The following is a 54443-nucleotide window of genomic DNA, read 5'->3' as shown; positions in this document are numbered from 1 at the left end:
TTGGAATGACCGCTGACGATCTAGCAGCACGTATTGAGTCGACTGGCCTAGAGGTTGTTTCATCTTTCGCAACACCTGATGTAGCGGCAGCCGCTGTTAGTGCCGCCTTCCGCGAGAATCGGGAAGTTTTAAGCAGCTGGATCGCAGACGGCGCACCGCGCAAACTCGAACTGGACGCACCCTTCGTGGGCGGCGCAATACTGGAAAAAGGAGCGAACGAGACCGTGGCAGGGAGCACAGTTAGGGTCGTCCTCAAAGGCGACGGAAATGGCGGATGGTACGTGCTGACAGGGTTCCCCCAGCCATGAACGACGGTTCAGTATCTCGCGAGCTGTACCAGTTTCTCGCCACCAATTTTCACCAGGACTGGGACCTGGAAGCCGACGACTGGCAGGGAATCGTTGACAACTATGTCGACGAAGACCCGACTCCTGCACCCCTGCTGCGGCTGGCTGAGCAGATTGACGAGCTCCGTAAATCCCGTCCTGAGCCACAGCTGAAGGAATTCCTCGTTCGTCAGGTCGGGGTGCACTACGGTCCCGCACCGTTGACCTACGACGAGTGGCTGAAGGAGGTCGCGAACCGCTTTCGCGGGCGTGTCGCCGAGGCCGGCCCCGGCATTACACCTCCACAGGTTTGACGACGAACTGGTCGGCGTGATGCGGGGATGGCTATGGACGACGGTTCGATCTCGACTGAGTTAGAACAATTTTTTGGCGCATATTTTCACCAGGATTGGGACCTGGAAGCTGACGACTGGCAGGGAATCGTCGACAACTACGTCAACGCGGACCCGGTGGCCGAACCACTAAGGACGATGTCTCGAGAGATTGATGAATTATGCGCGACCCGTTCTGAAGCGGACCTAGCGCAGCTTCTGTTGCGTGAGGTCGGGGTGTGCTACGACCCGCGACCCGAAATATCGTTCAAACCGTGGCTCGGGCAGATTGCGGCACGGCTGCGACAACACGCTGCGGCGATCAACTGTGGTGCGTCCGCTCCTACCGTCGAGAACGGCCTCCACGGCCACTAATGGTGCCGAACAGGGCGGCGCCATTGCCCATCTTGTGCACAGACACCTCAGGCACGCGGCTGAGGGCTGCAGAGGAGCCGCGCAAATGCCGGGTGGAGCCGAGCCGCCGACGTTGCAGCGTGGCCCTGACTGTCGCCTCGGACTTATCGCCAATCGGTCATCGCCATAAGTTCGGCGAGGTCGGGAAGCGCCGCACCAACATTGATGCCGCTAACGATGATTCAGCGGCGAGACTTCGCGATCGCCAGGCTGTCACGATGGTCCAGAAGGCCCATCGATCGGGTGGATGGGACGTGTCGACGGGGGATGATGGAGTAATGACCGAAAACTCAGTCTCGCGTCCCTTGTTGCACCTCTTCCTGGCGTACTTTCATGAGGACTGGGATCTGGAAGCGGCCGACTGGCAAGGGCTGCTCGACGGTTATGTTCGTGACGAAGAACCCGACGCAGAGCTGCTTCGACTGCTAGCCAATGAGATCGATGATGTGAACCAACCGTCGATCAGAAGCTGACATGAGGACGTTTATGACGCACACGTTGGGCGCCAAGTACAGCTCGCTGCCTGAGATGTCGTATGAAGATTGGCTCAAGCAGGTTGCTGCGCGGCTGCGCCAGCACGCCGCGACGATTGACAGTGGTGCTGCACCTGCGCCGCCCACCGTTTGAGATCGACTCGGACGACTCTGATGTGATGGCAATCAACGTCCGATAGCACGGCATCTGCCCACTCAGTGCGGCCGGACATGATGCCTAAGTGCCGACAGGAGTGGCCAATTCATGAGCGAGCATCCGGTATCGGGCCTTCTGAATCATTTCTTCGGCGCGTACTTCCACGAGGACTGGGTTCTGGAAGCCGCCGACTGGCAAGGGGTTGTCGACAGTTACGTTAAGGATGAGCGACCCTCTGCGGACCTGCTTCGATCGCTGATCCACGAGATCGATGACCTGAATGCTGAGTGCGGCGAACCCGATATGGAACGACTCGTGACACGCACGTTGGGGGCCAACTATTACCCACTGCCAGAATTCACCTACGCAGAGTGGCTCGCGCAGGTCGCTGAACGCCTGCGCCAGCACGCCGCTGCGCTCGATGGTGGTGCTGCCCCGCCAACCGCATGAGAACGAATCGATCGATTCTAATGTGATGCATGGCCTCAGCTTCGGATGGCCATGAACGACGGTTCGATTTCGACTGAGTTAGGCCAGTTTTTCGGTGCGTACTTTCACCAGGACTGGGACTTGGAAGCTGACGACTGGAAAGGACTAGTCGACAACTACGTCATCGGGAACCCTGGATCAGAAAGCCAGCGCCAGATTGCCCAAGAGATCGACGACGTGCGCACGGCCCTCTCTGAAACCGCTCTGGCGCAGTTCCTGATACGCGGAGTCGGCGTCTGTTACGACCCGCGGCCGGAGACCACGTTCAAAAGAGTGGCTCGGGCAGATCGTGTCACGCCTGCGCGAGCACGCCCGGGAGATTGATGGTCGTACTGCGTCGCCTGGCGAATGAGACTGGCGTCCGGCTCGTGGCAAATTCCTGCAAAAGGCGGTCCAACTTACACTGCCGTTATAGGCTGCACGCCAAGGGATTCGAAGAACAATTGCGGGGATACATGCCGACTATCGGAGGCGTCTCGCATGTCTGAGTACGCAGCACTTGCGAAGAAATGGGTCGAGGTCACAGAGAAAGTTGCCGCAGGTGCGTGGGACGGCATCGAGTGCCCCAAGAATGCTGATGCCGACGTGTTGATCGAGATCCGTAAACAGAGAACCGGCACCGACGATGCACGGTTTGAGTACTGGATCCATTGCCCGCGATGCGGTGCTGAGATCTACTTCCACAGCAAGGATCATTACAGGCCGGTGCCGCATTCAGCCGATTGAATTTCATGCTTTCCACGCAGCTTTCCGAAGGAGCAGATAGCGCCGGGCTATATTCCGAAAGCCCAGGTACAGGGCGGATGATCGCCGCGAGTCGCGGGGGCAAGTTCAGGGCGTAACTACCCGGAACGAGTGAGCGGGTATCGACGACCACTGGCACAAGGGGGCAAAGATCCGGACGGAACGATGCGCACCGAGAGATCTGCGGTCTACGGCAAGTTTCGCGGTGGCGTGTCATGTCAGGCGGGTGGACACCACCGGAGCTTCGCGGACAAAGAGCCTCCCAAGCAAGCCGGATACGCAACCCTATCTGAACGGACTCATTGCGGATGTTCATCGCGGGGAGTAAGTCGACCCCCAAGGGAGTGCGGAAACTTTCGGGTCGGTCGCCTAGCAGTGGTTCGCCACCCAGCAGCACCGTAAGCCGAAAACTGGGTCTGCTGCACGAATAGGTGCATCTTGACCTGACCGACCGTTTGGGTTCCAGATTCGATGACTAACTGACAGCCTGTACGCCCCACCCACACGATCGCCGGCCTGCGTAGCGAGCCGTCCCGGCGACGCCCAGCGACGCGGATTTGCTCGGCCGCCCCCAGACGGTCGAGTTGGTCTTTCGCCCAGCTTCTGGTCATCACAACCCCACCATCGCCATTCCGGCGCTGTTGTACCGGTCGCCGTGCACCCCGACCCGTGAGGCGAGAGCGTCAAGGTCGGCGACCTCGTCGGCCGACAGCGCAACCCGAGTGGCTTCGGCATTCTCGTCGATCCGGCCGCGGCGGCGGGTGCCGGGAATCGGCACGATCCACCGCTGCTGGGCGAGCAGCCAGGCCAGCGCAATTTGACCCGGCGTGCAGCCCTTGGCGTCGGCGAGCTTTCGCACCTCGCTCACCAATGCCTCGTTGGCGGCGATGTTGTCGGCGGCGAATCGGGGGATCGTGGCGCGGATGTCGCCGACCGCGAATTCTGAAGAGGCCGTCACGGTTCCGGTCAGAAACCCCTTGCCCAGCGGGCTGAACGGCACGAAACCGATGCCGAGTTCGGCGCAGGTGGGCAGCACCTCGGGTTCAGGATCCCGGGTCCACAGCGAATACTCGCTCTGCACCGCCGTGACGGGATGCACGGCATGGGCGCGTCGGATGGTCGCGGCCCCGGCCTCCGAGAGCCCGAAGTGCCGTACCTTGCCGGCCTGGACGAGTTCGGCGACCGTGCCCGCCACGTCCTCGATCGGCACATCCGGGTCGACCCGGTGTTGGTAGAAGAGGTCGATGACGTCGGTCCGGAGCCTCCGCAGCGACGCGTCGGCGACTCGCCTGATCTGGTCGGGGCGCGAATCGGTGCCGACCGTCTTCCCGTCGACGATGTTCCACCCGAACTTGGTGGCGATCGCCACCCGGTCGCGCAGCGGCGCCAACGCCTCGCCGACAAGTTCCTCGTTGACATACGGCCCGTAGACCTCCGCGGTGTCGAAGAACGTCACTCCGGCCTCTTCCACCGCGTAACGAAGAACGCCGATCATGTCGTCGCGGTCGCCGGGATTGGGGCCGTAACTTTGCGACATCCCCATAGCGCCGAGACCGATGGCCGAAACCTCCAGTCCCTGGCCGAGCGTGCGTGTGTGCATGAATCCTCCTCAGGCTTCCGGTATATCGATCCCGTAGGTCTCACGGGTGATGGCCTCGGGCTCCGGGCCCCCGCGGATGCCGGTGTCCAGTGAGTCGATGGCAGCCAGTTGTTCGGCGCTCAGTTCGAAGTCGAAGACGTCGAAGTTCTCGGCGATCCGCGAGGGCGTCACCGACTTCGGGATCACCTGGCGGCCCTGCTGAATGTGCCACCGGAGCATCACCTGAGCCGGCGTCTTCGCGTGCGCGGCGGCGATCTCGCCGATCACGGGGTTCTCAAGCGTCGAGTTGTGCGAGCCGTCCCGGTAGAACGTGATGCCGCCGATCGGCGACCACGCCTGGTTGAGAATGCCGTGCTCGGTGTCGAACGCGAGCAACTCCGACTGCCGGAAGTACGGGTGTACCTCGATCTGGTTGACCGCCGGCACCAATTCGGTTTCGGTGAGCAGCTTGTCGAGATGGGGTGGCATGAAGTTGGAGACGCCGATCGCGCGGACCTCGCCGTCGGCGTAGAGCTTCTCCAACGCCTTGTACGCACCTACGGTGAGATCGAATTCGCCGGGGAGAGCCTGGTGCAGGATCAGCAGGTCGAGTTGCTCGACGCCGAGCTTGCCGGCGGCCTTGTCGAACGCGTGCAGCGTCTGGTCGTAGCCGAAGTCGCTGATCCAGACCTTGGTCTCGATGAAGACCTCGTCGCGGGCCAGCCCCGATCGGCGAATCGCTTCGCCGACCTCACGCTCGTTGCCATACGCCGCAGCGGTGTCGACGTGGCGATAGCCGGTCTGCAGCGCCGTCTCGACGGCAGCGATGGTTTCACCTGGTGGGGTCTGGAAGACGCCGAAGCCGAGCGCGGGTATCTCGACGCCGTTGTTGAGAGTGAAGGTGGGGACGCTCATGTCATCGACGGTAGGCCTCATCGAGGCTCTTGAGGCAGTGCCTGGTCAGCGGGTATCGGAGTCGACGAACATCGAGTCAAGGTCTGAAGCGCGAAGAGGCAGCCATGCTCGCCTGGGGTCGGTGAACTACTACTCGAGGACGGACTACGGCAGTCCTGCGCGTACGTCAGAAGGACTGCTCGACGCTCTCGCATCTGCTGCCGCCGCTCGGCAGCCATCTTCTCAGCGTGGGCTTCAGTGTCGTGCCAATGCGCTGGGTAAGTCCATCGAGAGCGCTGCGGTGGTCAGGACGCTCGGACGAGGCCGAATCGGCCTGAATTATGCTCTGAACGCACAAAGCCCCCATAGCCCAATTGGCAGAGGCAGCGGACTTAAAATCCGCCAAGTGTCGGTTCGAGTCCGACTGGGGGCACTGTAAATCCGCTGGTAGGGGCGTTTTCTGGTTTAATGGATCGGCTCTCAAAGCCGCCTTCCGCGCCGGGATCCCACCGCCCGCCGGGGTAACGCCGGGGCGAGCGGCCCTCTCGGGGTCACGCGAGTTGCGGCATCTTTCCGCCATCGTCTACGTCTTGATCGTCGGCGGGGGTGTAGCTGGCGTTCGTGGTCACCTGCATGACGGCTGCCGCTCCACGGTGGCGAACACCAACACCGAGCCCCCGCGCGTCAGCCTGCGGGTTCGCCGGGAGCCGTTGCAGATCGGCATGATCGTGCTGCTGGTGGGTGATCAGGATCGCCGAAAGGCCCGTGACGCCCTCGAAGCCGTGGGAGAAGTTGCCGGGGTCGATCAGCACGGTGGCGCCCGGGACCCCCCGCCATCACGCACGAATGGCCGAAGTGTGTCACTTGCACGATTCGATTGTGCGCCCGCGAGCCGCCCAGTGGCAGCGGTCAGACGTTCAAACCCGGAACGTATGACCACCTCTCGTCAGTGAACGAGAGAATTCGCAATTCGGCCCAAGAATCCTGATCGTCGTCATACATTCTATGGATGAGTGTCCGTGCGCCCAGCTCCGCTCCCAATGTCTTCGACGCCGGCCTGCCGACGTTCACGTACAGCTTCAACGCCACTCCGCACGACATTCTCGACGATCTGCGAACGGCGCAATCCCGCGCCCCCATCGCCATCGGCCCCCTCGGCCCGGAGATCCTGTCCTACGAGTTGGCTCGGAACATGCTGCGCGACAACAGGTTCAGCATGCCTCCCGGCATCACCCTGGCGGCGCAGGGCATCACGTCAGGCCCGTTGTACGACAAGATCACGAGCAGTCTGCTCGGCCTGGAGGGCGCACCGCACACCCGCTTGCGCAAACTGGTTTCCAAGGCGTTCACGCCCCGCGCGACCGCACGTCTCCAGGACACGATCCACGACGTGGTGAACGGGCTGATCGACCGCGTGATGGACGCCGGACAGTGCGACATCGTCACCGACATCGCGCGGCCATATCCCACGCCGATCATCTGCGCGCTCCTCGGTGCGCCCCGCGCGGACTGGCAGCTGTTCTCCGAATGGACCGACGAGATCTTCAAGGCGTTCAACTTCCAGCCCGACGCCACCTTCGATGAAGCCGCGATCATGCGGGCATGGGGCGAACTCGACGCATATGTCGACGACATGGTCGCCGCCCGCCGGGAGAATCTGACCGACGATCTGCTCTCGGAGCTCATCCGCGCCGAAACCGACGGCGACCGGCTGAATCTCGACGAACTCCGCATGCTGGTGGCCGGCTTCCTGATGGCCGGAACGGACACCACACGCAACCAGCTGGCCGCGTCGGTGTACGTGCTCTGCGAGCACCCGGAGCAGTGGGCGAAGTTGGGCGAGCATCCGGAGCTCGCCATGCAGGCGGTCGAGGAGACCATGCGCCACTCGCCGACGGGCTGCATCGTGCCGCGGACCGCCGTCGTGGACGCCGAGTTCGGTGGTTACACGTTCCCGGCCGGGACCTTCGTCTTCGTCAATACCTATGCCGCCAACCGTGATCCGGCGATCTATGCCGACGCCGATCGCTTCGACATCACCCGCAGGGACACGCCGGGGCTTCTGACCTTCGGCGGCGGCGCGCACTACTGCCTGGGGGCGAACCTCGCGCGCCGGGAGCTGGCGGAAGCGCTGGCCGTCCTGACCCGGCGTCTGGCCGCACCCCGCCGGATTGGCCCGGCGCCGTGGAAATCCGTCCTCGGGATGACCGGTCCGACCACGCTGCGGATCGCCTTCGACAGCGAACGGCTCGTGACCGCGGATGCGTAGTCGAGGCTGGGCGGGCTCCACACCCGACTCGGACGAGGAGGCGATCGCCCGAATCCTCGATGCCGTCGACGAAGTGGTCGCCGAGTACGGACCTGCGATACGCCTGGCCGACGTCGCCCGGACACTCGGGGTGACCCGCCAGACCGTGTACCGCTACTTTCCCAACGCCGATGCGCTGCTCATCGCCAGCGCCATGCGCGCGGCCGACGGGTTCATCGACCAGCTTGCAGCACACGCCCGCGGACTCCGCGACCCGGTCACCGCCGTTGTCGAAAGCGTCGCGTTCGGCATCGAGCACCTGAGCGGCGATCCACAGCTGGAGAGCTTGCTGTCGCGACGGCAGGACGGCGGCGCCCTCACCTCGCTGACCTCCGACACGGCGACCGCCTTCTGCCTGTCGATTCTCCGCCGTCTCGATGTGGATTGGCATCTTCACGGCTTCGACGACGCCGCGCTCGGCGAGCTCGCCGAAATGACCCTGCGCACAGTGCAGTCCATCCTGACCGATCCCGGCCACCCGCCACGCGACAGCAGCGCACTGCGCCGCTTCGTCACCCGGTGGCTCGGTCCGGCGATCCTCTATCCACGGATGGCGTCGCTGTCGGTCCGCTCGCTGACTTCGGCCGATACCTGAACTCCGACAATGCGTATGCCTCGGGGAATCGCAGAGTTCAACAAGCGCGTCACCAATCCGGCGGCGCGCGCGATCACGCCGTGGCTTCCGAGTCTCGGGACGCTCGAGCATGTCGGGCGCAAGTCGGGTAAGCGGTATCGGACGCCGCTGTTGGTGTTCAAGACCGATGGCGGCTACGCCATCCTCATCGGCTACGGCCCGCAGACGGACTGGCTGAAGAACGTGCTGGCCGGCGGACCGGCGGTGCTGCGCAAGCGGGGCCGGGCGGTCGCCCTCACCAACCCGAGGGTGGTGAGCAAGGCCGAGGCCGCGGGCCTCGTCGTCCCCCGTTCCCGGCCGCTGTACCGAGCGTTTCCCTACAACGAGGCGGCACTGCTGCTGACGGATGCGGGCCCACGCCGAACTGGCCGCCGCACCGGGGGAGCCGCGGGGAACTGACGGGCCTGGGATCTACCCGCCCGAGGAGGACGCCGGCCGGTGTTTCTCCTCGGCGATCACCTGGTACCACGCGCCGGGCGCGTAGTACTCGTCCCACTGCGCCGGCTTCTGGAACGACAGCTTCAGGACACCGTTGTCGAGGAACTCGTAGGTGTCGTCGTCGCCGTATTCACCGGGCTGTTCGTGGCGTCCGAACTTCACTCGAAATGACATAGGGCGAGCCTTGCACGATGGCTGCCCGCGGGAGAGCGTAAAGCCCGGACCGTCTCATCTTCGTGAAGGAGCCCGGTCACCCAGCCTCGCGCCGCGGCACGATCATCGTCGGCACCGGCGAGTGCCGGAGTATCTTCGCTGCCGCCGACCCGAGGAACACCTGGGCGGCCTGGCCTGCTGCCCCCGAGCCGAGCACCAGGACGTCCCCGGCCTCCCACTCGACGGCCTCCACCGCGTCCCGCCATGTCGCCCCGGCACCGATCACCACGTCGGCAGCGACCACCCCGACCCCCGAACGGACCTTCTGCAGCTGACCGATGATGTTGTCCTGGGTCCGCCGTGCCCACTGCTCCACCACGAGGTCTTCGGCCGCCGTCTCGATCGAGCCACTGAACATCGTCACCGGCCGCACGGTGAACGACGCGATCCGCAGCCGCGCCGACCACCGCTCGGCGAGTTCGGCGGTCGTGGTGACCAGCCCGACCTCGTCGGCCTGCCCGCCGTAGGCCACGGTCAGCCGCTCCACCGGCGTGCTCTGGGCCGGGTAGCCCCGCGGTGCGATGGCCACGGGAACGGCGGCGGTATGGACGAGCCGGTCGGTCACGCTGCCCAGCGTGATCCGGCCCCGGAGGCCGGAGGACGACGAGCCGACGACGACGATGTCCGCGTTCATCTCCGCCGCCAGTTCGGTCAGCCCCTCCGGCACGGAGCCGGCCTGGTGGACCATCGCCCACACCTCCAGACCCCCGGGGAGCTGGTCCACCATCTCCTTGAGCGACTTCAGGGCCTGCACGCCAAGATGATCCAGGTACTCACCTTCGAGCGGATCCAGGCTCCGCGGCCAGTGCCGCTCCACCACCGCCACCGCGACGATCTTGTCTCCCGTGCGGCCGGCTATCTGGGCCGCCAGATGCAAGGGTGCCGGCCCGTGACCGCTGGCACTGAAACCCGCGATGATCGTCATCGCGGAACCTTGTTGCTTTCAACCGACTTCGCGACCACATGTGTCACGGGCACATCGAACTGGATGCGGGCCCGATCCACCACGTCGAAGCGCTGCCACACCGAGAGCTCCGGTGGCAGTGTCGAGATCACGATCTGGTCGGGACCGAATCTCTCGACGGCGTCTGCCAGCGCACGCAGCGGACGGTAGTCACCCAGTTCGCCGTCCACCTCCCGGGCCTCGCCGCGCAGCGCGGTCAACGTGATTTCGAGGCGGGCTGCCGCAGCTTCCTGCGTGGCCTCGGTGACGTCTCGTGGACCGTGCGTGGCCGCAGCCCCGGTATCGATGGGATTGGCCGGCACCACCACCAGATACTGTGCGTCCCGGTCGGCTCCGATCCGGTTCAGCTCCGCGAGCAGCTCGTCGGAATCCACGGTCTGGTTGGCCAGCACCAGCACGCGGTGCGGCGTTCCGGCCGGGCCGCGGTCGGTGTCGTCGGTGCGCACCGGCCGTTTCTTGACGAACCACTTGTTGGCGGCGAAGAGCAACAGCACCACACCCCACGACAGCAGGCTCAGCACCAGCTGCGAGCGCAGCGCGGGGTCGATGAACATCTGTACCAGGATGGCCACGATCCCCAGCGCGGTCAGCACGGAAAGCACTGGGAAGAGCCACATTTTCACGCGCAGCTCGGAGTCCGGTGTGCGGTAGCGCAGCACGATCTCCGAGATCGCGATCAGCAGGTAGACGAACAGGATGATCGCGCCGCTGGAGTTCAGCAGAAACGCGAAGATGGTGTCAGGGGAGAGCGCCGCGGCGATCACGCAGAAGAACCCCACGACCGAGGACGCCAGGATGGCGTTCGCCGGCACCCCCCGCCGCGTCACCTTGACCAGTGCCGCCGGCGCCTCTCGGCGCGCCGCCAGAACGAACAGCATGCGAGAGGCGGTGTACATGCCCGAATTCAGACAGCTCAGCACGGCGGTCAGTACGACGGCATTCATCACGTGGTCGGCGTACGGAATGCCCATGGTCGTGAACGCCGCGACGAACGGCGACGCGGCCACGTTCTCGTCGTTCCACGGCACGATGAGCACCAACAGCAACACCGCCCCGACGTAGAAGAGCAGAATGCGCAGGATCACCGAGTTGGCGGCTTTGGACACCGCCCGCTCCGGATCCTGGGACTCGGCTGCCGCGATGGTCGCGATCTCCGCGCCGACCATCGAGAAGATCACCGTCACGATGCCTACCGTGATCACGCCGAAGCCCAACGGCATGAAGCCGCCGTGACTGGTCAGGTTCGAAAAGTCCGCCGACTTGTCCGGCCACAGGCCGAAGACGAACGCCGCCCCCAGCGCGATGAACGCGATGATCGCGGCCACCTTGATGCCGGCGAACCAGAATTCGAACTCGCCGTAGGACGCCACGGAGAACAGGTTGGTGGCCGTCATCAGCACCATGAAGATCAGCGCGGACAACCACAGTGGTACGTCCATCCAGTACTGGATGATCTTGGCGCCGGCGATCGCCTCGAAGCCGACGACGATGACCCAGAAATACCAGTACAGCCAGCCGACCGAAAATCCCGCCCAGTGGCCCAGCGCGTTGCGGGAGTAATCCGCGAACGACCCGGTCGACGGGTTGGCCACAGCCATCTCCGCCAGCATCCTCATCACCATGATGATCAGCACGCCGGCCATGCCGTAGGTCAGGAAGGCGCCCGGTCCGGTGTCGCCGATGACCACGCCGGACCCCACGAACAGACCGGCGCCGATCACCCCGCCGATGGCGATCATCGTCAGCTGGCGTTGGTTCAGGGCCTTTTTCAGGGTTGGTGCCGCGCTCATGAGGTACCTCCGCCGCCGATGTGAACCCAGCCCGCCCGGAGTACCCAAACACGGGCAAAGCCACTCGGTTGCTTGCGGTCGAAAGTTCCGGCGGGCGAAGGGACAACGCATTCCGTCCGGATTCCGCTGGCGGCAGGCTTAGCCTGAACGCGGCGGCAAAACGGCCGCCTGCGAAACGACGGGTGAGCCAATGTCGGGAAACCGTCTGGAAAACAAGAGGGTCGTCATCACCGGCGCCGCCAGTGGCATCGGGCGCGCCGCCGCCGAGCTGATGGTCGCCGAGGGGGCCCGGGTACTGATCGCCGATCTCGACGCCGACGCCGCCGCCGCGACTGCTGCCGAGATCGGCGAGGGCGCAGTCGGCATCGCGGTGGACGTGCTCGACGAGGATTCGATCGCGGCGATGATCGATTCCGCCGTCGCCGAGTTCGGCGGCATCGACGTGCTCTGCAACCACGTCGGCGGCAGCAATCCCCGCAAGGACCTCGACCTCCTGCATCTCGACCTTGCCGAGTGGGACAGGACGATGGCGCTCAACGCGCGCAGCACCGTGGTCGCCTCCCGCCTGGCGCTGCCGCACATGATCGCCGACGGGGGTGGTTCGATCATCAACACCGTGTCCGTTGCCGGCCTGGCAGGGGACACCCTGCAATGCGCCTACGGTGCGGCCAAAGCCGCCGTCATCCGGCTCACCCAGTACATCGCCACCCAGTACGGACGAAATGGTGTGCGCTGCAACGCGGTCGCACCGGGCGCCATCATGACGCCCGCGCTGGAGAACAATCTGCCGGCAGAGACGATCGCCGACATCCGCAGCCACAATGCGCTGGACCTGATCGGCGCCCCGGAGGACATCGGATGGGCGATGGTCTACCTCGCGTCCGATGAATCCCGCTACATGACCGGCCAGACCCTGGTGCTCGACGGCGGGCTGACCGCCCAGAGTCCGATCGCGGCCAGCCGGCGGAAGTTGCTCGGTGACTGACCAGGCCCGGTCCTGGCTGGCCGGGGTGGCGGCACTTCTGCTGCTCACCGGATGTTCGACTGCGGCCGAACCTGAACCTGAACCGGAACTGCGTGCCGGGCAGTTGCTCACCGCCCGTCCGCTGACCACCGCCGCGGCACTGCCCAGTGCCGCCGAAACCCGATTGATCACCTACGTCTCCGACGACTCGCACGGCGAACCCATCGTGGTGTCGGGCACCGTCGCAGTCCCGAAAACCGCGCCGCCGGAGGGTGGTTGGCCGGTGATCAGCTGGGCGCACGGCACCACCGGCTACGCCGACACCTGCGCCCCGTCGGCCGACACCGCCGACGGCCTGGTGCACGACTACGTCAGCGTGGTCCGCCCCATGCTCGACAGCTGGCTGACACGCGGCTTCGCCGTCGTCCAAACCGACTACCAGGGGTTGGGCACCCCCGGCGGACATCCCTACGTCGACGGCGTCAGCGAGGCGAACACGGTCACCGACATCGTCCGGGCGGCAAGACATCTCGACTCCGGAATCGGTACCGAATGGCTGGCCATCGGCCACAGCCAGGGTGGGCAGGCGGTGCTGTTCACCGCCCAGGACGGCCAGGACCGCGCCCCCGACCTCACGCTCGCAGGGGTGGTGTCGATTGCGCCGGGCGGGGTGGACATGGGCCAGGCCGTCGACCTCCTCCGCGCCGGCCGTCCCGAAGTCGAGGCGGCCCAACGATTCCTGCCGTTGTTGGTGCTCGGCGCGGCGGTGGTCGATCCGTCGGTCGACCCCGACGCGATCTTCACCAGCCAAGCGCGTCCGCTGCTGACCGCGGCCCGTACCGAGTGCGTGGCCCAGATCGACGCCGTCCCCACCGTGCCGGCGTCTGAGGTGTTGGCGCCCGAGGCGGACCTCGGTGGGCTGCGCGCCTACCTCGACCGTCAGGACCCGGTCCGGCTCACCCCGCGGGTGCCAGTGCTGCTCGTGCAGGGCACCGCCGACGCCGCGGTGTCCCCGGCCGGGGTCGACCAGTTGGCGAAGGCCTTATGCGCCAACGGCGCCGCGGTCGACTACCGGGTCTATCCCGGGCAGGACCATCGTGGCGTCATCGCCCCGTCGGTGACGGACATGCAGAATTTCGTGGACGCCGTGATGAACGGCGATTCACCCGATAGCTGCACGCCCTGACAGACATTTCACAAGCGTCAATATCGAACTTGCTGGATAATACTTGTCTGCAATTATTAGCGCTGTTAAAAACCTGCTCTGAACTGAAGTAAGTAATGATCTTGAAGAAATGCTGAATTATTCGGCGGTAGATTGCTGTGATCTTGGAGATTGCTGGTTATCTTCGACCTTGTTCGCCGTTCGCATTCGTCGGAGGAGGGGTACCGATGCCGCCGATGCCATTGTGCCGACCAATCGTCAGCGCGGGCATCGCGCTGCTCGGCGCAGGCGCCATCGCGGTCGCCCCGGTCACCGCGCCTCCGGGCCAGGTGCGGACCGCCGGAATCGACGTCACCCTCACCGCCGTGGCCACCGTGGAGTCCTGCGACCCGACCGTCACGGCGCTGTGCCGGCCCTCGAGTGCGGCGCAGACACCCCAGGAGCCCCAAGCCCTCGCGGAGTCGGCGCCGAGCATCTTCAACATCCCGGCGAACCTGTTCATCGCGCTGGCCAACGTGCCCTACAACTTCTTCAACGCGCTCGGGCAGGGCGACGTGAACCTCGGCGACCGGCCGGACAGCGGATTCGCCTTCGTCAACTCCCGAGACGGCGTGGACCTGAACCAGACCGAGGTGGTCGGGCTGACGGCAGACCTCGACTTCGGCGGCAGTTGGTGGGTGTATCACCCCTTCAACGTCCTGGGCACCGACGCCGCCGACATCGCCCGATACCAGTCGCTGGTCAACGTGCTGCTGCCGTTCCCCGCACTGTCGGTGGGGCTGGGCAACATCCTGGCGACCGTGGCAGCGTCGCAGCTGCCGATGGACGTGGGGTGCGCCGGTATCAACACCGGAGGGTGTGATCATCCCGACCAGATCCTGTCGAAGATGTTCAACGTGGGCCACATCGTGGATCTCTTCTCCCCGGGTGGCTACACCTTCCCGGAAGTCGAGAATCCGGTCACCTGTTCGTCTGACGGCTTGTGTGACATCAAGGATCCCGACGGCGAGACCGAATCCTGGTCTGAGCAGAACTTCAGGCTCAACCTCGGCACACCGTTCCAGAACTTCTTCGACTCACTCACCGAGACACCGGATTTCAGCCGGATCAGGTTGCCCAGCCTGACGATGATCGTCAACACGATCACCGGCTTCATCCGCGGGCTGAACACCGCGTTCAATCCGTTCGTGCTGGGCACCCAGTGCGGCCTGTGCTCGGCGCTGGTCCCGGTCCCGCCGGGAGCCACGCGCCCCGGGCCGACCAACCCGGGCACCCAGATTCCGGGGATCCCCGGCTCCACGGAGCCGGCCACCGAGTCGACCACTGCCGAGTCGACCACCGCTGAGAAGACGACCGCCGAGAAGAGCGCACTGTCCCGCGACGAGGACGGGTCGGGGACGGAGGACCCGCGTAGGCGATCCGAGACCGAGGCACCCGACTTGGTGCGGGAAACCGCGGCGGATGCGGAGAAGTCGTCTACGGGCGGTATCGAGGCGACGTCACCGCGGGCCGACGACGTGCGGAGGGGACACGTCGACGGCAGCGGTGACGTCGCCTCGAAGAACCCCGGAGCCAACGACGAACGCACGGAAACCCCGGCGAAGCCGCGCACCGGCGACGGTGTGAAATCCGATGGTGCGAAGCGCGACGACCGGGTGAAGTCCGATGGGGCGGAACGCACTGATGCCAAGCGGGATTCGGACGCACGCCCGGCCCGCGACCGGGAGGCTGCCTGAGTCACGCCGAGGGCAGGTGCAGGCGGATGCGCCGGCCGATCTCGCGCAGTGCGCCCACCAGATCGGGCTCGTCCGGGGTGGCCAGCGCGAGCCGGATCGCGTTCGGGACACTTTTGGTCGTCGCGAACGCGTCGGCCGTCGTCACCAGGATTCCGGCTTCGGCGAGTTGGCGGGCGAGGACGTCGCTGCGCACCTCCTCGGGCAGCGGCAGCCACCCGATGTAGGAGCTCGGGTGCCCGCTGTAGCCGAGTGCGGCCAGTTCCGCGCGGGCCAGCTGCTGACGATGCCGGGCGTCGTCGCGCCGCGACACCTCCAATTGTTCGACCGTGCCGTCGGTCAACCACCGCACGGCCAGCGCCACCGCGACCGTCGAGGTACCCCAACTGCCCGCGCGCAGCGTCCGGATCAGCGATTCGCGCCGATGCTGCGGGGCCACCACGAACCCGAACCGCAGCCCCGGGGCCAGATTCTTCGACAGCGAGCCCACATAGAAGGTGCGCTCCGGGGCCAGCGTCGCCACCGGCGAGGTTCCAGGTGCCAGGAACGCGTAGACGCCGTCCTCGACGATCGCCAGATCGTGGCGTTCGGCCAGCGCCGCCAGCCGCAGGCGCTCCGCTGCGCCGAGTACGAAACCGAGCGGATTGTGCAGTGTCGGAGTGCAATACACCGCCGACACCGGCCGCTGGGCGCAGAGACGCTCGAGGTGGTCGAGGTCCATGCCCGAGCTGTCGACGGGCACCGGCACGAGGTCCAGACGGCGCGCGGCAGCGACGAGCTTCACGCCGGGATAGGTCAACGCATCCACGGCCACGACCGACCCCGGTGGGGTCACCGCACCCAGGACCGCGTCGAGCCCCTGCTGGCCGCCGGCGGTCAGCACCACGCGCTGCGGAGGGACGTCGATGCCGTGGCCGAGCAGGTAGGTCGCCACCGCCGCCTGACCGCGCGAGCGTCCGCCCGGGGGTTCCTGCATCAGCAGTGCGGAGAGATCCCCCTCGGCGGCGAGTTCGCGTAACGCGCGCCGCAGCCGGTCACCCTGGCCCGCGGCGAGCGGCTGATTGAACGAGAGGTCCGCCACCCGCCGCGCCGGTGTCGCACGCAGCGGTTCCAGGCCGGTGAACCCGCTGAGATCCCGCACGAACGTGCCGCGACCCGGCTCGCCGACCACCAGGCCCGCGTCGGTGAGCAGGCGGTACACCTTGGTCGCCGTGGCCACCGCGATGCCGTGCTTCTCGGCCAGCGAGCGGTGGGTGGGCAGCCGCGTGCCCGCCGGCAACGCACCGGCGCGGATCTGCGCGGCGAGATCGTCGGCCACCTCGACGTGGCGGTGGATGCGCCACGCTGATGCAGCCCGGCGAGACATTCACCAGCATCGACATCCGCGCGGCGTTCCTGCGCCCGGTCTGGGCGGACACCCTGACCGCATCGGCGTGGTCCACGCACCGCGGCAGGACGATCACCCACTACAGCTGTGAGGTGGTGCGCGCCGACGGCAAGGTCGCCGCGGCCGTCACCAGCACGGTGATGACGCTGCGCGGTGACGCGGCCAGGGGGCGGTGACCGACAGCGGATCTATCGTGGAGTGATGAGTGCCGCAACGCCGCCCGACCGCACCGGGGCCGCCACCACCGTCACCCGGGAACCCGGACGCTTCGTGATCGAGGTGGACGGCCGAGCGGTCGGCCTCGCCGACTACCACGACAACGACGGGCGACGGGTCTTCCCGCACACCGAGGTGTCGCCGCAGTTCCAAGGACGCGGACTAGCAACGATTCTCGTCGCCGAGGCGCTGCGCGTCACCCGGGACGAGGGATTACGCATCGTGCCGACCTGCTGGATGGTGGCCGAGTACATCGACAAGCACCCGGAGTACGCGGGCATCACCGACCGGGTGTGAGGCCTACCCGAACATGGTCTGCGGCCGCGGCAGTCGCACGCCGTCGACGGTGAGGTCCACCTTCTCGTTGTAGAAGGCGACCAGGCCGGCGATCGCGCCGACCGCGGGCAGCGGGTGGTGATAGCTCCACGCGAGGTCGGCGTGCAGTCCGGTGCCGGTCCGCACCGACCAGTAGGCCGAGGTGACCCCTTTGTACGGGCACACGGTCTGGGTGTTCGACGGCTCCAGATGCTCGGCGGCGACGTCCGTCTGGTCGATGTAATACCTTGTCGGCAAGCCGGTTTCGAACAGCAGGATCGGGCTGCGGGTATCGGCGAGCAGCACCCCGTCCAGTTCGACCACGACGTGGCGGTGGGAACGCAGCGCGTCCACCCGCGCGTACGGGTTGCGCGGATGTTGGTAGACGGGTTCGTCCTCTTCGAACCACGTCAGGGCATCCCAGTCGAACTTCACCAGCCCGGCGACCGGGCCGTCCCCGTCGTCGAACACTCGGGCCGCCCCGTCGGCGGTGCGCCCGCCGGCGACCACCGAGAACAATCGGGACGGGCCGGACTGCACCCGCTGCGGATGCTCGTCGTCGCGCAGCAACCCGGCTCGAACGTCCGACAGCGGAACGTAGTACTGCGGGTAGTACGGGACCTCCCACACGTACCGCGCCGCGGTGGTGTCGAAGACCAGTTCGGTGCCGAGATAACCGCGGATCCGACGCGGCACCGGTTCGACCCGGCCCCGCTCCGCGGCCGGCGGCGGATAGTTTGGTTGGTCTGAGGCGCTCACAGTGCCGGTCCCTCAGTTCTCGCCGGGAACCTGGCGGTAGGTCTGCCCCCGCGCCGGCGCGTCCGGGTCGTCGTCCTGATGGTCCAGCTGCTCCTGCAGTTCGCGCTGTTCCTCGGTGGCCTCGGAGGCGTCTTCCGGAGTGGCGGCATTCTCGGGTTCCATGTCTGACGGGATTGTCCGATCGCTGCGCGGTGAAACCACCTCAGCGATCCCGCCAGCCGAAGAACAGCCACGCCGTGAGCCAGAACGTGGCCGCGGAGACGGCCAGCGCGCCCGGTATGTGCAGGGACAGCATCTCGCTCTCCCCGAGCGCCGCCTGCACGAAGGAGTACACCAACAGCGCGCAGGCCAGCGCGGCGGCCCACCAGCCGCGCCTGCGCTCGTAGGCCAACCCGGCCAGCGCCACCAGCAGACCCCCCGAGACGACATGCAGCGCGATCGCCGCCGCGCCGTGGAAGTCCTCGAGCTGGTGGGCCTGGACGAGCCGGCCCGCGGTGCCGAACAGCACGACCACGACCGCGACGGTCAGCACCGCGAAAACGCGTGAGGCCAGCAGCCAGGGCCACGTTGACGGACGACTGTCGGCTGACGGCATGGCGATCCTCCGGGCGACGCGGGGAACGGGCGCTCCCCACGGTAGACCTCACCGCCCGATCGGACCCGCCAACGGCGCTGCGTACAGTGCGTCGATCTGGCCGGCGTACTTGTGTTCGATCGCCCGCCGCTTGAGCTTCATCGTCACGGTGAGTTCGTCGGAATCCGGCAGCCATGCCTTGTCCAGCAGAGCGAACCGCTTGACCTGCTCGGCCGGCGACAGCCGTTGATTCACCCGTTCGATGTGCGCGTGCACCGCCGCCGTCAGGGCATCGCCGGTCGGGTGCTGCGCCGCGCGCGCCGGGTCGACCACGACCAGCGCCACGTTGTAAGGCCGGCCGTTGCCGATGACGCAGGCGTGCTCGATCAGTGGATCGGCATCACGCAGCCGGGCCTCGATGTTGGCCGGGGACAAAGTCGTTCCGCTGCTGTTGATGATCAGATCGGTCTTGCGGTCGAGGATCCAGATCCTGCCGTCGTGGTCGATCCGGCCGGCATCGCCGGTGCGCAACCAGCCCTGCGCGTCGAGTACACGGTTCGTCGCCTCCGGCGAGTCGCGGTAGCGCACCATCATCGAGGCGCTGCGGACGAACAGTTCGCCGTCGTAACCGACACGGACTTCGTTGTGCGGCAGAGGCTTACCGACGCAGCCGGCGTCGTCCAGTGCGGAGATGGACACCACGCCCGCCGTTTCGGTCATCCCGTAGCTCTCGCGCAACGGGACACCGATCGACCGGAAATACTCGACCACGTCAGGCGGACACGCCGCCGCACCGACAAGTGCGATCTCGGTGTGCCCGAGGCCGATCGCGCGGCGGATCAGCTCAGGGTCGACACCCGCCTCGGCAGCCCGGACGGTCGCTGCCTTGAGCTTCTCCCACAGCCGGGGCGGGGAGAAGAAGATCTCTGGCTGAGTATGGCCCAGCACCGGCACCAGACGTGCCGCGTCGCGGCAGCACACGATGCTGGAACCGGTGATCATCGGGAGGTAGTGGCTGCCGATGCGTTCGGCGATGTGCGCCATCGGCAGGTACGAGATGGACCGCATGCCAGGACGCACGCCGAGGTCCTTCGCGAGGTGCGTAACGGTGGTCATGACGGCGTGGTGGGTCAGTTCGGCGCCTCTCGGGGCGCCCGTGGTGCCGGCGGTGTAGCTCACCGTGGCGAGGTCGGACGGCGACGCCGTGGACAGGCCGGCATAACAGGTGGGGTCCGGCTCGGCAGGCTCCGCGGACACCAGTTCCGCCCACGAACTCGTTCCGACGGTGACGACGCACGGCGCGGGGGCGTCGACGAGTCTCAGCGCGGCCTGCACCCTCGACTCGAACTGTGGCTCGGTGATGACGACGCGGCACACCGAGCCGGACAGGATCTCGGCCAACTGTTCCGGGGCCGAGGACTGGTACAGGGAAAACGGTGTGCCCCCGGCCAACAGCACGGCGATGTCGGCGACGTGGAACTCGGGCCGGTTGGTCAGCAGCAGGCCGACGTTGTCGCCCCGGCGCAGCCCGATGGCCCGCAGACCGGCCGAAGCACGCCGTGCGGCCATCCCGTACTGGCGCCACGTGAGGACGACATCGAGCCGCTCGTCCAGGATGGCCGGCGCGTTCCCGCGCCGGTTGACCTGGGACAGGAACGCCTCAGTGACCGTCGGCACCTCGGCCTCGACGTGCCGGCCGGGACCGTGCTCGAACATGTCGGTGTAGAGCGGAATCGGTGAACTGTCCAGGGCGGTCATGAGCGGATCTTTCTCGTGTGGGGATCGGGTTCGCCGTTCAGGCGGCGGTGTCCACGGCGAATGCGTGAAACTGGGTGGTCTGCTTCTCGCTGAAGTTGTCGTCGGTCACCAGCACCACGGTCGGCCGGCCGTCGGGAAGCGTGGGACCCAGCGTGATCCCCTCGATGTTGTCCAGACGGCGGATCTGCGGTACCCGGACGAGGTCGACGAGCAGTTCCTTCGTCATCGTTCTGGGTGCAGGCCCGGTCAGTGACGGCCGGTTGCTGACGTCCTCGGCCCCCGAGGTGCTCGCGCGGTAGATGCGGGCCACCGAGTGATCGGCGTACCCGCGTTCGATCACCAGGAAGTTTTCGTCGTCGAGTGCGACCAGGTCCGAGAGTCCGTTGTCGCCACCGGGTCCCGCGCTCACCGGGTCCAGGGGGTAGGCGTACTGCGCGGACGGTGTCCCGCTTTCCGGGTCGAACCGGATCACCCGGGCCAACGCGCCGTTCTGCTCGGTGGGCAACGGGCCGTCGTGGTGGCCGGGGCCCTCCATGCCCGCGAAAAGGTAACGGCCACTGGGGGTGAGCGTCAGGCCTTCCAGGGTCACATTCTCCCGTGGACCTGATTCCCCGGCCGACATCGTGAATATCGGCGGCAGCGGCAGCTGAGCGCGGAAAGCGCCGTCGAGAGTCGCAAGCCGCACCCAGGGATCCAGCAGCAGTGCTCGCGTGGGGTCGTCGAGATCTCGTGCGCCTTCGCTGCTCCAGTAGATCTGCTGCCTGCGTGTGTCGTACGCGATGCCCTCGGGGTCGGGCGGGATCACCGGCGGGGTGGCGTCGGGCTGCAGCGCGGCGAACGGGGCGCCGGTCCGGTCCAACAACGCCGTGCTGTCGCGCAGTTGGGCGGCTATGCCGTCGGCCGTGAAATCGATGTCGACGGTGTAGAACCGCGCCGGGCCGTGGGCCGAGCGGTCATCGCTGATGACGTAGTAGACATCGCGTTCGGCGTCGTAGCTGATGCCCGACAGCCCGCCCACCGTGGTGCCCTCGTGGACCTGCCGGTGCGGCAGTTCGGTGGTTCCGAGATGGGTGAACTCCGTCGGCCTGCGCGAGGAGTCGTCGCCGGCCTGCCCGGCCGTGCATCCAGCCAGAAGCACGGCGGCGGCTGCGAGAGTCCACGGCGTCCGCGCCCGGCTGAAGCTGCGAACCATGTGTCGGCCTCCGGAGATCGTCGGGGAGAAAGTGGGCGTGTCCGACACAGAGTCAAGGCTTGTCGACCCACGGCTGGAAGGCACCGGTGTTACTAGGCCAGGTACTGCCACCCTGGCGGTCGGCAATCATCAAGGCGGGCAGGGGTAGTGGAAATCCTCCTAGGATATTCGCGGCCTAGCTGTCGAGTGCGCGCACTTGGACGCTTGCTGCGTGACACCGAGTATCGACACACAGTTCGGGGCCAGTGCGTCCTTTCTGCGCATTCCCGTCTCCGCTGAACCGCAGACCCGCACGAGTGCCACCCCCGAGGGCTTCCTCGCCCGGCTCCGCCGCGTGCGGAGCGCACGGCTGCGATCCGGTGGCGATTTGCCGAAGAGTTCGTCGAAGAAGCGGTACCCGCCGCGGCGCACCGACTACATGGACTCGGCTGCGATGGCGCGCGAGATGTACCGGTTGTGACGCATGGAGTTCCTGGGCCAGAAGACGTTGCCCCACGGGACGACATTCGACGGCACAGTCGTCGGCGGTCTTTCGGGCATCACCTACGACCCGGATCGCAGACTCTACTATGTGATCTGCGACGACAGGTCGGTGCGCGGAAGCGCACGCTTCTACACTGTCCGTATCGCACTGTCTGTCAGTGGTATTCGCGATGTCAAGATTGTCGACGTCCAGTCGCTGCTGGACGTCTCGGGTAAGCCCTTCGGCAGGGACGACCCGGACCACCAGCCGGCGGTGATCGCGCCCGATCCTGAGGGAATCGCCTTCGATGTCGCACGGCAGCAGCTGTATTGGTCCTCGGAGGGCTTCAACACGTTGGACCCGTGGATCAGGATCGCCGGACTCGACGGCGGTCACCGTGGGGAGTTCTGTCTGCCCGGGAATCTCACACTGTCCCGGGATCAGCGTCGTGGCGCACGACCCAACGGTTCGCTGGAAGGTCTGGCGCTTTCGCCGGACGGGCGCTTTCTCTATGCGGCGATGGAGGATCCGCTGTGGGAGGACGGAGATCGGGCACATGCCGGCGGTGGTGCGCTGATCCGGATCACCAAGTTCGATGTGGAGTGCCGGAAACCGGTGGCGCAGTACGGCTATCAAGTCGAATCTGCGCCGCCGGGGACCGAGGGGAACGGCGTCTCCGACATCGTGGCAGTGTCCGATGATGTCCTCCTGGTCATGGAGCGCGCGGGCAGCAGGAAGTTGAAGCTGCAGGTCCGCCTGTTCCGCGCCGACCTCACCGGGGCGACCGACATCTCGGGGTTCGACTCCGTGCCGTCATCGGTACCGCCGCTGCCGAAACGGCCCGTCGCCGACCTGGCCGCGATCCCGGCACTCGGCACACCCGACAACGTGGAGGGCCTCACCCTCGGACCCGTACTTCCCGACGGTCGTCGGTCCATGGTGCTCGTCAGCGACGACAACTTCTCGGACCGGCAGATCTCTCAATTCCTGGCATTCGCACTGTGACAGCAGCGATGACACACAAAGGAGAACGAAAACCATGACGTACAAAGCCGAATACATCTGGCTCGACGGCACCCGGCCGACGGCCAAACTGAGGTCGAAGACCAAGATCCTGGCCACCGGCAGCGAGCCGCCGGTCTGGGGCTTCGACGGATCCAGCACCAACCAGGCCGAAGGCCACGCCTCGGACCGGGTGTTGCAGCCCGTTGCGTCGTACCCGGACCCGATCCGCGGAGGCGACGACGTTCTGGTGCTGTGTGAGGTGTTCCACACCGACAACACCCCACACGAGTCCAACACCCGCGCCGCGCTGCGCGAGGTCGCCGAGCGGCATGCCGCTCAGGAACCGCTCTTCGGCATCGAACAGGAATACACCTTCTTCAAGGGATCCCGCCCGCTCGGCTTCCCGGACGGAGGCTTCCCGGCTCCCCAGGGCGGGTACTACTGCGGCGTCGGCACCGACGAGATCAGCGGGCGCCCGACCGTGGAGAAACACCTGGAGAACTGCCTGGCAGCCGGTCTGGCGATCTCGGGTATCAACGCCGAGGTGATGCCCGGGCAGTGGGAGTTCCAGGTCGGACCACTGGGGCCGCTGGACGTCGCCGATCAGCTGTGGGTGGCGCGCTGGCTGCTGTACCGGACCGCCGAGGACTTCGGACTCTCGGCCACGCTGGATCCCAAACCGGCCAAGGGGGACTGGAACGGCGCCGGTGCGCACACCAACTTCTCCACCAGGAAGATGCGCGAGAGCTACGACGCGGTCATCGAAGCCGCCGAGGCGCTGGGACGTGACGGAAAGCCGCTGGAGCACATCACCAACTACGGGATCGGGGTCGAGGCCCGGCTGACCGGCGCGCACGAGACCGCGCCCTGGGACAAGTACAGCTACGGCGTCTCCGATCGCGGTGCGTCGGTGCGTATTCCGTGGCAGGTCGAGGTGGAACAGAAGGGGTACATCGAGGATCGGCGTCCGAACGCGAACGTCGACCCGTACGTGGTGACCCGGCTGATCGTGGACACCTGCGCCACGGCGCTGGAGAAAGCCGGCCTGGCCTGATGCTGTCGACCGGGCGGCGGGGGAGCGGTCAGGCCGCGAGGTTCACCACCCGCAGCGCCACGACGTCGGTGACGTACCGTGCGCCGACGAGATCTGCGGGGACGACGAGCCTGGGCCGATCGAGAACGCGGGTGTCCTCGGAGAAGGCGAGCATCGCCGGCTTGGGTGACACGGTGGGGGCGGTCTCGGCCCAGGACAGCGTCGCGGTGTACCCGTCTGCACCGGTGACCACGACCGCCACCGGCAGCAGCGGGTTTGTTTGGCCGGCACGGCCGTGCGGTTTCGCGGCGGCAAGCACCGAGTCGAGAAGACACCCGGTGTAGGTGTGTGTCCGGGGTCCGGCGTGCGTCTGGAAGGTGACGGTCTCGGTGCGGCCGGGCAGGTCGCGCAGTTCTTCGAGGGCCCAATTGCGGGGTACGTCGACGTCGCCCGAGACGACGACGGGCGCGTGCGTCGGCACTGAGGGGTGGTCGGCGCGCGCGCCCGGACACACACAGGCCGCGACCGTGAGTAGCGCGGTCACCGTCAGCAGCAGGTACCTGCGGCCCAGAATTGTGGACATCCCCTCATCATGGCGAGGGGCGGGACGCGCCCGGCTGGCCGAGATTCGGCCTGGCATGGCAACAAGGAGTTAGCACACCGGTTTCGGACCGGAAACACGCGGCGGGAAACCTCACGCGCAGTTGGCTGTCAATCAGTGACGCGCGTGAAAGGTGCCGGTCTTGTCTGAACTCGCTCGAGAAGCCGTGGAAACTCTCTGGTCGGGGCTCGGCCGGCGGGAATTCCTCCGCGCTGTCGCCGCCGTCGGGGCGGGTGCCGGTGTCGTCGGGGTGGCGGCGTGCTCGTCCGGGTCCTCGGCGAACTCGCCGGACAACACCGCGGCTGCCGCGGACTTCACCATTCTGCAGCCCGGGGAGGGGGAGCCGACCGGGGACCACTACCTGCAGTCGGTGCCGGACCAGGTGCTGTGGGGCTACGTGCCGACCGTGCACGCGGCGCCGGTGCTGCGGATGAGGTCCGGCCAGACCGTGACCATCGATGCGGTCAGCCACGAGGGCATTCTGGAGGACCAGGGCCGCAACCCGGTCGAATACTTCGGCGCCCAGGGCGTGTCGGAGGCCGATGTGCTGCAGGACGCCATCGCCATCGCCGCCGAATACAACCGGACACCGAGAAATTTCGACAAGGACGGCCCGCACGTGGTCACCGGGCCGGTGTTCGTCGAGGGCGCCGAACCCGGGGACGTGCTCAAAATCGAGATCCTGCAGGCGGTTCCGCGGGTGCCGTACGGCGTGGTGTCGAGCAGACACGGCAAGGGCGCGCTGGCGCGCACCGCGGACAAGGAGGCCCCGGCCGGTATCAGCCTCGCCGAGGTCATGCCGCCGGTGGCCACCGACGGCAGGCCCAACCCCGACCCGACCAAATACGGCAACGTGTCGACCTTCACCGCGGTCGAGGACGGCCACGGTGTCATGTCCTACGGAGCGGCCCGCGTGCGATTTCCGTTGCGCCCCTTCATGGGCATGATGGGCGTGGCCTTCTCACAGGACAGCGACCCCACTGCGGCGTCCGCGAACTCCATTCCGCCGACCGTGGGCGGCGGCAACATCGACATCCGGCTGCTCGGTGAAGGAGCCACTTTCTATCTGCCGGTGTTCGCCGAAGGCGCGCTGTTCTATGTCGGGGATCCGCACATGGCGATGGGCGACGGTGAGGTCGCGCTCACCGCGATGGAGGGTTCGCTGCGCGGCAGTTACCGCCTCTCGGTGTGCAAGCCCGGTTCCGGTGACGCCCCGTCGGTGGCCTACCGCTACCCGTTCGGCGAGACCGCCGACGCGTGGGTGCCGATCGGACTGTCCGACCCGGATGGTTCGATCGGCGGTCAGGGCAGCGACCTCGACGTCGCGATGCGCCGCGCGGTCGTCAACGCGCTCGACTTCCTGGAGACCGACCAGGGCATGGACCGCGCCACTGCCTACGCGTATCTGTCTGCGGCAGCGGACTTCTCGGTCTCGCAGGTGGTCGACAGGACCGTCGGCGTGCACGGGCAGGTTTACAAGTCCCACTTCGTCGAGAGCTGATTCGCGGCCGCCAGGACATCGCCGTCGCGGACGGCGGAGATGGAGACGCATTCGACGAGGCCCCCGCGGACCCGGATCTCGATCGCCGCCAGGGGGTGACCGCCCGGTGCGATGAGATCGACCAGCTCACCGTTGCGCCAGATCGGCACCCGGCACCGGATGCGCTCGGCGAACAGACGTGTCTCGCGGGCCACCGCGGTGCTCCCGGACACGGTGGCCGGCGTACCCGCGGGCAGCAGCTCGGGATCGGCGACACGCACACACTCCGGCGCCATCAGCGAGATCATCCGGAGCATGTCGCCGCCCGCGGCGGCGCGCAGAAAGGCCTCGACGACCTCGCGGTCGGCGGCGTCACCCGGGACGTCGGCCGCCGTCACGTCGGGACGTAACCGGGCCCGCGCCCGGCTGGCATGCTTCTTCGCGCCGGCCGGCGTCCCGTCGAGGATGCCGGCGATGTCCTCGAACGGGACGGCGAACAGGTCGTGCAGCACGTAGGCGGCCCGCTGCGCCGGGGTGAGCCGGGTCAGGAGGACCATCAGCGCACGGCCGACCTCCTCGCGACGCAGGAACTCCTCGTCCGCGGCCCACGTCTCGGTCCCGGCCGGCTCGGCACGCTCGGTGAGCCGGCCTCGGCGCTGACGTTCGCGCATCTGGTCCAGGCACACGTTGGTGACCACTCGGGTGAGGTACGCCGGCACGTTGCTGATCTCGGTGCCGATATGGGGGCCGGACGTGGTCGCGATGCGGACCCACGCGGTCTGGACCGCATCCTCGGCGTCGTGCACCGAACCGAGGAGGCGGTACGCCAGCGACAACAGTCGGGGCCGCTCCTGCTCGAAGAGAGGAAAAGCCGGCACCGGTCACCTTTCACACGTGCGGATCGTCATCAGGGGTGAGAGGACAACGACGATCGATCCGGGAGGGCGACATGACGAGCATAGCGATGGGACAGCGGCGGTGACCGGCCTTACCGCCACCGCACTGGCCGCGGTGACGGTCCTCTGCGCGGCCGCCAATGCGGCGGTGGGCGTCGCGGACCTGGCGCGCGCGCAGTTCGTGCTGGCCAACTCCGCGGAGGTGGGTGTGGCGCCGCGGTGGATCCCGTATCTGGCAGCGCTGAAACTGGCGGGTGCGCTGGGCCTGCTGCTCGGTCTGGTCGCCGCGCCGTGGCTGGGACTGGCCGCCGCGGTCGGCCTGGTCGGGTTCTTCGTCGGCGCGGTCGGGGCGCACCTGCGCACCCGGGTGTTCCACAACATCGCCTTTCCCGCCGCCTACCTGCTGTTGGCGGTCGGGGCCACCGCGTACTTCGCCGATGCCGTGGTGTGAATGCTGTGGTGTGAATGCTGTGGTGTGAATGCCGTGGTGTGCATCAGAAGCAGGCCGGATCGCGTCGACGGTCGTGCGGTTCAGCGCAACCTTGCGGCAACTGAAACCGGCAATTGGCTGAAGGTACTGTCGGCCGGTCCTTGGTTTCGGGGTGGCGGCGGCATGGATCAGGCGCCTCGCCCAACCGAGTGAGGGTACCCAAACTTTCTCGGTCGAGCTCCCAAACTTATTGCGCGAGAGTCGAATTCGCCAGGCGCGGGTTGCCGAGTGCGCGGTCGGCTGTGTACGGTGTTGGCAGCGAAGGGGAGTAGCCCCCCAATCGGCAATCGACATACTGGCTGCGCGGCATGCTGTGCGGCCCGGTTGTCCGGACCGGTCCTGTACCGGTGGGCGAGACCTTCGGCCGTACAGACCCGTTCGGGCTGCCGGCCGGAGGCGTTTATCTCCGAGCGGCCGGCCCCGACCCCGAGGAGTTGTGGTGCTCGCCGCCCTGTTGTTGAGCTTCGCCGTCATCTTCGTCGCCGAGTTGGGTGACAAGACCCAGCTGGTCGCGATGATGTTCGCGCTGCGCTACCGCTGGTGGGTGGTGCTGTCGGCGATCACCGTGGCCACCACCGCGGTGCACGTGCTGTCGGTGGCCATCGGGCATTATCTCGGCGCAGCGCTGCCGACCCATCTACTCGGCCTCATCGCCGGCGCGATGTTCGTGGTCTTCGGGCTGTGGACACTGCGCGGCGACAGCCTCACCGACGACGAGACGTCGCGCGCCGCGAAGGCGACCGCGCCGGCCTTCTTCGTCGTCACCTCGGCGTTCATCCTGGCCGAACTCGGCGACAAGACCATGCTCGCCACCATCACGCTGGCCGCGGACCGCGACTGGCTGGGCGTGTGGATCGGTTCCACGCTGGGCATGGTCGCCGCCGACGGGCTGGCGATCCTGGTCGGGGCGGTGGCGGGCAAGCACCTGCCCGAGCGGTTCATCCAGATCACCGCGGCGGCGCTGTTCCTGGTCTTCGGCTTCTACATGCTGTTGGAGTACCTGCTGCCGTCGGCGTCGGTCCTCATCGTCGCAGTCGTCGCGCTGGCGCTCGTGCTCGGGTTCGGCGCGATCCTGCGGGCCCTGCCCGAGCGACTGCGGCCACCGGTGCTGCGGCCCGGGGCGTCGGGGTCAGGCACCTCCGAGGAGGGCGAGCAGTCCCCGCTCACCGCGGGCTCGGGCGTCTCAGATGGGCACGACTGACCGGATCGCGATCTGGTCGGTCTCGCAGTGCCGGCAGGCCAGCGGGCGCACCTTCAGCCGGACGTTGGCGATGCGCAGTGCGCGCCGGCACATCGGATAGGGGCACCCGCACGACAGCGTGACCCACCACTGCGCCGGGTGGGCGAGCGGGCCACAGAACTTGCGGCAGGTGCACAGGATCTCCGGATCGAAATCCAGTTCTGCCAGCGACGGCTCGGCCAGTGTGGTCACGGCACCCAAGGCTAAAGTGGTGGTCGAGACTTTTGCGGGAGGCGCGCGCGAAAAGTCACCGCGTGCCGCTGACGTGCCTGCCGGCGTCGCCCGGCAGCCGCAGAGTCTCCACCAGGGTCAGCGCCAGCAGCACGCCGAGTGCGGCGAACGCCCCCGAGAACGAGGTCAGCACCGTCAGCAGCAGCGCCGCCACCGCGATGCCGAGGCCGGCGGCCACCTCCTGCACCGTGGCGTTCAGCGTGTTCGCATGGGTGAGCTCGTCGCCGTCGACATCGGCGAACGCCAGGCTGTTGTAGGCGGTGAAACCGATCGACCGAAGCGCGCCGCTGACATAGAGCGCGACCGCGATCAGCGCCACCGGGGTGCCGGGCTGCAGCGCGGCCAGCACCCCGAACCAGGCGACCGAGACCAGCCCGTTGACCAGAAGCACGCGCTTGATCCCGAACCGGCGCATCAACGGTGTGGTGAGCGGTTTGATCGTCAGGTTGCCGACGAACAACGCCGCCACCATGAGGCCCGCGGTGAACGCCGACCACCCGAACTCCAACTGGAACAACAGCGGCAGCAGGAACGGCACCGCGGTGATGACGAGGCGGTACAGCGAGCCGCCCGAGACCGTGATGCGCAGCGTGCGCACCCGCAGCACCGACAGACGCATCAGTGGGGCCGGGCTGCGTCGCAGATGCCAGATCGCCGCGCCGAGCAGGATGACGGCCAGCGCTCCGCCGATGCCGACCATCATCCAGTCGGTGCCGCTGACCCGGATGTGCTCCAGGGCCAGCAGCGCTGCGGCGATCCCCGCGCCGAGCAGCAGCAGGCCGCGCCAGTCGAACGGCCGGGTCTGCGCGGCGGGACCGCCGCGGATCAGCTTGAAAGCCAACAGAAGTCCGACGATCCCGATCGGGATGTTGATCAGGAAGATCCAGCGCCATGACCCGTAGGTCGCGATCGCGCCACCGAGCGCGGGGGCGACCACCGGCGCCGTCAGCGCCGGCCAGGTCAGCAGCGCGATCGCCCGGACCAGGTCGGCCTTGTCGCTGTAGCGCAGCACGGCCAGCCTGCCGACCGGCACCATCATCGCGCCGCCGACACCCTGCAGCACCCGCATGGCCACCAGCATCGGAAGTGACGCACTCAAAGCACATCCCACCGACGCCAACGTGAAAACCACGATGGCGGTGAGGAAGACCGGCCGGATCCCGAACCTGTCGGCCGCCCATCCGGTGGCCGGGATCAGGATCGCGACGGTGAGCAGATAGGCCGAGACGGCGATGTTGACATCCACCGGGGCCACCCCGAACGTTGCGGCGATGGCCGGGATCGCGGTGGCGATGATCGTCGCGTCGAGGATCTCCATGAACATGGCGCCGGCGACGAGCAGCGCCATGCCCCGTGGGAACGAGGATCGGGAAGGAGTCGCCGCGGGCACGGGATCCAAACCTAGACCGCCCCCGCCGGCTTCGCCTGCCGGGGCCGGATCAGTCCGAGCAATTCAGCGCCACGTGCACTTTCTGCCTGTGCTTGAACGTGAACACGTTGACGTCGTCGTGGTCGAACGGGAACTGCTGCTTGACGATCGGCAGGCTGCGCACACTGATGACCCTGCACTGATCCAGGGGAGCGTTGCCCACCCGGCTGATGCGCACGTCATGGCCCTGCGCCCGCAGCAGGTTGATGGTCGAGGCGGCCGTTTCGGCCTGCGCAGGCGCGGCCAGCACGACCGCCGCACCGACCGGGATCAGGACGGCGGCGAGGGACTTCTTCATGGGTAACTCCTTGAGTCAGAGCCTCAGCGGCGTGACCGGATATCGACCTCACCATCGTCGCGACGCGGCCGGAACGGCACTTGGAGCCGGAGTGGAGATTCCATGGAGGTTTCCGGGCCTGTCCGGAGATCTCGTTCAGAGGACTTTGGACAGGAAGTCGCGCAGCCGCGGGTGTTTCGGGTTGTCGAACAACTCGCCGGGCGGTGCGTCCTCGACGATGTCGCCGTCGGCCATGAACATCACCCGCGAGGCGACCTCGCGCGCGAAGCCCATCTCGTGGGTCACCACCACCATCGTCATGCCGCCCTCGGCGAGGTCGCGCAGCACCGCGAGCACGTCGCCGACCATCTCCGGGTCCAGCGCGCTGGTGGCCTCGTCGAACAGCATGATCGACGGGTTCATCGCCAGCGCCCGCGCGATCGCGACCCGCTGCTTCTGCCCGCCGGACAGCGTCGCCGGTTTCACGTGCGCCTTCTCGGCCAGCCCGACCTGGCCGAGGAGTTCCATCGCCTTCTTCTCGGCCGCGGCCTTGTTCATCTTTCTGGTCAACAGCGGCGCCAGGGTGATGTTCTCCAGCACCGTCATGTGCGGGAAGAGGTTGAAGTGCTGGAACACCATGCCGATGCGCTGGCGCACCTTGTCCAGGTTGACCTTCGGATCGGTCAGGTCGAACTCGTCGATGACCACCCGGCCGCCGGAGATGTCCTCCAGCTTGTTCAGGCAGCGCAGGAACGTCGACTTCCCCGACCCGGACGGGCCGATCACACACACCACCTCGCCCTGCCGGATGGTGGTGCTGATGCCGTCGAGGACGACGAGATCACCGAAGGACTTCTTCAAGTCCTCGATGCGGATCTTCACCGTGCCCGGCGGTTCCTCGGCGGCGGCTTCCGGTACCAGCTGGTTCATTTCGCAGTGCCCCTATCCAACCGAGTCTCGAGTCTGTCCGAGAGTTTGGTCAGCGCCATGATGACGACGAAGTAGATGAGCCCGATGATCAGCCACATGGTGAACGACTGATAGTTGCGCGCGATGATCAGCCTGCCGGTCTGGGTCAGCTCGGCGATGCCGATCACCGACAGGATCGACGTGTCCTTCAGCGTGATCACGAACTGGTTCACATAGGACGGGATCATCGTCCGGACCGCTTGCGGCAGAATGACTCTCCGCATCGTGGGCAGGTAGCCGATGCCGAGGCTGCGGGCAGCCTCCATCTGCCCCTTGTCCACCGACTGGATGCCGCCGCGCACGATCTCGGTCATGTACGCGCCGGCATTGAGTGAGAGCGTGATGATCCCGGCGGTGAGCGCGGTCATCTGGATCTGCAGCGCCGACGGGATGCCGAAGTAGATGAAGAACGCCTGCACCAGAAGCGGTGTGCCGCGGAAGATGTCGACGTAGGTGGTGCCGATGGCGCGCAACCAGATCGAGCGGGAGACCCGGAACAGCCCGAACAGCACCCCGAGCACCAGCGCGATCGCGATGGAGACCACGGTCAGGATGAGGGTCATCTTCAGCCCGGTCATCAGGATCGGGAACGTGCTCTTGAGCAGGCCGAAGAACGAGTTGTCGGCGACGACGGCCTCCTCGCCGAGGTAGGTCTCGATGATCTCGTCGTAGCGCCCGGACTCCTTGAGGTTGGCCAGTCCCTCGTTGAACTTCTGGAGCAGCTCGGGGTTCTGGCCCTTGTTGACGGCGAACCCGTAGCTGGAACCCTGCTCCTTCGGCGTGACGGTCTTGAACCCGTTGCCCTGCTGAATGCCGTACAGCAGCACCGGGTAGTCCTCGAACACCGCGACCGAGTTGCCGGTCTTGACCTCTTCGAACATCGACGCCGAGTCGGCGAACGAGACGATCTCGAAGCCGTACTGGTCCTGGATCGAGGCCGCGAACTCGGCGCCCTCGGTGCCGTTCTTGACCGCGACCCGTTTGCCCCGCAGGTCCTCGTAGGACTTGATGTCCTCGTTGCTGTCGAGGACGGCCATCTGCACACCGGACTCGAAGTACGGGTCGGAGAAGTCGAACACGGCCTTGCGCTCGTCGGTGATCGACATGCCCGCGATCACTCCGGCGGCCTGGTTGGCCTGCACCGCCTGCAGCGCCGCGTCGAAGCCGAGGGGCTTGATGTCGACGGCGAAGCCCTGGTCCTCGGCGATCTCGCGGATCAGATCCATGTCAATGCCCACGAGTTGTCCACCGGCGTCCTGGAATTCGAACGGCGCAAAGGTGGTGTCGGTGGCGATGACGTAGTTGGGTTCCTGCGCCGCGGCGGGCGCGGCGGCCAGCAGGCCCGCACCGAGAAGGCCGGCCAACAGGGTGAGGACGACAGTGCCGAGCCGACACCGGCCCGGTGCGGCTCGGCGGCCTTCGACGTGACGTGACGGTGTAGCGCGCATAGTGGCTCCCCGTGTAGGTCCTATCCAGGGTCACGCTAACGGCCGTGGGCCGGGTGTGTCGGGCGATCCGGGGAAGAGGCGCTTCCCGAAGGCGCGCCGCCGGGCCTCTGCCATATGTTCCCCGCGGAGTGCATCTCGTGCCGTCACGGGACAGCTCCGGCGGCGCCACGGTGACCGTGCTGATCGGGCAAGCGGTGAATGATCCTGAGCCCCAATCGTTCCGGACGCCACTGCCTACGGCAGAGGGGACGGATCACCATCGACCGCACATTTCGCAGCGTGTCCGCACATCCCGGGTCGTCGGCGCCTCCGCGTGCTGATCCGTGCGGTCGTCGTGACGGAGGTGTGCCAAGCCGTAGGCCCGGTCCGGCACGGGTGCGGGCCGGCGGCGCCGCCCGCGTGCGTGCGGCGTTCGCGCGGGCCCGGATCTCAGATAGCCTGTGTACGGTGTCGCGTGCGACACCGCCCGGGTTCAGACTGCAGCCTCTTGACTATTCGTGCGTCCGATCCGCGGCCGCACCCCACGAGACGAGGCTTGAGGTGCAGCAATTCAGCGAACACCAGATCGATGGTGTGATCGTTGTCGCCGCCACCGGCGCGGTCGACATGCTCACCGCGCCTCAGTTGCAGGACGTCGTCTCCGCGGCGCTCGAACGCAAACCCGGCGCCTTGATCATCGACCTGACCGAAGTGGATTTCCTCGGCTCGGCCGGTATGCAGGTGCTGATGATCACCCGTAAAGAGCTCGACGGGGCGATCAGGTTCGCGGTCGTCGCAGACGGTCCGGCCACCAGCCGCCCCCTCAAGATCACCGGGGTGGCCGACTACATCGACCTGTTCTCCACGCTCGACGTCGCGCTCCAGAACCTGAAGGCCTGACCATCCGGCCCGCGTGCGGTGAGCGGCAGGTTTCGCTTTTTGGCCCTCGGGGAACAGAGGCTTCGCGCAATGTCCCCCGCAGACAAGGAGTGTTCCGTGAGTGACAACAATTCCGGTCCGGAAGAAGCCGTCAAGGGCGTCGTCGAAGGCGTGAAAGGCAAGGCCAAAGAGGTCGTCGGCGTCGTCACCGGCCGGGATGACCTGCAACGCGAGGGGCAGGCCCAGCAGGACAAGGCCGACGCGCAGCGCGAAGCCGCCAAGAAGGAGGCCGAGGCCGAAAGCGCCCGCGCCGCCGCCAAGGCCAACGAAGAGCGGCAGAAAGCCGAGCAGGGCTAACCGTCTGGCAGGTAAGTTGGCCTGCAATGACCGTCACGTCCATCCGCAGCCGTTCGGCGGACAGTCGACGCTTCGCCATCGCGTCGACGTCGCTGACGTTCGCGTGCCGGACGGAGGGTGCGGGAGCCCGCACTCAGACCACCGTGACGGTCAGTGGCGAAGTGGACGCGGCCAACGCCAAACACTTCGCGCACACGGTGCGGGAAGCCGCAGGCGGGCATGCCGCGCTGGTGCTCGACCTCACCGAAGTCAACTTCATGGCCTTCGACGGCGCTTCGGCGCTGTACGCGATCAGCGCCCATCTGGCCCGCGAAGATGTGAGCTGGTGTGTGGTGGCCGGGTCGGCCGTTTCCCGGGTTCTGGAACTGTGTGACCCGGAGGGGCTGATCCCGGCCGCCACCGTCGCGTCGGTGCGCGACGCCAAGCCTGCCTGACGCGTTTTCAGCGAACCCCGACGCAGAATCAGGGCCACGGGAGGTGGGTGGTCGCACACCGGTTCTTCCGCAGCCGCCGTCCCCAATGTGGGTTTGCTGACGTGTCGCGGTGTGATCTGACGCTCACTTTCCGCGCAGAAGCTAAGAATTCTTTACGAAGATGTTTTCTTCCCGTTTTCGGTGAACGCTTGCTGAACCCGTTCAGCGCCAGTTCAGGCTGCGTCCAACGTTTGCCCAGGAAACATCACAAATCCATAACGAGAACTTTCTTAAGCGTGGCCTGAGAGGTTGCCGATCGGTTACGTCAGACGTCATCTTCCAGGGACGTGACCTTGAATTTCCGTCGCTACACTCGATTCAGGCGGCGCCAGTTCGGGCGCCCTGAGACGGAATCTAGAGCCAGGCGGCAGCGCTGCCGGCGGAGGTACCACAACACATGGCAAACTTTTCGGGACTGATGGGGCGCCTGATGCCCAGAGGTAAAATTGCGGCGCATGTTTCCGACAGGTCGCGAGCGCAGACTTCGGACAGCGGCGCTGCACCCCAGCGCGGAGCGGCGGACCGGCACCTCACCGTGGCGCGCGGCCCGATCGGCGACATCGCGGCCGGCCACGGCACGGTCGCGGTGGCCAACGCGGCCGACGGCAGCGTCTCACTGATCGACAACACCACGCTGGCCGTGGTAGCCACCGTCGCGGTGGACGGCGAACCCACCGCGGTCGCGGTGTCCGACGACCGGGCCTTCGTCAGCGTTGCAGCTGAGAGCTTCGACGCCGTGAAGGTGATCGACCTGCAGACCCGCGCCGTCGTGGCCACCTACCCGTTGGCCTTCGCGGTGACCGCGCTGACCGTCGCCGCCGACGGCAAGCGCGTGTACGCCGCCCGCGGCGCACAGGACAGCATCGACATCGCGGTCATCGACGTCACCGCCGAGCGGGTCGGCACCATCGGTATCGGCTCCGGCCCGGCCGCCAACGTGGACGCGCTGTGTGTCGACCCCGGCGGCAAGCGGGTCTACGCCGCGGTCACCGACGCCGTCGGCAGCCGACTGATCGTCGTCGACACCGAGACCTCGCAGGTGCACCGTGTCGTGCCGATCGGTTCGCCGATCCGAGACATCGCCTACGCAGGCGGCGCGGTTTACCTTCTGACCTCCGACCGAGTGGTCGGCGGCGCCGTCCACGTGCTGGACCTGGACACCATGCGGGTGACCGACCGGGTGGCTATCGGCGGCGCACCGACCCGGTTGTCGATGAGCGCCGACCAGACCCGCGCCTACATCGTGGACTACGACCGCGTCGCGGTGCTGTGCACGCTCAGCCTTGAGATCGTCGACGCGCTGACCGTCGGCGCGCGGCCGTCCTGCGTCGCGCAGGGCGCCGACAGCGCGCGGCTGTACATCGCCGACTATTCCGGCGAAGTCAGCGTGTTCGACGTTGAGTCGACCATCGAGTCGCTGTACACCCAGTTCCTGGCGACCGACCCGAACGCGCTCCACACGTCGCGCGCACTGCAGCCCGCCCCGGCGTAGCTCCCCGGGCCGGCCGGAGGCTCACCGCCACTGGTACCGCGTCTTCGGCCGTCCCGCCTTCCCGTATTCGGCCTGCCGGCGCACGGTGCCCTCGTCGGCCAGACGTTCGAGATAGCGCCACGCCGTCACCCGGGACACCCCGACCTGCTTGGCGACCTCGTCTGCGGTCACGCCGCCGACCGAATCACGCACCACACGGGCGATCTCGTCGTTGGTGCCCGGAGAGGCGCCCTTGGGCGCCGCCGTTCGGTCGGGCCCCACGCGTAACTCGGCCAGTGCGCGGTCGACCTCGGCCTGGCTGGCCGCATCCGTGCCCGCCGGCAGCGCCTCGCGGTAACGCCGGTAACGCTCCAGGCGGTCCCGGAACGCGGCGAACGTGAACGGCTTGAGCAGATACGCCAGCGCGCCGTGCCCGACCGCGGCGCGCACCATCTCCAGGTCCCGCTCGGAGGTGATCGTGATGATGTCCGGTGCCGGCCGAAGCCCCGACAGCGCCGACGCGAGCGCGATCCCGTTGGCATCGGGCAGTCCGATGTCGAGCAGCACAAGATCGATCGGGGTGTCCGTGGCCGCGGCCGCGGCGGCCACCCGCATCGCGTCCCGCGCCGTATGTGCCACTGCCGCCACCGAAAAGCCTTGCAGCCGTTGCAGATAGGTCTGATGCGCGTCGGCGATCAGAGGTTCGTCCTCGACGATCAGCACGGTGATCACGGGCGGGTCACCGTCACCGTCACGACAGAGCCGTAGGTCATGTCCGCGGTGAGCTGCCCGCCGTGTCGTTTGACCACCTGGGCCACCAGTGCCAGCCCCAGCCCGTGCCGGCCGGCGTCGTCGCCGGATTTCGTCGAGTAACCGCGTCGCATGGCCTTCTCGAAGGTACCCGCGTCCATGCCTTCTCCGCTGTCGGCGACCCGGATCAGCAGGCGCTGCGAATCCTGGTGCACGGTGACCTCGACCCACGGATCGTCAGGATCGCAGGCGTCCATCGCGTTGTCGATCAGGTTCCCGGCGACCGTGACCATCTCGGGCCCCGTCAACAGCAGCCCGTCGGCGGGCAACTCGGAATCCTCGGTGACCGTCAGCTCGATCCCGCGCTCGTCGGCCTGGGCGGTCTTGCCCAGCAGGAGACCCACCAGTGCGGGCTCGCCGACCGCACTGGACAAGCGGTCGACGAGTTGCTGGGACAGCTCGAGCCCTGCGGTGGCGAACCGGACGGCCTCCTCGGGACGGCCCATCTCGACCATCGTGACGATGGTGTGCAGCGTGTTGGCCGCTTCGTGCGCCTGCGCGCGCAGTGAGTCGGTCAACACCTTGAGCGAGTTGAGTTCGCCCAGCGCGCCCTGCAATTCGGTGCGGTCGCGGATCGTCACCACCTCGGAGGCGTCCGTGGCGGACTGCACCCGGGAGCGGTTGACCACCAGTACGCGGTCGTCGGTCACGTGGATCTCGTCGCGGGCGCCGGGGTTGTAGGTGCGCAGGAACTCGGGTAGGTCGTCCTGCGTGACGTGGCCGGCAGGCAGGGACAGCAGCCGGCGGGCCTCGTCGTTGACCACCGCGACGCCGGACTTGTCGAGCACGATCAGTCCCTCCGACACCGAGTGCAGGATCGCGTCGTGGTGGTCGTACATCACGCGGAGCTCGTCGGGCCTCAACCCGCGGGTCTGGCGCAGCAGCCGACGGCGGACTCCCCACACTCCGGCAAGCGAAATTGCAAGCGCGCCAACGGTGACCGCCGCGATGGTGGGTAGCTGCGACCGCCAGCGGTCGGCCAGGCTCTGCTGCAGGATGCCGGCGGCGACGAGCCCGATCACCCGTCCGTCGGCGTCGTGGACGGGCGCCACTGCGCGGATCGACGGCCCCAGCGTGCCGGTGTAGACCTCGGCGAACGTTCGCCCCTGCAGTGCGGGCTCGATGGTGCCGAGATAGGCGCCGCCGATCTGCGAGGGGTCGGTGTGGGTGTACCGGGTGCGGTCGGGCGCCATGATCGTGATGAACGCGATGTCGGTCTGCCTGCGCACCAACTCGGTGACAGGCTGCAGTATCGCGGTGGCCTGTCCGGACTCGATCGCCTGGGCCGTCGACGGCGAATCGGCCAGCGCCGTGGCGATGCCCAGCACCTGTTGTTCGGCCGCGGCATCACCGTCGTGGCGGGCGTCCAGCACCGCCAGCGCGCTGCCCGCCAGGACGATCACCGCGATCACCGCGATCTGCAGGGCGATCGCCTGCCCGGCCAGCGAGCGGGGCCACGGTACTCGGGCAGGTTTCCGAGTCGCCGGACGGATCCGTCCCATCGGCCTCCTCCCCGTGAAAGTCGTCGCTGAGCCTCTTCGCAGACCTCGGTCAGGGCGCCTGCCGTACCGGGTTCTCGCTCGGAGCGGGAACGTCGTGGACTGCCTCGACCATGTCGTCGAACTCGCGCTGAATCTCCGCGTCGTCGCGGGCGGTGGCCAGCGAGACGACGATGGCCACAACCGCGCAGGCGAGGAAGGCGGGGACGATCTCGTACATGACGCCGGCCAGCGCGTCGTTCTGGCCCCAGACGCCGACCACCACGGCGCCGGTGATCATGCCGGCGATCGCGCCGGCGGAAGTGAGCCTGCGCCAGAACAGCGACAGGAGGATCAGCGGACCGAACGCACCGCCGAAACCGGCCCACGCGAAGCCGACGAGGTCGAGAATCGACCCGTCCGGGTCCAGGGCGAGCAGGATGGCCACCACCGCGACCGTCAACACCCCGAGTCGGCCGTAGGTGACCAGCTTCGTCGGGCTGGCCTCCTTGCCGAACGCGCGGTAGATGTCCTCGACCAGAGCCGACGAGCACACGATGAGCTGCGACGAGATCGTCGACATGATGGCCGCCAGCACCGCGGCGAGCACGATTCCGGCGATGAAGGGATGGAACAGGACCTGCGCCAGACGCAGGAACACCGTCTCGGGATTGTCGAGCGTCTCGCCCCGGCTGGAGAAGTACGCCAGCCCCGCGAGCCCGGTGGTGATCGCGCCGCCGGCGGTGAGCACCATCCAGCTGATGCCGATGCGGCGGCCCGCCTTCGCGTCCGCCGCGGAACGCATCGCCATGAACCGGACGATGATGTGGGGTTGACCGAAGTAGCCGAGTCCCCACGCGGCCGCGGACACGATGGCAAGGAAACTTCCGCCGAAAAACAGTGAGGTGCGGTGGATTTCGTCGCCGGGCTGGGCTGCGTTGTGCGCCGCATCGGCGGCGTGAACCAGGCTGACCACGTCGCCGGGCCCGCCGGTGGCGATGATCGCGACGACGGGGATCGCGACAAGTGCGGCGAACATCAACAGCGCCTGCGCGACGTCGGTCAGGGATGCGCCGAGAAATCCGCCGAACAGGGTGTAGCAGAGGGTGATTCCGGCGACCAGCAGCATGCCGGTCACATACGACGAGCCGAACGAGGTTTCGAAGAACACGCCACCGGCGACCATCCCGGAAGACACGTAGAACGTGAAGAAGACCAGAATGATCACGCCGGCCGAGATCCGCAGGATGTGCGAGTGATCTCGCAGCCTGTTCTCGAAGAAACTGGGCACGGTGATCGAGTTGTTGGCGATCTCGGTGTAGGTCCGCAGTCGCGGAGCGACGAACCGCCAGTTGAGCCAGGCGCCGATCACCAGGCCGATCACGATCCACGCCTCGACCAGGCCGGTGGCGTAGATGGCGCCGGGTACCCCGAGGAGCAGCCAGCCGGACATGTCCGACGCCCCAGCCGACAGCGCCGCGACGCCCGGTCGGAGTCTGCGGCCGCCGAGCATGTAGTCGTCCAGGTCGCTGGTCTGGCGGTAGGCGTAGAAGCCGATCGCGAGCATCAGGGCGAAATACAGCCCGATGGCCAGCATCTGCGACGTCTGGTCGGTCATCTCGGTGTCCTCGTTCCGGTCGAAGGTGGACTCACGACGGGGTGCCCGTGTTCAAGATCACTAAAGCAGGAAAGCGACCCTGACTTCTTGGCCGATCCAATGGGAAACACGGCCTTGCTTTGTCCTGGCGCACAAGGGACGGATTTTTGTCCGCGTTGGCGTCGACCGCCGGGCGGTGGGCGAACAGAGGTCATTCTCCAGGCATTTCGTTCCGAGCGGTGCGGTCAGGGGTGAACGTAATGAACTAATAGGTGACCTGGCTCACTCGCTGGCCGAACATCCTTGGCAGACGTTCGACCCCGTTGAGCCCGGAGGGCAGCACGATGACGACTACAATCGACAACCCGACACCGCCCGGGACGCCCAGGCAGAAGCGCGACCGCACCCACTGGCTCTACATCGCCGTGATCATCGCGGTCATCGCCGGCGTCGGCGTCGGCATCCTGGCGCCCGAGGTCGGCAAGAGCGTCGGCGTACTGGGCACCATGTTCGTCGCGCTGATCAAGATGATGATCGCCCCGGTCATCTTCTGCACGATCGTGCTGGGCATCGGGTCGGTCCGCAAGGCCGCCACCGTCGGCAAGGTCGGCGGCCTGGCCTTCGTCTACTTCCTGGCCATGTCGACGTTCGCGCTGGCGATCGGTCTGGTCGTCGGCAACCTGCTGCACCCGGGCAGCGGCCTGAACCTGTCCGAGAGCACGGTGGGCAAGGGCGCCGAACTGGCCGAGAAAGCGCACGAATCCGGCGGCATGCTGGAGTTCGTCCAGGGCATCATCCCGACGTCGATGTTCTCGGCGCTGACCGAGGGCAGCGTGCTGCAGGCGCTGTTCATCGCGCTGCTCGTCGGGTTCGCGCTACAAGGTCTCGGCTCGGCGGGGGAGCCCATCCTGCGCGGCATCGAGCACCTGCAGAAGCTGGTGTTCAAAGTGCTCGTGATGATCCTGTGGCTGGCGCCGATCGGTGCGTTCGGCGCGATCGCCAACGTCGTCGGACAGACCGGCTGGGCGGCCGTCGGACAGCTGATGGCCCTGATGCTCGGCTTCTACCTGACCTGCACGATCTTCGTGTTCGGGGTGCTGGGCACGCTCCTGCGCTTCGTGTCGGGCGTGTCGATCTTCAAACTGGTCCGCTACCTGGCTCGCGAATACCTGCTGATCGTCTCGACGTCGTCGTCGGAGTCTGCGCTGCCGCGGCTGATCGCCAAGATGGAGCACCTCGGCGTGGACCGCTCGACCGTCGGCGTCGTGGTGCCCACCGGCTACTCGTTCAACCTGGACGGCACCGCGATCTACCTGACGATGGCCTCGCTGTTCATCGCCGGCGCCCTCGGCGACCCGTTGACCGTCAGCGAGCAGATCGGCCTGCTGGTCTTCATGATCGTCGCGTCCAAGGGTGCTGCCGGGGTGACCGGCGCGGGCCTGGCCACCCTCGCCGGCGGCCTGCAGGCCCACCGGCCCGACCTGCTCGACGGTGTCGGGCTGATCGTCGGCATCGACAGGTTCATGTCCGAGGCCCGCGCGCTGACCAACTTCTCCGGCAACGCGGTGGCCACCCTGCTGGTCGGCACCTGGACCAAGACCATCGACAACGACAAGGTCAGTTCCGTGCTGGCCGGCAAGGATCCCTTCGACGAGCTGACGATGCTCGACTCGGACCACGGCTCACGTGCCCACGAGCCGGCGCAGGAGAAGCTCCCCGCGACGGTGTAGGGCACAGGTGGGAACGGGCCCGGTCGGCACCCTTTGCCGACCGGGCCTTTCCGTGTGCGGGACCGGTCAGCGCTCGGCGCGCTGGTAGGCGGTGACGACCGCGGCGCCGCCCAGCCCGATGTTGTGCTGCAGTGCGGCGGTGACGCCGTCCACCTGACGTTTGTCCGCGCTGCCGCGCAGCTGCCAGGTCAGCTCGCTGCACTGCGCCAGGCCCGTGGCGCCCAACGGATGTCCCTTCGAGATCAGCCCGCCTGACGGGTTGACCACCCACCGGCCGCCGTAGGTGGTGTCCTCGTCGTCGATGAGCCTGGGCGCCTCGCCGGGGCCGCACAGCCCGAGGGCCTCGTACAGGAGCAGCTCGTTGGCCGAGAAGCAGTCGTGCAGCTCGATCACCTGGAAGTCCTCGGGGCCGAGCCCCGACTGCTGGTAAACCTGTTGCGCTGCTTTGACGTTCATGTCATAGCCGATGACGTTGGCCGCGCTGCCGTCGAACGTCGAAGCGAAGTCGGTGGTCATGGCCTGGCCGACGATCTCGACGGCCTGCCCGGCGAGGTCATGCTCGGCGACATAGTCCTCGCTCGCCAGCACGACCGCCGCCGACCCGTCGGAGGTCGGCGAGCACTGCAGCTTGGTCAGCGGATCGGAGATCATCTTCGCGGCCAGGATGTCGTCGAGCGAGTACTCGTCCTGGAACTGCGCGTACGGGTTGTTCACCGAATGCTTGTGGTTCTTGTGACCGATCTTCGCGAAATGCTCGGCCGTGGTGCCGTACTTCTTCATGTGCTCACGCCCGGCCGCGCCGAACATCCACGGCGCCACCGGGAACTGCATCGCATCGATCTCGTTGAGCGCCAAGATGTGTCGCTTCATCGGTGACTCGCGGTCGTCGACACTGCTGGCCAGCGAGCCGGGCTGCATCTTCTCGAAACCCAGGGCCAGCACGCAGTCGGCCAGCCCGCCGCGGATCGACTGGGCGGCCAGGTACAGCGCGGTCGACCCGGTCGAACAGTTGTTGTTCACGTTGACGATCGGGATGCCCGTCATGCCCAGTTCGTAGAGCGCGCGTTGCCCCGACGTCGAATCGCCCGAGCAGTACCCGACGAAGCCCTGCTGGATCTCGGTGTAATCCACACCGGCGTCGGCGAGCGCGTTGGTGCCCGACTCGCGCGCCATGTCGGGATAGTCCCAGCCCTCCCTACGGCCGGGCTTCTCGAACCTGGTCATGCCGACACCGATGACGAAAACCCGCCTCATAGTGTTCCCTTCGCTGTGTGGTGTTCTCTCCAGCACGGTAGCGGGGGCTATCCGTACTGCAACCACCAGTTGTGCAGATCCTCCAGATCGGATCCTTGCGCGTCGACCAGCAGGAGGTTCTCGTCGTTGGTCCACACCACGTCGGCGTTGTCGTTGTAGGTGCCGCAGGCGATCTGGCCGACGGGCTGATCCGGGGTGTCGACGTAATGCCACGTCGTGGGCGAGTCGATGCCGCTGCCCGGGCACTGCATCAACGACGAGTTCACCTGCACCGCTCCGGCGAACGCGGCGTCGAGGGTCTCCCGGTTGTCGAAGATCGAGTACCGGGCGAAGGCCGGCCCGGTGGGGGTGAGCGCCTGCGTGCAGTCCACGGTCGCGACCGCGCCCGCCGCGGGCGGCTGCACCGGCTGGCAGTTCGAGCTGTCGTGTCCCTCGGACAGCAGGCTCATCAACTGCTCTTCGGCCGAATCCGACGGCAGGGCCGGGGCGGACTCGGTCCGGGTGCGCCGGTGCGATTCCCGCGACCCCGAAGTCGGCGCGGCATCGGCGCCGGGGCGTTCCGCCACGGAGTCCGTCGCGTCCGTCGCGTCCGTTGCGTCCCCGGGGCGCACCAGCAGCCAGAGGCCCAGACCGGCCAGCGTCAGCACGATGACCGCCCCGGCAGCCAGGAACGCGACCATCGGTCCCTTCGCCTCCCGGCCCGGCGGCGTCGGTGGCAGTGGTGACAGTGGCGGCAGTGGTGCGGCCACTGTCGCCGCCTGCGACGGCCAGGCGGCGGCCACCGCGTCGGCGGCGGCCCTGGCCATCTCGCCGGCCGACCCGTACCGGTCCTGCGGGCGCTTGGCCAGGCCACGGGCGACGACCTCGTCGAGGCCGGCGGGAAGGCCGGGGCGCTGCACGCTGGGACGCGGTGCCGGATCGTTGAGATGGGCCGCGATCACCACGCTGACGCTGTCGCCGCGGAACGGCGCCACCCCGGTCAGGCATTCGTAGAGCACACACGTCAGCGCATACACGTCGGCCCGGTGGTCGACCTCGCCGCCGCCGAACCGTTCCGGAGCCATGTAGGCGTAGGTCCCGACGGCCGTGCCCAGCTGGGTGAGCGCCTCGTCGGTGGCCGCGTTCGCGATGCCGAAGTCCACCAGATAGGCGAAGTCGTCCTGGTTGAGCAGGATGTTCTCCGGCTTCACGTCGCGGTGCAGGATGCCGGCGCGGTGCGCGGCGTCCAGCGCCGAGGCGACCTGACGCACGACCGCGGTGGCGCGCGCGGGATCCATCGGCCCCCGCTCGCGCAGGATCGTGCGCAGGTCGGTGCCGTCGATCAGCCGCATGTCGACGAACAACAGCCCGTCGATCTCGCCGTAGTCGTGGATCGGCACCACATGCGGTTCCTGCAGGCGGCCCGCGGCCTGTGCCTCCCGCTGCAGCCGGGCCCGGAACACCGGGTCATGAGAAACCGCCTCGGGCAACAACTTCAGCGCGACCACCCGATGCCTGACGGTGTCCTCGGCCTCGTAGACCTCGCCCATGCCGCCCTTGCCGAGCAGCCGCCGCAGCCGGTAGGGCCCTATCTGGGAGCCGACCCGGGAACGGGGCACGGGCTCGGTCATCGGCGCTCCTCGGGTTTCGTCCGGCGAAGTCACAGTAAACGGACCGAAGCCGCCACGCCGGGCCAGACGCGCGGTTCCCGATTTCCGGCCGATCCGGGCGCGACTGGTGTAGATGTCGATAGAACGTGTTCTAGTTGGCGGCGCCGCCGTGAGGAGACGACATGACTTTGCGGGTCGTGCAATGGGCCACCGGCGGTGTCGGCGTCGCTGCGGTCAAGGCGGTGCTGGAGCATCCCGACCTGGAACTGGTGGGTTGCTGGGTGCACTCGCCGGAGAAGGCCGGGCGTGACGTCGGGGAGATCGTCGGGGTCGGCCCGCTCGGTGTCACCGCGACCGACAGCATCGACGAGATCCTGGCCTCGGAGGCCGACGCGGTGATCTACGCGCCGCTGATGGCCAACCCCGACGAGGTCGCGGCGCTGCTGCGGTCGGGCAAGAACGTCGTCACCCCGGTGGGCTGGCTCTATCCCAGCGCGCGCAGCGGCGCGACGATGCGGGAGGCCGCGATCGCGGGCAACGCGACCCTGCACGGCACCGGGATCGCGCCCGGCGGGATCAGCGAGAAGTTCCCGCTGATGCTGTCGGCCATGTCCACCGGTGTGACATTCCTGCGCGCCGAGGAGTTCTCGGACCTGCGCACCTACGAGGCGCCCGACGTGCTCCGGCACGTGATGGGTTTCGGGGACACCCCCGACAAGGCGCTGACCGGGCCGATGCAGAAGCTGCTCGACACCGGGTTCATCCAGGCGGTCCGCATGTGTGTCGACCAGCTGGGCTTCGCGGCCGACCCGAAGATCCGGGCGACGCAGGAGATCGCGGTGGCCACCGCACCGATCGCTTCCCCGATGGGCACGATCGAGCCGGGTCAGGTGGCGGGCCGCCGATTCCACTGGGAGGCGCTGGTCGACGGCGAACCCGCGGTGCGGGTGACGGTGAACTGGCTGATGGGGGAGGAGAACCTGGACCCGGCCTGGACTTTCGGGCCCGAGGGGCAGCGCTACGAGATGGAGGTCCGCGGCAACCCGGATTTCACGGTGTCGGTCAAGGGCTTTCAGTCCGAGGTCGGCGGCGAGGGTCCCGAGTACGGCGTGGTGGGCACCGCGGCGCACTGCGTCAATTCGGTGCCCGCGGTCTGCGCGGCGCCCCCCGGCATCGCCACGTACCTCGATCTGCCGCTGATCAGCGGCAAAGCGGCAGCGCCAAAGACCGGCACCGACCGCTGACCCGGGACTAGCATTCGGGTATGCCCGCCTCTACCGCGGACCACTGACCCGATGTGCCGGCTGTTCGGCCTACACGCGGGAACTGCGGTGACCGCGACGTTCTGGCTGCTGGACGCGCCCGACAGCCTGGCCCGGCAGAGCCACCAGAATCCGGACGGCACCGGCCTGGGCGCCTTCGACGCCTCTGGCGCGCCGGTCGTCGAGAAGCAGCCGCTCGCCGCGTGGGAGGACACCGAATTCGCCCGTGCCGCGCGGCATCTCACCGGTACGACGTTCATCGCGCACGTGCGTTACGCGACCACCGGCGCGCCGGACATGACCAACACCCACCCGTTCCTGCAGGACGGCCGGCTGTGCGCGCACAACGGCGTGGTGGAGGGCCTGGACACCCTCGATGCGCGGCTGGCCGAACTCGGCGTCACCGATCTGGTGACCGGCCAGACCGATTCGGAACGGGTGTTCGCGCTCATCACGGCGGCCACCCGGTCCCGGAACGGCGATGTCGGCGCCGGAATCGTCGACGCGATGGACTGGCTGGCCGCCAACGTCCCGATCTGCGCGGTGAACCTGCTGGTGTGCACGGCCACCGACATGTGGGCGCTGCGTTACCCCGACACCCACGACCTGTTCGTGCTGGATCGGCGCCGACCGGCCGCGCATGCGCGATTTGAGCTGCGCACCAACAGGATCCATGCGCGGGCAGCCCACCTCGACACCGCGCCGTCGGTCGTGTTCGCGACCGAACGGATGGACGACGACCCGGCCTGGCGGCTGCTGGGCGACGGCGAGCTGGTCCACGTCGGGCCCGACCTCGACATCACCTCGACCCCCGGCGCCATACCGCCGCCCCGGCACCGGCTCTCGCTCAGCGGCCTGGCCCCCGCGGCAGCAGCCGGTCAGGCGCTGCGCTGATCGCGATCACTACGATGACCGCGACGGCGGCTCCCTTTCCGGCCCCGCCGGGAAGGAGCGTGGGATGCCCGACACCAACCGAGCACTGGTACTCGCCGGCGGGGGACTGGCCGGCATCGCCTGGGAGACCGGCGTGCTGCTCGGAATCAGCGACGAGCTCCCCGAAACGGGGCAGCAGCTGCTCGACGCCGACGTGCTGCTCGGGACCTCGGCCGGCTCGACCGTGGCGGCACAGATCGGCAGCGGGATCGCGCTGGCAGAGCTGTTCGACCGTCAACTGTCGCCGGAGTACGGAGCCCACGAGATCCATCCGGGCGTCTCCATCGACACCATCACCGAGCTGTTCCTGAGCGCGATGCTCATCCCGGACGCGACCAAGGAACAGAAGCTGCAGAAGATCGGCGCGGTCGCCGCCGAGACCGACACGGTGGCCGAACCCGTGCGCCGCACGGTGATCGAGCACCGTCTGCCGCAGCACTCATGGCCGGCCCGCACGCTGCGGGTGACCGCGATCGACATCGCCACCGGAGAGCTGGTGGTGTTCGACGCGGACTCCGGCGTCGATCTGGTCGACGCCGTCGCCGCGAGCTGCGCGGTGCCCGGCGTCTGGCCCCCGGTCACGATCGGCGACCGGCGGTTCATGGACGGCGGGGTGGCCAGCACGGTCAACATGGTCGCCGCCCGCGACTGCGGCGCCGCGGTCGCTCTGGTGCCCTCCGGCGCCGACAGTCCCTCACCGTGGGGAGCGGGCACCGCCACGGAGATCGACGGTTTCCCCGGGGCATCGCTGGCGGTGTTCGCCGACGCGGACTCCCTGGCGGCGTTCGGCACCAACCCGCTCGACCCCGCCTGCCGCGAGCCGGCGGCCCGGGCGGGCCGGGAGCAGGGGCGGCGGGAGGCCCACCGGGTCGCGGAGTTCCTGAGCCGGCGGTAGGCCGGGCCGGTCGTCTACACCTCGGAGGTGGACGCCTCAAAGGTCTGTAGCGCGGCATCGGCGAACTCCTGGCCGATCTCGATCACCTCGGCGGCGCGGTGGAAGTCCAGGGTGCGGCAGACGGTGCGCGGAAGCTCGATCAACAGATCGGGCGGATACGCCGCCAGTGTGTGCCGGGCCAGCGCGGCCTGGGCGATGTCGATCGACCGGTCCATCACCTCGAAGCTGCCGAGCTTCGGAATGGTGGGCAGCTGCCCGTCCACCGTCTCGTGCGCGGCCTCCTCCAGGGGCTCGTCGTCCCCGGTGACGAACCGCCCCAGCACCGCACGTCCGGGCGGGGTGTCCAGCAGCGTCCGGGCCGCCCTGGTGTCCAGCAACGACGACGAGCTGCGCCACATCCGGTTCAGCCATTCGGTGGTCGCCGGCCGTGACTCACGGTGGCGGCGACTGGCCTCCGGGTCGTCGCCGGACACGCTGACCGCGATGGTCACGTCGGCGTGGATCGCAGCCACCGGCGCCATCGGCAGCGGATCGAGAATGCCGCCGTCGGCGAGCAGGCGGCCGTCCAGCACATGCGGGGTGATCAACCCCGGGATCGCGATCGAGGCGCGGATCGCGCCGTCGACCGCACCGCGCTGAATCCACACCGACTTCCCGGTGATCAGATCGGTGGCCACCGAGGTGAACGGGACCGGAAGATCCTCGATGAGGACGTCGCCGAGGATCTCCCGGACGGCGTCGAGGATCTTCTCCGCGCGCAGCACACCCGGCGAGGCGAGGGACGGATCGAGCAGCCGCAGCACGGCCCGCTGGGTCAGCGCGCTCGCCCACTCCGCGAACTCGTCGAGCTTGCCGGCCGCCTCCAGTCCGCCGACCAGCGCGCCCATCGAGGAGCCGGCGATCCCGACCACCTCGTGCCCGCGTGCGCGCAACTCGTGAATGACACCGATGTGGGCGTAACCGCGCGCGCCGCCGCTGCCCAGGACCAACGCCACTCGCATGCAGACATTCTGCGCCCGCGACGCCCGCGGTCGCGCGGTCAGCCGCAGAGCGCGTCGGCGGCCGCCTCGACCGCGACGATCACCGCGGACTGCTGGCCGGGCGTCAGTTCCGACCATCGTCTGTCGAACGTGCCCGGCCCCACCGACTCCGCGTGCTGCACGGTGCCCAGGTACGGCTCGATCTGTGATCGTGGGTCGCCGCCCTGCTGTTCCATCCACGTCCGCGCAGCCCGGCAGGCCTGGAAGTAGTCGTCCTCGGTGGATTCGGCGGGCGCACTGACCGCGGTGGTCACGCCGCCGGGGGAGACGCCGACACCTGCGGGCGCCGGGGGCGCGGGCGATGCCCCGGACGTGGTCGTCGCGGTCTCCGACGACGTGGCGGACGGTTCCGGCGGGGACTCGGTGCCCGACGCGCATCCGGAGGCGACCACGAGAGCCGACGCGACGGTGCCTGCAATGCCCGCGGTGCGGAGGGAGTTCCTGGCCATCTGGCCAATCTATGCACGACCCCGTCGATGGCATCGGGGATCGGCTCGACGCGACCAGCGGATAGATAGATTCACCGTGACGTTAAGCCGCCGCGCTGGCGACGGGCGGACCGCCTGTGCCAGACTTGCCGCCGTGACCGACGTGACCCGGACCCAGGAGTGTTGTCAGGCCTAGCCGCCTGCCCCCTGATCCGTCCGTCTGTCTTTCTCTGGAGTGCTCCGATGATCCTGGCTCCCACCCGCCTGCGTCCTGCCGACCTGCTGCACGTCACCGACCGCTTCGCCGACGACGTCCTCGGCGGCGACTACGACCACCTGCTGCCCGCCGCCGGGCTGCCCACCGCCGAGCGGTGGTTCACCCGCCTGCACGGCACCGACGAACTCGACGTCTGGCTGATCAGCTGGGTGCCGCACCGCTCGACCGAACTGCACGACCACGGCGGCTCACTGGGGGCGCTGACCGTGATCTCCGGCGCGCTGACCGAAACCCGCTGGGACGGCGAGGCTTTGCGTGACCGCCGACTGGTGGCCGGCGACCAGGCGGCGTTCCCACTCGGCTGGGTGCACGACGTGGTGTGGGCGCGCGACACCGTGACCGGCGGCGGCACCCCGGCCGCGGGACCTACGCTGAGTGTGCACGCGTACTCGCCGCCGCTGACCGCGATGTCCTACTACGAAGTCACCGCGCAGAACACGTTGCGGCGCAACCGGACCGAACTGACCGACAAGCCGGAGAGCGACTGATGGGCAGCAGGATCGACGCCGTACTCGCCGACGCGCGGGCCACGCTGACCCGGCTACCGGCCGAGGAAGTGCCCGCGGCACTGGCCCGGGGCGCGGTGCTGGTCGACATCCGACCGGCCGCGCAGCGCGCCGCCGAGGGCGAGGTGCCCCAAGCCCTGGTGATCGAGCGCAACGTGCTGGAGTGGCGGTGCGACCCCACCAGCGACGCCCGGATCCCGCAGGCGGTCGACGACGACGTCGAGTGGGTGGTGCTGTGTTCTGAGGGCTACACCTCCAGCCTGGCCGCGGCCTCGCTCAAGGAACTCGGCCTGCACCGTGCCACCGACGTCATCGGCGGCTACCACGCGCTCAAAGGTGTTCTGGTCTAGGTGTTCTCGTCGCTGCGGAGCATGCCCCGCAGCTTCTCGGTCTTGGCTTGCGTCCAGCCCGGCGGCAACAGGATCGACGCCCACGCGTCGGCGACGTCGCGGACGTAGACGTGCCCGTGGCCGTCGGGGACGTTGACCGCGACCGCCATGTCGGCGCTGACCTGGAGGAACGTCACCACCGGGATCCACTCCATGTTCGGTGACACGTCATATCCGCGCGGCTCGTGAAGCCAGTCCGGTCGGGTGAACAGCAGATCGGTGTTCCACCACGCGATCGGATCCGAGGCGTGCTGCAGATAGACCACCCTGGGCTGCTCCCACGGATCGTGGGGCCGCTGCAGGTCCCGGGCCTGGGCGACGAAGCGGACGTTGGCGCCCTTGTCGTACACCGGCAGCCACATCGGCGAGCCCGGATCACGGTTGCCGGTCAGGTCCGTCCAGATCGTGTTGTTGAACGTGGGCCCGCTGAACAGGGCGCCGTCGGTGCGCGCGATCAGATTGTTCAACGCCAGGAACGGGGCCTCCCCGCCGAACGAACCGAGGCTCTCACCGAACACCACCAGCCTCGGGCGCAGCGCCTCGGGCATCTCGCGGATCAGCTCGTCGACCGCCTCGAACAGCGCCTGACCGGCCTGGCGGGCGTTCTCCTTGTCCACCAGGAACGACAGCCAACTGGGCAGGAACGAATACTGCATGGACACGATCGCGGTGTCGCCGTTGTACATGTACTCCAGCGCAGAGGCTTCGGCCTCGTTGATCCAGCCGGTGCCGGTGGTGGTGGCCACCGCGACGACGGCACGGTCCAGGCCGCCGGTGCGCTGCAGCTCGCGGGCGGCCAGCGCAGCGGTCTCCTTGATGCCCTCGGCCGAGTTCAGTCCGGCGTAGGCGCGGATCGGTTCGGTCGCGGCAGACCCGTTGAACTCGGTGAGGTCCTGGACCGACGGGCCGCCGGAGATGAAGATCCTGCCCTGGTGGCCGAGCGACTCCCAGCTCACCAGCGACTGCGGTCCGCCGGAGCGCAAATCCGATGTGGGCGCGGCGAAGTCGGGATCGGTCTCGTCGTTGACCGCGGCGAACGTCTTGTTGATCGTGCTCATCGCGACCCGCACCACCACGCCGTTGAGCAGCGCCACCGTCAACGCCAACAACAGTGCGACCACCACGACCGCGGCCACCCGGGGTGGGGCCACCCGCCTGATCTGACGGTCCAGGAAGCGCGCGAAAACGCCGACCTTCTGGCCGATCTCGACGAGCACGAACAGGGTCACCACTGAAAGGGCCGCAGCCAGAGGGTAATCCCAGAAGGTGAGCCGCGGAACGCCCATCAGATCGCGGACGTCGTCCTGCCAGTCGTGGAACTGGACGACCATCACGACCATCCCGATCACCGCGATGACGCCGAGCACCGCCCAGGCCCGCCGGGGCGCCGGCGGACTGCTGTCCTTGGACCCCATGAACCGCACCAGCCACACCGCGAAGACCCCGAGGCCGTAGCCGATCGCGCCCGCGCCGCCGCTGACCAGGCCCTGGAACAGCGGGCCGCGCGGGAGCAGCGACGGCGTGAGCGAGAACCACACGAAGATGAAACCGACCGCGGTGCCGGTGAACGTGTAGTGGCGCACCCACCAAGCGGGTCGAGGCGCGGTCGATTCCTCGCGCGCCGGCGCCTCGCCGGTCACCGCGGCGGGGGCTTCACCGGTATCGGTCACGCATGAACTCTAGCGATGCGTGAAGTTCGGCGACCGCTTCTCGGTGAACGCGTTCATACCCTCGGTCTGGTCGTCGGTGGCGAACGCCGAGTGGAACAGCCTGCGCTCGTAGAGCAGGCCCTCGGTCAGCGTGGTCTCGAACGCGCGATCGACGGCCTCCTTTGCCATCCGGGAGGCCGACAGCGACATGCCCGCGATCGTGCCCGCGACGGACCTCGCCTCTTCCAGCAACGTGTCGGCCGGCACCACGCGGGACACCAGCCCGGCGCGCTCGGCCTCCTCGGCACCCATGTTGCGCCCGGTCAGGATCAGGTCCATCGCCTTGGCCTTGCCGATCGCGCGGGTCAACCGCTGCGATCCGCCCATGCCGGGCAGCACGCCGAGCTTGATCTCGGGCTGGCCGAACTTCGCCGTGTCGGCGGCGATCAGGATGTCGCACATCATCGCCAGCTCGCAGCCCCCGCCCAGCGCGTAGCCCGCGACGGCGGCGATCGTCGGTGTGCGCGTCGCGGCGAACTTGCCCCACGCGGCGAAGAAGTCCGAGGAGAAGACGTCGGCGAACGACAGCCCGGCCATCTCCTTGATGTCGGCGCCGGCGGCGAAGGCCTTCTCGTTGCCGGTGACGATGATCGCCCCGACACCCGGGTCAGCGTCGAGTTCGGCTGCGGCGGTGGTGACTTCGTGCATCACCTGGCTGTTGAGCGCGTTGAGCGCCTTCGGCCGGTTCAGCGTGATGGTGGCGACCCGGTCGTCGCGCTCGACGATGATCGTGTCGAAGTTCGGTGAGCCCATGGTTACTCCTCGTCGAATGTCAGGTCGGGGTCGGCGGATGCGAAGTATGCCTCGACGTCAGCCGAGGTCACCTGCGACAACGACGCCGGCGACCACTTGGGGTTGCGGTCCTTGTCGATCAGCTGTGCGCGGATGCCCTCGACGAGGTCGTGCGAGCGCAGCGACGCGCACGAGATCCGGAACTCCTGGCGCAGCACGTCTTCGAGTGTGTCCAGCTTCGCGGCGCGGCGCACGGCTTCGAGCGTGACGGAGACCGCGACGGGGGAGCGGGACGCGATCAGGTCCGCCGCCTCGGCCGCGGCGCCGCCGTGGTCGCGCAGCGCGGCGACGATATCGGCCACGGTCTCCTGGGCGTAGCAGTGGTCGATCCACTCTCGCTGGGCCAGCAACGCGCTCGCGGGCGGCTCCTGGGCGAACGCGGCCACCGCGGCGTCGACGCCGTCGGCCTCGATCGCGTCGACGAACGACTCCAGTCGGTCCTGCGGCACGAAGTGGTCGGCGAACCCCATCGCGATGGCGTCGGCGCCGGAGAACGGCGCCCCGGTCAGCGCGGCGTGCACCCCGAGCAGGCCCGGTGTGCGCGACAGGATGTAGGTGCCGCCGACGTCGGGGATGAACCCGATGCCGACCTCGGGCATCGCCATCTTCGTGGTCTCGGTGACCACGCGGACGCTGCCGTGCGCGCTGATCCCGACCCCGCCGCCCATCGTGATGCCGTTCATCACCGCGACGTAGGGCTTCGGGTAGCGGCCGATGTAGGCGTTGAGCAGGTACTCGTCGTGCCAGAACCGGCGGGATCCGCTGCCCCCGGTCTTGGCGTCGTGGTAGATGGCCACCACGTCGCCACCCGCGCACAGCCCGCGGTCGCCTGCGCCGGAGACCACGACGGCGTCGACCGCGTCGTCGGTCTCCCAGGCCGTCAGCGTCCGCGCGATCGTCTCCACCATCGGATGGGTCAGTGAATTGATCGCTTTGGGCCGGTTGAGCGTGATCCGACCGAGGCCGCCGGCAGCAGTTACTAGGACATCCTTGTTTTCGTCCACGGATAGCAATCTAGATCGTCTCCCGGGTCGGCCTCAGCCCGGGTAAGGTTCCTGTGAAGGCCCTGGGAGGTGACCGGTCGATCTTGACGATCGCAGCCGGGAACTGTCCGGGAACCCCGAACGTTGACCGTGTGATCCTCACAGGTCGAGGCATGACGACACATAGAGACAGGAAGGACCCGACGGTGCGCGAAAGCAGCAACCCGGTGTT

General features: G+C 67.7%; 58 protein-coding genes, 1 tRNA gene and 2 pseudogenes (1 of these 61 running past the window's edge). 32 read left to right on the top strand and 29 right to left on the bottom strand.

Annotation, left to right across the window (positions count from 1 at the left end; genetic code table 11):
* From MVA01S_RS30190 to MVA01S_RS03975, 7 genes are all read left to right on the top strand, one after another.
* Positions 1 to 308, top strand: the 3' portion of a protein-coding gene (locus MVA01S_RS30190; protein WP_237024216.1) for an RNase A-like domain-containing protein. It extends 1489 nt beyond the left edge of the window; the window shows 308 of its 1797 coding nt (coding positions 1490–1797); its start codon lies beyond the left edge, outside the window; it ends in the stop codon at positions 306 to 308.
* Positions 305 to 640 (top strand): contact-dependent growth inhibition system immunity protein, encoded by a 336-nt coding sequence (locus tag MVA01S_RS04000; protein WP_003929949.1) that lies wholly within the window; start codon positions 305 to 307, stop codon positions 638 to 640. Before MVA01S_RS30190 ends, MVA01S_RS04000 begins: the two co-directional genes overlap by 4 nt.
* Before the next feature lie 27 nt (positions 641 to 667).
* Positions 668 to 1033 carry a contact-dependent growth inhibition system immunity protein gene (locus MVA01S_RS03995; RefSeq protein WP_003929950.1) on the top strand — a complete coding sequence of 122 codons (366 nt, stop codon included), beginning with the start codon at positions 668 to 670 and terminating at the stop codon, positions 1031 to 1033.
* A 119-nt stretch (positions 1034 to 1152) separates the two neighbouring features.
* Complete coding sequence (locus MVA01S_RS31860; RefSeq protein ID WP_237024215.1) at positions 1153 to 1545, top strand: hypothetical protein; 393 nt, start codon at positions 1153 to 1155, stop codon at positions 1543 to 1545.
* 265 nt (positions 1546 to 1810) lie between these two features.
* On the top strand, positions 1811 to 2152 hold the full coding sequence (locus MVA01S_RS03985; RefSeq protein WP_003929952.1) for a contact-dependent growth inhibition system immunity protein: 342 nt from the start codon (positions 1811 to 1813) through the stop codon (positions 2150 to 2152).
* A 45-nt stretch (positions 2153 to 2197) separates the two neighbouring features.
* Positions 2198 to 2515, top strand: coding sequence for a contact-dependent growth inhibition system immunity protein (locus MVA01S_RS03980; RefSeq protein WP_003929953.1), 318 nt, complete (start codon positions 2198 to 2200; stop codon positions 2513 to 2515).
* 156 nt (positions 2516 to 2671) lie between these two features.
* Entirely contained in the window at positions 2672 to 2917 is a 246-nt protein-coding gene (locus tag MVA01S_RS03975; RefSeq protein WP_003929954.1) for a hypothetical protein, read from the top strand.
* 628 nt (positions 2918 to 3545) lie between these two features.
* On the opposite strand, the gene MVA01S_RS03970 is transcribed toward MVA01S_RS03975, so the two are convergent.
* On the bottom strand, positions 3546 to 4535 hold the full coding sequence (locus tag MVA01S_RS03970) for an aldo/keto reductase (RefSeq protein ID WP_003929955.1): 990 nt from the start codon (positions 4533 to 4535) through the stop codon (positions 3546 to 3548).
* Positions 4536 to 4544: 9 nt separating this feature from the next.
* Positions 4545 to 5429 (bottom strand): aldo/keto reductase, encoded by an 885-nt coding sequence (locus MVA01S_RS03965; RefSeq protein ID WP_003929956.1) that lies wholly within the window; start codon positions 5427 to 5429, stop codon positions 4545 to 4547.
* Positions 5430 to 5767: 338 nt separating this feature from the next.
* On the opposite strand from MVA01S_RS03965, the gene MVA01S_RS03960 reads away from it, so the two are divergent.
* Positions 5768 to 5841: transfer RNA gene (locus MVA01S_RS03960), tRNA-Leu, on the top strand.
* 188 nt (positions 5842 to 6029) lie between these two features.
* Here the strand turns inward: MVA01S_RS03960 and MVA01S_RS31855 are convergent.
* A pseudogene (locus MVA01S_RS31855) lies at positions 6030 to 6278 on the bottom strand (MBL fold metallo-hydrolase); the annotation flags it as partial.
* 139 nt (positions 6279 to 6417) lie between these two features.
* On the opposite strand from MVA01S_RS31855, the gene MVA01S_RS03950 reads away from it, so the two are divergent.
* The 3 genes from MVA01S_RS03950 to MVA01S_RS03940 are packed head-to-tail and all read left to right on the top strand — an operon-like array spanning position 6418 to position 8749.
* Positions 6418 to 7677 (top strand): cytochrome P450, encoded by a 1260-nt coding sequence (locus MVA01S_RS03950; protein WP_003929958.1) that lies wholly within the window; start codon positions 6418 to 6420, stop codon positions 7675 to 7677.
* Positions 7670 to 8311 (top strand): TetR/AcrR family transcriptional regulator, encoded by a 642-nt coding sequence (locus MVA01S_RS03945; RefSeq protein WP_003929959.1) that lies wholly within the window; start codon positions 7670 to 7672, stop codon positions 8309 to 8311. Before MVA01S_RS03950 ends, MVA01S_RS03945 begins: the two co-directional genes overlap by 8 nt.
* Positions 8312 to 8320: 9 nt before the next feature.
* Complete coding sequence (locus MVA01S_RS03940) at positions 8321 to 8749, top strand: nitroreductase family deazaflavin-dependent oxidoreductase (RefSeq protein ID WP_051015259.1); 429 nt, start codon at positions 8321 to 8323, stop codon at positions 8747 to 8749.
* A 12-nt stretch (positions 8750 to 8761) separates the two neighbouring features.
* On the opposite strand, the gene MVA01S_RS03935 is transcribed toward MVA01S_RS03940, so the two are convergent.
* The 3 genes from MVA01S_RS03935 to MVA01S_RS03925 all read right to left on the bottom strand — a co-directional run bounded on the left by MVA01S_RS03935 (position 8762) and on the right by MVA01S_RS03925 (position 11755).
* On the bottom strand, positions 8762 to 8962 hold the full coding sequence (locus MVA01S_RS03935; protein WP_144033043.1) for a hypothetical protein: 201 nt from the start codon (positions 8960 to 8962) through the stop codon (positions 8762 to 8764).
* Positions 8963 to 9038: 76 nt separating this feature from the next.
* A complete protein-coding gene (locus MVA01S_RS03930) occupies positions 9039 to 9926 on the bottom strand; it encodes a universal stress protein (RefSeq protein ID WP_003929962.1) in 888 nt (295 codons plus the stop codon).
* Entirely contained in the window at positions 9923 to 11755 is a 1833-nt protein-coding gene (locus MVA01S_RS03925) for an amino acid permease (protein WP_003929963.1), read from the bottom strand. The genes MVA01S_RS03930 and MVA01S_RS03925 overlap by 4 nt, the downstream gene beginning before the upstream one ends.
* 190 nt (positions 11756 to 11945) lie before the next feature.
* Between MVA01S_RS03925 and MVA01S_RS03920 the strand changes: the two genes are divergently transcribed.
* The 3 genes from MVA01S_RS03920 to MVA01S_RS03910 all read left to right on the top strand — a co-directional run bounded on the left by MVA01S_RS03920 (position 11946) and on the right by MVA01S_RS03910 (position 15620).
* Positions 11946 to 12740, top strand: a complete 795-nt coding sequence (locus MVA01S_RS03920; protein ID WP_003929964.1) for an SDR family NAD(P)-dependent oxidoreductase — start codon at positions 11946 to 11948, stop codon at positions 12738 to 12740.
* Positions 12733 to 13905, top strand: a complete 1173-nt coding sequence (locus MVA01S_RS03915) for an alpha/beta hydrolase family protein (RefSeq protein ID WP_003929965.1) — start codon at positions 12733 to 12735, stop codon at positions 13903 to 13905. Before MVA01S_RS03920 ends, MVA01S_RS03915 begins: the two co-directional genes overlap by 8 nt.
* 206 nt (positions 13906 to 14111) lie before the next feature.
* A complete protein-coding gene (locus MVA01S_RS03910; protein WP_060941543.1) occupies positions 14112 to 15620 on the top strand; it encodes a hypothetical protein in 1509 nt (502 codons plus the stop codon).
* Between the two features lies 1 nt (position 15621).
* On the opposite strand, the gene MVA01S_RS03905 is transcribed toward MVA01S_RS03910, so the two are convergent.
* Positions 15622 to 16983, bottom strand: coding sequence for an aminotransferase-like domain-containing protein (locus MVA01S_RS03905; RefSeq protein ID WP_003929967.1), 1362 nt, complete (start codon positions 16981 to 16983; stop codon positions 15622 to 15624).
* Between MVA01S_RS03905 and MVA01S_RS03900 the strand changes: the two are divergent.
* Both MVA01S_RS03900 and MVA01S_RS03895 read left to right on the top strand, forming a co-directional pair.
* Positions 16944 to 17180: pseudogene (locus tag MVA01S_RS03900) on the top strand (PaaI family thioesterase); the annotation flags it as partial. The gene MVA01S_RS03905 and the pseudogene MVA01S_RS03900 overlap by 40 nt on opposite strands.
* Positions 17181 to 17205: 25 nt before the next feature.
* Positions 17206 to 17517, top strand: a complete 312-nt coding sequence (locus tag MVA01S_RS03895; RefSeq protein ID WP_003929969.1) for a GNAT family N-acetyltransferase — start codon at positions 17206 to 17208, stop codon at positions 17515 to 17517.
* 3 nt (positions 17518 to 17520) lie between these two features.
* Here MVA01S_RS03895 and MVA01S_RS03890 read toward each other — a convergent pair whose 3' ends face one another.
* Genes MVA01S_RS03890 through MVA01S_RS03875 form a run of 5 tightly spaced genes read right to left on the bottom strand, consistent with a single transcriptional unit; the run spans position 17521 to position 21818 of the window.
* The gene (locus MVA01S_RS03890; protein ID WP_040540954.1) at positions 17521 to 18294 is read right to left on the bottom strand and encodes a DUF427 domain-containing protein; all 774 of its coding nucleotides are present in this window, start codon (positions 18292 to 18294) and stop codon (positions 17521 to 17523) included.
* A gap of 12 nt (positions 18295 to 18306) precedes the next feature.
* Complete coding sequence (locus MVA01S_RS31445; protein ID WP_003929971.1) at positions 18307 to 18456, bottom strand: hypothetical protein; 150 nt, start codon at positions 18454 to 18456, stop codon at positions 18307 to 18309.
* 40 nt (positions 18457 to 18496) lie between these two features.
* Positions 18497 to 18889 (bottom strand): hypothetical protein, encoded by a 393-nt coding sequence (locus MVA01S_RS03885; protein ID WP_003929972.1) that lies wholly within the window; start codon positions 18887 to 18889, stop codon positions 18497 to 18499.
* A gap of 48 nt (positions 18890 to 18937) precedes the next feature.
* The gene (locus MVA01S_RS03880) at positions 18938 to 20626 is read right to left on the bottom strand and encodes an AMP-dependent synthetase/ligase (protein ID WP_003929973.1); all 1689 of its coding nucleotides are present in this window, start codon (positions 20624 to 20626) and stop codon (positions 18938 to 18940) included.
* Between the two features lie 37 nt (positions 20627 to 20663).
* Positions 20664 to 21818, bottom strand: coding sequence for an esterase-like activity of phytase family protein (locus MVA01S_RS03875; protein WP_003929974.1), 1155 nt, complete (start codon positions 21816 to 21818; stop codon positions 20664 to 20666).
* A gap of 211 nt (positions 21819 to 22029) precedes the next feature.
* On the opposite strand from MVA01S_RS03875, the gene MVA01S_RS03870 reads away from it, so the two are divergent.
* Genes MVA01S_RS03870 through glnII form a run of 3 tightly spaced genes read left to right on the top strand, consistent with a single transcriptional unit; the run spans position 22030 to position 24340 of the window.
* Positions 22030 to 22278, top strand: a complete 249-nt coding sequence (locus MVA01S_RS03870) for a hypothetical protein (RefSeq protein WP_003929975.1) — start codon at positions 22030 to 22032, stop codon at positions 22276 to 22278.
* Positions 22279 to 22281: 3 nt separating this feature from the next.
* Positions 22282 to 23286, top strand: a complete 1005-nt coding sequence (locus MVA01S_RS03865; protein ID WP_003929976.1) for an esterase-like activity of phytase family protein — start codon at positions 22282 to 22284, stop codon at positions 23284 to 23286.
* Positions 23287 to 23320: 34 nt separating this feature from the next.
* A complete protein-coding gene (gene glnII / locus MVA01S_RS03860) occupies positions 23321 to 24340 on the top strand; it encodes a glutamine synthetase (protein WP_003929977.1) in 1020 nt (339 codons plus the stop codon).
* A gap of 28 nt (positions 24341 to 24368) precedes the next feature.
* Here glnII and MVA01S_RS03855 read toward each other — a convergent pair whose 3' ends face one another.
* Positions 24369 to 24902 carry a molybdopterin-binding protein gene (locus MVA01S_RS03855; RefSeq protein ID WP_003929978.1) on the bottom strand — a complete coding sequence of 178 codons (534 nt, stop codon included), beginning with the start codon at positions 24900 to 24902 and terminating at the stop codon, positions 24369 to 24371.
* 160 nt (positions 24903 to 25062) lie between these two features.
* On the opposite strand from MVA01S_RS03855, the gene MVA01S_RS03850 reads away from it, so the two are divergent.
* Entirely contained in the window at positions 25063 to 26421 is a 1359-nt protein-coding gene (locus tag MVA01S_RS03850) for an acetamidase/formamidase family protein (RefSeq protein WP_040541016.1), read from the top strand.
* Here MVA01S_RS03850 and MVA01S_RS03845 read toward each other — a convergent pair.
* Positions 26394 to 27278, bottom strand: coding sequence for a sigma-70 family RNA polymerase sigma factor (locus tag MVA01S_RS03845; protein WP_003929980.1), 885 nt, complete (start codon positions 27276 to 27278; stop codon positions 26394 to 26396). The genes MVA01S_RS03850 and MVA01S_RS03845 overlap by 28 nt on opposite strands.
* 100 nt (positions 27279 to 27378) lie before the next feature.
* Between MVA01S_RS03845 and MVA01S_RS03840 the strand changes: the two genes are divergently transcribed.
* A complete protein-coding gene (locus tag MVA01S_RS03840) occupies positions 27379 to 27747 on the top strand; it encodes a DoxX family protein (RefSeq protein WP_003929981.1) in 369 nt (122 codons plus the stop codon).
* Positions 27748 to 28225: 478 nt separating this feature from the next.
* On the top strand, positions 28226 to 28987 hold the full coding sequence (locus MVA01S_RS03835; RefSeq protein ID WP_040541020.1) for a TMEM165/GDT1 family protein: 762 nt from the start codon (positions 28226 to 28228) through the stop codon (positions 28985 to 28987).
* Here MVA01S_RS03835 and MVA01S_RS03830 read toward each other — a convergent pair.
* The 5 genes from MVA01S_RS03830 to MVA01S_RS03810 all read right to left on the bottom strand — a co-directional run bounded on the left by MVA01S_RS03830 (position 28970) and on the right by MVA01S_RS03810 (position 33380).
* Complete coding sequence (locus MVA01S_RS03830; protein ID WP_110765592.1) at positions 28970 to 29218, bottom strand: hypothetical protein; 249 nt, start codon at positions 29216 to 29218, stop codon at positions 28970 to 28972. The genes MVA01S_RS03835 and MVA01S_RS03830 overlap by 18 nt on opposite strands.
* A 55-nt stretch (positions 29219 to 29273) precedes the next feature.
* Positions 29274 to 30605, bottom strand: coding sequence for an MFS transporter (locus MVA01S_RS03825; protein ID WP_003929984.1), 1332 nt, complete (start codon positions 30603 to 30605; stop codon positions 29274 to 29276).
* 91 nt (positions 30606 to 30696) lie between these two features.
* Positions 30697 to 30984, bottom strand: coding sequence for a hypothetical protein (locus MVA01S_RS03820; RefSeq protein WP_003929985.1), 288 nt, complete (start codon positions 30982 to 30984; stop codon positions 30697 to 30699).
* Between the two features lie 135 nt (positions 30985 to 31119).
* Complete coding sequence (locus tag MVA01S_RS03815; RefSeq protein ID WP_003929986.1) at positions 31120 to 31893, bottom strand: amino acid ABC transporter ATP-binding protein; 774 nt, start codon at positions 31891 to 31893, stop codon at positions 31120 to 31122.
* Positions 31890 to 33380 carry an amino acid ABC transporter substrate-binding protein/permease gene (locus tag MVA01S_RS03810; protein ID WP_081529025.1) on the bottom strand — a complete coding sequence of 497 codons (1491 nt, stop codon included), beginning with the start codon at positions 33378 to 33380 and terminating at the stop codon, positions 31890 to 31892. Before MVA01S_RS03810 ends, MVA01S_RS03815 begins: the two co-directional genes overlap by 4 nt.
* 540 nt (positions 33381 to 33920) lie before the next feature.
* Between MVA01S_RS03810 and MVA01S_RS31850 the strand changes: the two genes are divergently transcribed.
* The 4 genes from MVA01S_RS31850 (at position 33921) to MVA01S_RS03790 (ending at position 36560) form a co-directional block, all read left to right on the top strand.
* Positions 33921 to 34259, top strand: a complete 339-nt coding sequence (locus tag MVA01S_RS31850) for an STAS domain-containing protein (protein ID WP_003929988.1) — start codon at positions 33921 to 33923, stop codon at positions 34257 to 34259.
* 96 nt (positions 34260 to 34355) lie between these two features.
* The gene (mbp1, locus tag MVA01S_RS03800) at positions 34356 to 34595 is read left to right on the top strand and encodes a microaggregate-binding protein 1 (RefSeq protein ID WP_003929989.1); all 240 of its coding nucleotides are present in this window, start codon (positions 34356 to 34358) and stop codon (positions 34593 to 34595) included.
* Positions 34596 to 34621: 26 nt separating this feature from the next.
* Positions 34622 to 35029: an STAS domain-containing protein gene (locus MVA01S_RS03795; protein ID WP_003929990.1), complete on the top strand. Its 408-nt coding sequence runs from the start codon at positions 34622 to 34624 to the stop codon at positions 35027 to 35029.
* Positions 35030 to 35465: 436 nt separating this feature from the next.
* A complete protein-coding gene (locus MVA01S_RS03790) occupies positions 35466 to 36560 on the top strand; it encodes an MmpL3/TtfA transport complex stabilizer (RefSeq protein WP_040540956.1) in 1095 nt (364 codons plus the stop codon).
* Between the two features lie 21 nt (positions 36561 to 36581).
* On the opposite strand, the gene MVA01S_RS03785 is transcribed toward MVA01S_RS03790, so the two are convergent.
* Genes MVA01S_RS03785 through putP form a run of 3 tightly spaced genes read right to left on the bottom strand, consistent with a single transcriptional unit; the run spans position 36582 to position 40445 of the window.
* On the bottom strand, positions 36582 to 37271 hold the full coding sequence (locus MVA01S_RS03785; protein WP_003929992.1) for a response regulator: 690 nt from the start codon (positions 37269 to 37271) through the stop codon (positions 36582 to 36584).
* Entirely contained in the window at positions 37268 to 38851 is a 1584-nt protein-coding gene (locus MVA01S_RS03780; RefSeq protein WP_003929993.1) for a sensor histidine kinase, read from the bottom strand. Before MVA01S_RS03780 ends, MVA01S_RS03785 begins: the two co-directional genes overlap by 4 nt.
* Before the next feature lie 49 nt (positions 38852 to 38900).
* Positions 38901 to 40445, bottom strand: coding sequence for a sodium/proline symporter PutP (gene putP / locus MVA01S_RS03775; protein ID WP_003929994.1), 1545 nt, complete (start codon positions 40443 to 40445; stop codon positions 38901 to 38903).
* Positions 40446 to 40768: 323 nt separating this feature from the next.
* Here putP and MVA01S_RS03770 point away from each other — a divergent pair, with 323 nt between their 5' ends.
* Positions 40769 to 42154, top strand: a complete 1386-nt coding sequence (locus MVA01S_RS03770) for a C4-dicarboxylate transporter DctA (RefSeq protein WP_003929995.1) — start codon at positions 40769 to 40771, stop codon at positions 42152 to 42154.
* A 66-nt stretch (positions 42155 to 42220) separates the two neighbouring features.
* Here MVA01S_RS03770 and MVA01S_RS03765 read toward each other — a convergent pair whose 3' ends face one another.
* Both MVA01S_RS03765 and MVA01S_RS03760 read right to left on the bottom strand, forming a co-directional pair.
* Complete coding sequence (locus MVA01S_RS03765; protein ID WP_003929996.1) at positions 42221 to 43408, bottom strand: lipid-transfer protein; 1188 nt, start codon at positions 43406 to 43408, stop codon at positions 42221 to 42223.
* A 47-nt stretch (positions 43409 to 43455) separates the two neighbouring features.
* Positions 43456 to 45018 carry a serine/threonine-protein kinase gene (locus tag MVA01S_RS03760; protein ID WP_003929997.1) on the bottom strand — a complete coding sequence of 521 codons (1563 nt, stop codon included), beginning with the start codon at positions 45016 to 45018 and terminating at the stop codon, positions 43456 to 43458.
* Positions 45019 to 45179: 161 nt separating this feature from the next.
* Here MVA01S_RS03760 and MVA01S_RS03755 point away from each other — a divergent pair, with 161 nt between their 5' ends.
* The 3 genes from MVA01S_RS03755 to MVA01S_RS03745 all read left to right on the top strand — a co-directional run bounded on the left by MVA01S_RS03755 (position 45180) and on the right by MVA01S_RS03745 (position 48087).
* Positions 45180 to 46241, top strand: coding sequence for an NAD(P)H-dependent amine dehydrogenase family protein (locus MVA01S_RS03755; RefSeq protein ID WP_003929998.1), 1062 nt, complete (start codon positions 45180 to 45182; stop codon positions 46239 to 46241).
* A gap of 51 nt (positions 46242 to 46292) precedes the next feature.
* Positions 46293 to 47153: a class II glutamine amidotransferase gene (locus tag MVA01S_RS03750; RefSeq protein ID WP_003929999.1), complete on the top strand. Its 861-nt coding sequence runs from the start codon at positions 46293 to 46295 to the stop codon at positions 47151 to 47153.
* 64 nt (positions 47154 to 47217) lie between these two features.
* Complete coding sequence (locus tag MVA01S_RS03745) at positions 47218 to 48087, top strand: patatin-like phospholipase family protein (protein WP_003930000.1); 870 nt, start codon at positions 47218 to 47220, stop codon at positions 48085 to 48087.
* A 14-nt stretch (positions 48088 to 48101) separates the two neighbouring features.
* Here MVA01S_RS03745 and MVA01S_RS03740 read toward each other — a convergent pair whose 3' ends face one another.
* Together MVA01S_RS03740 and lpqV are read right to left on the bottom strand one after the other, a co-directional pair.
* A complete protein-coding gene (locus tag MVA01S_RS03740; protein ID WP_040540958.1) occupies positions 48102 to 49088 on the bottom strand; it encodes a patatin-like phospholipase family protein in 987 nt (328 codons plus the stop codon).
* A 38-nt stretch (positions 49089 to 49126) separates the two neighbouring features.
* Entirely contained in the window at positions 49127 to 49576 is a 450-nt protein-coding gene (gene lpqV / locus MVA01S_RS03735) for a lipoprotein LpqV (protein ID WP_003930002.1), read from the bottom strand.
* A 222-nt stretch (positions 49577 to 49798) separates the two neighbouring features.
* Here lpqV and MVA01S_RS03730 point away from each other — a divergent pair, with 222 nt between their 5' ends.
* Together MVA01S_RS03730 and MVA01S_RS03725 are read left to right on the top strand one after the other, a co-directional pair.
* On the top strand, positions 49799 to 50320 hold the full coding sequence (locus tag MVA01S_RS03730) for a cysteine dioxygenase (RefSeq protein ID WP_003930003.1): 522 nt from the start codon (positions 49799 to 49801) through the stop codon (positions 50318 to 50320).
* Entirely contained in the window at positions 50320 to 50688 is a 369-nt protein-coding gene (locus MVA01S_RS03725) for a rhodanese-like domain-containing protein (protein ID WP_003930004.1), read from the top strand. Before MVA01S_RS03730 ends, MVA01S_RS03725 begins: the two co-directional genes overlap by 1 nt.
* Here the strand turns inward: MVA01S_RS03725 and MVA01S_RS03720 are convergent.
* Genes MVA01S_RS03720 through MVA01S_RS03710 form a run of 3 tightly spaced genes read right to left on the bottom strand, consistent with a single transcriptional unit; the run spans position 50685 to position 54232 of the window.
* A complete protein-coding gene (locus MVA01S_RS03720) occupies positions 50685 to 52397 on the bottom strand; it encodes an alpha/beta hydrolase (protein ID WP_003930005.1) in 1713 nt (570 codons plus the stop codon). The genes MVA01S_RS03725 and MVA01S_RS03720 overlap by 4 nt on opposite strands.
* 9 nt (positions 52398 to 52406) lie before the next feature.
* Entirely contained in the window at positions 52407 to 53189 is a 783-nt protein-coding gene (locus MVA01S_RS03715; RefSeq protein WP_003930006.1) for an enoyl-CoA hydratase, read from the bottom strand.
* A gap of 2 nt (positions 53190 to 53191) precedes the next feature.
* On the bottom strand, positions 53192 to 54232 hold the full coding sequence (locus MVA01S_RS03710) for an enoyl-CoA hydratase/isomerase family protein (protein ID WP_003930007.1): 1041 nt from the start codon (positions 54230 to 54232) through the stop codon (positions 53192 to 53194).
* Positions 54233 to 54443: the final 211 nt, after the last annotated feature.

It is taken from the genome of Mycolicibacterium vaccae NBRC 14118 = CIP 105934, from assembly GCF_001552715.1.
Taxonomy (GTDB): domain Bacteria; phylum Actinomycetota; class Actinomycetes; order Mycobacteriales; family Mycobacteriaceae; genus Mycobacterium; species Mycobacterium vaccae.
The sequence above is the reverse complement of the archived record's forward strand: the minus strand, read 5'-3'. Positions and strand labels throughout refer to the sequence as shown.

What these genes read in the sequence shown, in the direction of transcription:
- MVA01S_RS04000 (WP_003929949.1), top strand. Translation starts at nt 305, where the DNA reads ATGAACGACGGTTCAGTATCTCGCGAGCTGTACCAGTTTCTCGCCACC.
- MVA01S_RS03995 (WP_003929950.1), top strand. Translation starts at nt 668, where the DNA reads ATGGCTATGGACGACGGTTCGATCTCGACTGAGTTAGAACAATTTTTT.
- MVA01S_RS03985 (WP_003929952.1), top strand. Translation starts at nt 1,811, where the DNA reads ATGAGCGAGCATCCGGTATCGGGCCTTCTGAATCATTTCTTCGGCGCG.
- MVA01S_RS03980 (WP_003929953.1), top strand. Translation starts at nt 2,198, where the DNA reads ATGGCCATGAACGACGGTTCGATTTCGACTGAGTTAGGCCAGTTTTTC.
- MVA01S_RS03975 (WP_003929954.1), top strand. Translation starts at nt 2,672, where the DNA reads ATGTCTGAGTACGCAGCACTTGCGAAGAAATGGGTCGAGGTCACAGAG.
- MVA01S_RS03970 (WP_003929955.1), bottom strand. Translation starts at nt 4,535, where the DNA reads ATGCACACACGCACGCTCGGCCAGGGACTGGAGGTTTCGGCCATCGGT.
- MVA01S_RS03965 (WP_003929956.1), bottom strand. Translation starts at nt 5,429, where the DNA reads ATGAGCGTCCCCACCTTCACTCTCAACAACGGCGTCGAGATACCCGCG.
- MVA01S_RS03950 (WP_003929958.1), top strand. Translation starts at nt 6,418, where the DNA reads ATGAGTGTCCGTGCGCCCAGCTCCGCTCCCAATGTCTTCGACGCCGGC.
- MVA01S_RS03945 (WP_003929959.1), top strand. Translation starts at nt 7,670, where the DNA reads ATGCGTAGTCGAGGCTGGGCGGGCTCCACACCCGACTCGGACGAGGAG.
- MVA01S_RS03940 (WP_051015259.1), top strand. Translation starts at nt 8,321, where the DNA reads ATGCGTATGCCTCGGGGAATCGCAGAGTTCAACAAGCGCGTCACCAAT.
- MVA01S_RS03935 (WP_144033043.1), bottom strand. Translation starts at nt 8,962, where the DNA reads ATGTCATTTCGAGTGAAGTTCGGACGCCACGAACAGCCCGGTGAATAC.
- MVA01S_RS03930 (WP_003929962.1), bottom strand. Translation starts at nt 9,926, where the DNA reads ATGACGATCATCGCGGGTTTCAGTGCCAGCGGTCACGGGCCGGCACCC.
- MVA01S_RS03925 (WP_003929963.1), bottom strand. Translation starts at nt 11,755, where the DNA reads ATGAGCGCGGCACCAACCCTGAAAAAGGCCCTGAACCAACGCCAGCTG.
- MVA01S_RS03920 (WP_003929964.1), top strand. Translation starts at nt 11,946, where the DNA reads ATGTCGGGAAACCGTCTGGAAAACAAGAGGGTCGTCATCACCGGCGCC.
- MVA01S_RS03910 (WP_060941543.1), top strand. Translation starts at nt 14,112, where the DNA reads ATGCCGCCGATGCCATTGTGCCGACCAATCGTCAGCGCGGGCATCGCG.
- MVA01S_RS03905 (WP_003929967.1), bottom strand. Translation starts at nt 16,983, where the DNA reads ATGTCTCGCCGGGCTGCATCAGCGTGGCGCATCCACCGCCACGTCGAG.
- MVA01S_RS03895 (WP_003929969.1), top strand. Translation starts at nt 17,206, where the DNA reads ATGAGTGCCGCAACGCCGCCCGACCGCACCGGGGCCGCCACCACCGTC.
- MVA01S_RS31445 (WP_003929971.1), bottom strand. Translation starts at nt 18,456, where the DNA reads ATGGAACCCGAGAATGCCGCCACTCCGGAAGACGCCTCCGAGGCCACC.
- MVA01S_RS03885 (WP_003929972.1), bottom strand. Translation starts at nt 18,889, where the DNA reads ATGCCGTCAGCCGACAGTCGTCCGTCAACGTGGCCCTGGCTGCTGGCC.
- MVA01S_RS03880 (WP_003929973.1), bottom strand. Translation starts at nt 20,626, where the DNA reads ATGACCGCCCTGGACAGTTCACCGATTCCGCTCTACACCGACATGTTC.
- MVA01S_RS03875 (WP_003929974.1), bottom strand. Translation starts at nt 21,818, where the DNA reads ATGGTTCGCAGCTTCAGCCGGGCGCGGACGCCGTGGACTCTCGCAGCC.
- MVA01S_RS03865 (WP_003929976.1), top strand. Translation starts at nt 22,282, where the DNA reads ATGGAGTTCCTGGGCCAGAAGACGTTGCCCCACGGGACGACATTCGAC.
- glnII (WP_003929977.1), top strand. Translation starts at nt 23,321, where the DNA reads ATGACGTACAAAGCCGAATACATCTGGCTCGACGGCACCCGGCCGACG.
- MVA01S_RS03855 (WP_003929978.1), bottom strand. Translation starts at nt 24,902, where the DNA reads ATGTCCACAATTCTGGGCCGCAGGTACCTGCTGCTGACGGTGACCGCG.
- MVA01S_RS03825 (WP_003929984.1), bottom strand. Translation starts at nt 30,605, where the DNA reads ATGGCGCTGCTCGTCGCCGGCGCCATGTTCATGGAGATCCTCGACGCG.
- MVA01S_RS03820 (WP_003929985.1), bottom strand. Translation starts at nt 30,984, where the DNA reads ATGAAGAAGTCCCTCGCCGCCGTCCTGATCCCGGTCGGTGCGGCGGTC.
- MVA01S_RS03815 (WP_003929986.1), bottom strand. Translation starts at nt 31,893, where the DNA reads ATGAACCAGCTGGTACCGGAAGCCGCCGCCGAGGAACCGCCGGGCACG.
- MVA01S_RS03810 (WP_081529025.1), bottom strand. Translation starts at nt 33,380, where the DNA reads ATGCGCGCTACACCGTCACGTCACGTCGAAGGCCGCCGAGCCGCACCG.
- MVA01S_RS03795 (WP_003929990.1), top strand. Translation starts at nt 34,622, where the DNA reads ATGACCGTCACGTCCATCCGCAGCCGTTCGGCGGACAGTCGACGCTTC.
- MVA01S_RS03790 (WP_040540956.1), top strand. Translation starts at nt 35,466, where the DNA reads ATGGCAAACTTTTCGGGACTGATGGGGCGCCTGATGCCCAGAGGTAAA.
- MVA01S_RS03780 (WP_003929993.1), bottom strand. Translation starts at nt 38,851, where the DNA reads ATGGGACGGATCCGTCCGGCGACTCGGAAACCTGCCCGAGTACCGTGG.
- putP (WP_003929994.1), bottom strand. Translation starts at nt 40,445, where the DNA reads ATGACCGACCAGACGTCGCAGATGCTGGCCATCGGGCTGTATTTCGCC.
- MVA01S_RS03770 (WP_003929995.1), top strand. Translation starts at nt 40,769, where the DNA reads ATGACGACTACAATCGACAACCCGACACCGCCCGGGACGCCCAGGCAG.
- MVA01S_RS03765 (WP_003929996.1), bottom strand. Translation starts at nt 43,408, where the DNA reads ATGAGGCGGGTTTTCGTCATCGGTGTCGGCATGACCAGGTTCGAGAAG.
- MVA01S_RS03760 (WP_003929997.1), bottom strand. Translation starts at nt 45,018, where the DNA reads ATGACCGAGCCCGTGCCCCGTTCCCGGGTCGGCTCCCAGATAGGGCCC.
- MVA01S_RS03755 (WP_003929998.1), top strand. Translation starts at nt 45,180, where the DNA reads ATGACTTTGCGGGTCGTGCAATGGGCCACCGGCGGTGTCGGCGTCGCT.
- MVA01S_RS03750 (WP_003929999.1), top strand. Translation starts at nt 46,293, where the DNA reads ATGTGCCGGCTGTTCGGCCTACACGCGGGAACTGCGGTGACCGCGACG.
- MVA01S_RS03745 (WP_003930000.1), top strand. Translation starts at nt 47,218, where the DNA reads ATGCCCGACACCAACCGAGCACTGGTACTCGCCGGCGGGGGACTGGCC.
- MVA01S_RS03740 (WP_040540958.1), bottom strand. Translation starts at nt 49,088, where the DNA reads ATGCGAGTGGCGTTGGTCCTGGGCAGCGGCGGCGCGCGCGGTTACGCC.
- lpqV (WP_003930002.1), bottom strand. Translation starts at nt 49,576, where the DNA reads ATGGCCAGGAACTCCCTCCGCACCGCGGGCATTGCAGGCACCGTCGCG.
- MVA01S_RS03730 (WP_003930003.1), top strand. Translation starts at nt 49,799, where the DNA reads ATGATCCTGGCTCCCACCCGCCTGCGTCCTGCCGACCTGCTGCACGTC.
- MVA01S_RS03725 (WP_003930004.1), top strand. Translation starts at nt 50,320, where the DNA reads ATGGGCAGCAGGATCGACGCCGTACTCGCCGACGCGCGGGCCACGCTG.
- MVA01S_RS03715 (WP_003930006.1), bottom strand. Translation starts at nt 53,189, where the DNA reads ATGGGCTCACCGAACTTCGACACGATCATCGTCGAGCGCGACGACCGG.